Annotated in this window: 59 protein-coding genes (1 of these 59 running past the window's edge); 21 read left to right on the plus strand and 38 right to left on the minus strand. The window is 44.2% G+C overall.

Annotated elements, in window-relative coordinates; genetic code table 11:
- Nucleotides 1-527: 527 nt before the first annotated feature.
- Nucleotides 528-1,757 (plus strand): phosphatase PAP2 family protein, encoded by a 1,230-nt coding sequence (locus DBZ36_RS00005; protein WP_120352870.1) that lies wholly within the window; start codon nt 528-530, stop codon nt 1,755-1,757.
- A gap of 9 nt (nt 1,758-1,766) precedes the next feature.
- Complete coding sequence (locus DBZ36_RS00010; RefSeq protein ID WP_407641472.1) at nt 1,767-2,297, plus strand: gamma carbonic anhydrase family protein; 531 nt, start codon at nt 1,767-1,769, stop codon at nt 2,295-2,297.
- Nucleotides 2,298-2,371: 74 nt separating this feature from the next.
- Here the strand turns inward: DBZ36_RS00010 and DBZ36_RS00015 are convergent, their stop codons facing one another.
- The gene (locus DBZ36_RS00015) at nt 2,372-2,689 is read right to left on the minus strand and encodes a DUF190 domain-containing protein (RefSeq protein ID WP_120352872.1); all 318 of its coding nucleotides are present in this window, start codon (nt 2,687-2,689) and stop codon (nt 2,372-2,374) included.
- Nucleotides 2,690-2,949: 260 nt separating this feature from the next.
- A complete protein-coding gene (locus tag DBZ36_RS00020; RefSeq protein WP_120352873.1) occupies nt 2,950-3,207 on the minus strand; it encodes a hypothetical protein in 258 nt (85 codons plus the stop codon).
- Between the two features lie 140 nt (nt 3,208-3,347).
- On the opposite strand from DBZ36_RS00020, the gene DBZ36_RS00025 reads away from it, so the two are divergent.
- Both DBZ36_RS00025 and DBZ36_RS00030 read left to right on the plus strand, forming a co-directional pair.
- Entirely contained in the window at nt 3,348-4,316 is a 969-nt protein-coding gene (locus DBZ36_RS00025) for a sensor domain-containing diguanylate cyclase (RefSeq protein ID WP_120352874.1), read from the plus strand.
- 56 nt (nt 4,317-4,372) lie between these two features.
- Nucleotides 4,373-4,837: a GNAT family N-acetyltransferase gene (locus tag DBZ36_RS00030; protein ID WP_233558059.1), complete on the plus strand. Its 465-nt coding sequence runs from the start codon at nt 4,373-4,375 to the stop codon at nt 4,835-4,837.
- Between the two features lie 8 nt (nt 4,838-4,845).
- Here DBZ36_RS00030 and aroE read toward each other — a convergent pair whose 3' ends face one another.
- The 7 genes from aroE to znuC all read right to left on the minus strand — a co-directional run bounded on the left by aroE (nt 4,846) and on the right by znuC (nt 9,965).
- Nucleotides 4,846-5,673 carry a shikimate dehydrogenase gene (gene aroE / locus DBZ36_RS00035; RefSeq protein ID WP_120352875.1) on the minus strand — a complete coding sequence of 276 codons (828 nt, stop codon included), beginning with the start codon at nt 5,671-5,673 and terminating at the stop codon, nt 4,846-4,848.
- A gap of 106 nt (nt 5,674-5,779) precedes the next feature.
- Nucleotides 5,780-6,157, minus strand: a complete 378-nt coding sequence (gene maoP, locus DBZ36_RS00040) for a DUF413 domain-containing protein (protein ID WP_120352876.1) — start codon at nt 6,155-6,157, stop codon at nt 5,780-5,782.
- A gap of 153 nt (nt 6,158-6,310) precedes the next feature.
- On the minus strand, nt 6,311-7,231 hold the full coding sequence (gene hemF / locus DBZ36_RS00045; RefSeq protein WP_120352877.1) for an oxygen-dependent coproporphyrinogen oxidase: 921 nt from the start codon (nt 7,229-7,231) through the stop codon (nt 6,311-6,313).
- 9 nt (nt 7,232-7,240) lie between these two features.
- Nucleotides 7,241-7,798 carry an L-threonylcarbamoyladenylate synthase gene (locus DBZ36_RS00050; RefSeq protein WP_120352878.1) on the minus strand — a complete coding sequence of 186 codons (558 nt, stop codon included), beginning with the start codon at nt 7,796-7,798 and terminating at the stop codon, nt 7,241-7,243.
- Nucleotides 7,798-8,307 carry a 5-(carboxyamino)imidazole ribonucleotide mutase gene (gene purE, locus DBZ36_RS00055; RefSeq protein ID WP_120352879.1) on the minus strand — a complete coding sequence of 170 codons (510 nt, stop codon included), beginning with the start codon at nt 8,305-8,307 and terminating at the stop codon, nt 7,798-7,800. The genes DBZ36_RS00050 and purE overlap by 1 nt, the downstream gene beginning before the upstream one ends.
- Nucleotides 8,308-8,397: 90 nt before the next feature.
- Nucleotides 8,398-9,192, minus strand: coding sequence for a zinc ABC transporter permease subunit ZnuB (znuB, locus tag DBZ36_RS00060; RefSeq protein ID WP_120352880.1), 795 nt, complete (start codon nt 9,190-9,192; stop codon nt 8,398-8,400).
- Nucleotides 9,189-9,965: a zinc ABC transporter ATP-binding protein ZnuC gene (znuC, locus tag DBZ36_RS00065; RefSeq protein WP_120352881.1), complete on the minus strand. Its 777-nt coding sequence runs from the start codon at nt 9,963-9,965 to the stop codon at nt 9,189-9,191. Before znuC ends, znuB begins: the two co-directional genes overlap by 4 nt.
- A gap of 83 nt (nt 9,966-10,048) precedes the next feature.
- Here znuC and DBZ36_RS00070 point away from each other — a divergent pair, with 83 nt between their 5' ends.
- Complete coding sequence (locus tag DBZ36_RS00070; RefSeq protein ID WP_120352882.1) at nt 10,049-10,954, plus strand: zinc ABC transporter substrate-binding protein; 906 nt, start codon at nt 10,049-10,051, stop codon at nt 10,952-10,954.
- Nucleotide 10,955: 1 nt separating this feature from the next.
- Here the strand turns inward: DBZ36_RS00070 and hemN are convergent, their stop codons facing one another.
- The 4 genes from hemN to DBZ36_RS00090 form a co-directional block, all read right to left on the minus strand.
- Nucleotides 10,956-12,344: an oxygen-independent coproporphyrinogen III oxidase gene (gene hemN, locus DBZ36_RS00075; protein WP_120352883.1), complete on the minus strand. Its 1,389-nt coding sequence runs from the start codon at nt 12,342-12,344 to the stop codon at nt 10,956-10,958.
- A gap of 10 nt (nt 12,345-12,354) precedes the next feature.
- Nucleotides 12,355-12,810 carry a DUF2489 domain-containing protein gene (locus DBZ36_RS00080; RefSeq protein WP_233558068.1) on the minus strand — a complete coding sequence of 152 codons (456 nt, stop codon included), beginning with the start codon at nt 12,808-12,810 and terminating at the stop codon, nt 12,355-12,357.
- Between the two features lie 12 nt (nt 12,811-12,822).
- Nucleotides 12,823-13,356: a Der GTPase-activating protein YihI gene (yihI, locus tag DBZ36_RS00085; protein WP_120352885.1), complete on the minus strand. Its 534-nt coding sequence runs from the start codon at nt 13,354-13,356 to the stop codon at nt 12,823-12,825.
- Between the two features lie 225 nt (nt 13,357-13,581).
- Nucleotides 13,582-14,193: a c-type cytochrome gene (locus tag DBZ36_RS00090; protein WP_120352886.1), complete on the minus strand. Its 612-nt coding sequence runs from the start codon at nt 14,191-14,193 to the stop codon at nt 13,582-13,584.
- A gap of 160 nt (nt 14,194-14,353) precedes the next feature.
- Here DBZ36_RS00090 and yihA point away from each other — a divergent pair, with 160 nt between their 5' ends.
- Nucleotides 14,354-14,992, plus strand: a complete 639-nt coding sequence (gene yihA / locus DBZ36_RS00095) for a ribosome biogenesis GTP-binding protein YihA/YsxC (protein WP_120352887.1) — start codon at nt 14,354-14,356, stop codon at nt 14,990-14,992.
- A gap of 481 nt (nt 14,993-15,473) precedes the next feature.
- Nucleotides 15,474-15,863, plus strand: coding sequence for a PilZ domain-containing protein (locus DBZ36_RS00100; protein WP_120352888.1), 390 nt, complete (start codon nt 15,474-15,476; stop codon nt 15,861-15,863).
- Here the strand turns inward: DBZ36_RS00100 and polA are convergent.
- From polA to recQ, 4 genes are all read right to left on the minus strand, one after another.
- Nucleotides 15,860-18,625, minus strand: a complete 2,766-nt coding sequence (polA, locus tag DBZ36_RS00105; protein ID WP_120353106.1) for a DNA polymerase I — start codon at nt 18,623-18,625, stop codon at nt 15,860-15,862. The genes DBZ36_RS00100 and polA overlap by 4 nt on opposite strands.
- 550 nt (nt 18,626-19,175) lie before the next feature.
- A complete protein-coding gene (locus DBZ36_RS00110; RefSeq protein ID WP_158588995.1) occupies nt 19,176-19,463 on the minus strand; it encodes a DUF3630 family protein in 288 nt (95 codons plus the stop codon).
- Nucleotides 19,460-20,854, minus strand: a complete 1,395-nt coding sequence (locus tag DBZ36_RS00115; protein ID WP_233558060.1) for a protein adenylyltransferase SelO — start codon at nt 20,852-20,854, stop codon at nt 19,460-19,462. The genes DBZ36_RS00110 and DBZ36_RS00115 overlap by 4 nt, the downstream gene beginning before the upstream one ends.
- 25 nt (nt 20,855-20,879) lie before the next feature.
- Nucleotides 20,880-22,679: a DNA helicase RecQ gene (gene recQ, locus DBZ36_RS00120; RefSeq protein WP_120352891.1), complete on the minus strand. Its 1,800-nt coding sequence runs from the start codon at nt 22,677-22,679 to the stop codon at nt 20,880-20,882.
- A 139-nt stretch (nt 22,680-22,818) separates the two neighbouring features.
- Between recQ and DBZ36_RS00125 the strand changes: the two genes are divergently transcribed.
- Both DBZ36_RS00125 and rarD read left to right on the plus strand, forming a co-directional pair.
- A complete protein-coding gene (locus DBZ36_RS00125) occupies nt 22,819-23,301 on the plus strand; it encodes a thioesterase family protein (protein WP_120352892.1) in 483 nt (160 codons plus the stop codon).
- Nucleotides 23,302-23,370: 69 nt separating this feature from the next.
- Entirely contained in the window at nt 23,371-24,279 is a 909-nt protein-coding gene (gene rarD / locus DBZ36_RS00130) for an EamA family transporter RarD (protein ID WP_120352893.1), read from the plus strand.
- 11 nt (nt 24,280-24,290) lie between these two features.
- Here the strand turns inward: rarD and uvrD are convergent, their stop codons facing one another.
- Both uvrD and DBZ36_RS00140 read right to left on the minus strand, forming a co-directional pair.
- Complete coding sequence (uvrD, locus tag DBZ36_RS00135) at nt 24,291-26,465, minus strand: DNA helicase II (RefSeq protein ID WP_120352894.1); 2,175 nt, start codon at nt 26,463-26,465, stop codon at nt 24,291-24,293.
- A gap of 68 nt (nt 26,466-26,533) precedes the next feature.
- On the minus strand, nt 26,534-27,484 hold the full coding sequence (locus DBZ36_RS00140) for a helix-turn-helix domain-containing protein (RefSeq protein WP_120352895.1): 951 nt from the start codon (nt 27,482-27,484) through the stop codon (nt 26,534-26,536).
- A gap of 115 nt (nt 27,485-27,599) precedes the next feature.
- On the opposite strand from DBZ36_RS00140, the gene DBZ36_RS00145 reads away from it, so the two are divergent.
- A complete protein-coding gene (locus DBZ36_RS00145) occupies nt 27,600-28,370 on the plus strand; it encodes a hypothetical protein (protein ID WP_120352896.1) in 771 nt (256 codons plus the stop codon).
- 40 nt (nt 28,371-28,410) lie between these two features.
- Here DBZ36_RS00145 and DBZ36_RS00150 read toward each other — a convergent pair whose 3' ends face one another.
- The 6 genes from DBZ36_RS00150 to lptM form a co-directional block, all read right to left on the minus strand.
- A complete protein-coding gene (locus DBZ36_RS00150; protein ID WP_120352897.1) occupies nt 28,411-29,109 on the minus strand; it encodes an HAD-IA family hydrolase in 699 nt (232 codons plus the stop codon).
- Between the two features lie 5 nt (nt 29,110-29,114).
- Nucleotides 29,115-30,005 (minus strand): tyrosine recombinase XerC, encoded by an 891-nt coding sequence (gene xerC, locus DBZ36_RS00155; protein WP_120352898.1) that lies wholly within the window; start codon nt 30,003-30,005, stop codon nt 29,115-29,117.
- On the minus strand, nt 29,989-30,711 hold the full coding sequence (locus tag DBZ36_RS00160) for a DUF484 family protein (protein ID WP_120352899.1): 723 nt from the start codon (nt 30,709-30,711) through the stop codon (nt 29,989-29,991). The genes xerC and DBZ36_RS00160 overlap by 17 nt, the downstream gene beginning before the upstream one ends.
- Nucleotides 30,708-31,538 carry a diaminopimelate epimerase gene (gene dapF / locus DBZ36_RS00165; RefSeq protein WP_120352900.1) on the minus strand — a complete coding sequence of 277 codons (831 nt, stop codon included), beginning with the start codon at nt 31,536-31,538 and terminating at the stop codon, nt 30,708-30,710. The genes DBZ36_RS00160 and dapF overlap by 4 nt, the downstream gene beginning before the upstream one ends.
- A 69-nt stretch (nt 31,539-31,607) precedes the next feature.
- Nucleotides 31,608-32,858 carry a diaminopimelate decarboxylase gene (gene lysA, locus DBZ36_RS00170; protein ID WP_120352901.1) on the minus strand — a complete coding sequence of 417 codons (1,251 nt, stop codon included), beginning with the start codon at nt 32,856-32,858 and terminating at the stop codon, nt 31,608-31,610.
- Nucleotides 32,859-32,922: 64 nt separating this feature from the next.
- Nucleotides 32,923-33,033, minus strand: a complete 111-nt coding sequence (gene lptM / locus DBZ36_RS20795; protein WP_120352902.1) for an LPS translocon maturation chaperone LptM — start codon at nt 33,031-33,033, stop codon at nt 32,923-32,925.
- A 122-nt stretch (nt 33,034-33,155) separates the two neighbouring features.
- Between lptM and cyaY the strand changes: the two genes are divergently transcribed.
- The gene (cyaY, locus tag DBZ36_RS00180; RefSeq protein ID WP_120352903.1) at nt 33,156-33,482 is read left to right on the plus strand and encodes an iron donor protein CyaY; all 327 of its coding nucleotides are present in this window, start codon (nt 33,156-33,158) and stop codon (nt 33,480-33,482) included.
- Between the two features lie 8 nt (nt 33,483-33,490).
- Here cyaY and gppA read toward each other — a convergent pair whose 3' ends face one another.
- Together gppA and rhlB are read right to left on the minus strand one after the other, a co-directional pair.
- On the minus strand, nt 33,491-34,975 hold the full coding sequence (gppA, locus tag DBZ36_RS00185) for a guanosine-5'-triphosphate,3'-diphosphate diphosphatase (RefSeq protein WP_120352904.1): 1,485 nt from the start codon (nt 34,973-34,975) through the stop codon (nt 33,491-33,493).
- Nucleotides 34,976-34,992: 17 nt separating this feature from the next.
- On the minus strand, nt 34,993-36,276 hold the full coding sequence (gene rhlB / locus DBZ36_RS00190; protein WP_120352905.1) for an ATP-dependent RNA helicase RhlB: 1,284 nt from the start codon (nt 36,274-36,276) through the stop codon (nt 34,993-34,995).
- Between the two features lie 106 nt (nt 36,277-36,382).
- Between rhlB and trxA the strand changes: the two genes are divergently transcribed.
- The 5 genes from trxA to fre all read left to right on the plus strand — a co-directional run bounded on the left by trxA (nt 36,383) and on the right by fre (nt 41,376).
- Complete coding sequence (gene trxA, locus DBZ36_RS00195; RefSeq protein ID WP_120352906.1) at nt 36,383-36,712, plus strand: thioredoxin TrxA; 330 nt, start codon at nt 36,383-36,385, stop codon at nt 36,710-36,712.
- A gap of 183 nt (nt 36,713-36,895) precedes the next feature.
- Nucleotides 36,896-38,161, plus strand: coding sequence for a transcription termination factor Rho (gene rho / locus DBZ36_RS00200; RefSeq protein ID WP_120352907.1), 1,266 nt, complete (start codon nt 36,896-36,898; stop codon nt 38,159-38,161).
- Between the two features lie 30 nt (nt 38,162-38,191).
- The gene (locus DBZ36_RS00205; protein WP_147394973.1) at nt 38,192-39,109 is read left to right on the plus strand and encodes a hypothetical protein; all 918 of its coding nucleotides are present in this window, start codon (nt 38,192-38,194) and stop codon (nt 39,107-39,109) included.
- 45 nt (nt 39,110-39,154) lie between these two features.
- Entirely contained in the window at nt 39,155-40,624 is a 1,470-nt protein-coding gene (gene ubiD / locus DBZ36_RS00210; RefSeq protein ID WP_120352909.1) for a 4-hydroxy-3-polyprenylbenzoate decarboxylase, read from the plus strand.
- Between the two features lie 56 nt (nt 40,625-40,680).
- A complete protein-coding gene (gene fre, locus DBZ36_RS00215) occupies nt 40,681-41,376 on the plus strand; it encodes an NAD(P)H-flavin reductase (protein ID WP_120352910.1) in 696 nt (231 codons plus the stop codon).
- A 61-nt stretch (nt 41,377-41,437) separates the two neighbouring features.
- Here the strand turns inward: fre and DBZ36_RS00220 are convergent, their stop codons facing one another.
- Genes DBZ36_RS00220 through hemC form a run of 4 tightly spaced genes read right to left on the minus strand, consistent with a single transcriptional unit; the run spans nt 41,438 to nt 45,542 of the window.
- Nucleotides 41,438-42,616 (minus strand): heme biosynthesis HemY N-terminal domain-containing protein, encoded by a 1,179-nt coding sequence (locus DBZ36_RS00220; RefSeq protein WP_120352911.1) that lies wholly within the window; start codon nt 42,614-42,616, stop codon nt 41,438-41,440.
- A gap of 3 nt (nt 42,617-42,619) precedes the next feature.
- Nucleotides 42,620-43,846 carry a uroporphyrinogen-III C-methyltransferase gene (locus tag DBZ36_RS00225; RefSeq protein ID WP_158588996.1) on the minus strand — a complete coding sequence of 409 codons (1,227 nt, stop codon included), beginning with the start codon at nt 43,844-43,846 and terminating at the stop codon, nt 42,620-42,622.
- Complete coding sequence (locus tag DBZ36_RS00230) at nt 43,836-44,609, minus strand: uroporphyrinogen-III synthase (protein ID WP_120352913.1); 774 nt, start codon at nt 44,607-44,609, stop codon at nt 43,836-43,838. The genes DBZ36_RS00225 and DBZ36_RS00230 overlap by 11 nt, the downstream gene beginning before the upstream one ends.
- Nucleotides 44,610-44,615: 6 nt before the next feature.
- Nucleotides 44,616-45,542, minus strand: coding sequence for a hydroxymethylbilane synthase (hemC, locus tag DBZ36_RS00235; protein ID WP_120352914.1), 927 nt, complete (start codon nt 45,540-45,542; stop codon nt 44,616-44,618).
- A 262-nt stretch (nt 45,543-45,804) separates the two neighbouring features.
- Here hemC and DBZ36_RS00240 point away from each other — a divergent pair, with 262 nt between their 5' ends.
- The gene (locus tag DBZ36_RS00240; RefSeq protein ID WP_120352915.1) at nt 45,805-48,285 is read left to right on the plus strand and encodes a class I adenylate cyclase; all 2,481 of its coding nucleotides are present in this window, start codon (nt 45,805-45,807) and stop codon (nt 48,283-48,285) included.
- A 15-nt stretch (nt 48,286-48,300) separates the two neighbouring features.
- On the opposite strand, the gene trmH is transcribed toward DBZ36_RS00240, so the two are convergent.
- The 4 genes from trmH to gmk all read right to left on the minus strand — a co-directional run bounded on the left by trmH (nt 48,301) and on the right by gmk (nt 52,493).
- The gene (gene trmH / locus DBZ36_RS00245) at nt 48,301-49,005 is read right to left on the minus strand and encodes a tRNA (guanosine(18)-2'-O)-methyltransferase TrmH (protein WP_120352916.1); all 705 of its coding nucleotides are present in this window, start codon (nt 49,003-49,005) and stop codon (nt 48,301-48,303) included.
- A gap of 28 nt (nt 49,006-49,033) precedes the next feature.
- The gene (gene spoT, locus DBZ36_RS00250; protein WP_120352917.1) at nt 49,034-51,145 is read right to left on the minus strand and encodes a bifunctional GTP diphosphokinase/guanosine-3',5'-bis pyrophosphate 3'-pyrophosphohydrolase; all 2,112 of its coding nucleotides are present in this window, start codon (nt 51,143-51,145) and stop codon (nt 49,034-49,036) included.
- Between the two features lie 258 nt (nt 51,146-51,403).
- Nucleotides 51,404-51,679 (minus strand): DNA-directed RNA polymerase subunit omega, encoded by a 276-nt coding sequence (gene rpoZ / locus DBZ36_RS00255; protein WP_120352918.1) that lies wholly within the window; start codon nt 51,677-51,679, stop codon nt 51,404-51,406.
- A gap of 187 nt (nt 51,680-51,866) precedes the next feature.
- A complete protein-coding gene (gmk, locus tag DBZ36_RS00260; RefSeq protein WP_120352919.1) occupies nt 51,867-52,493 on the minus strand; it encodes a guanylate kinase in 627 nt (208 codons plus the stop codon).
- 153 nt (nt 52,494-52,646) lie between these two features.
- Between gmk and ppk2 the strand changes: the two genes are divergently transcribed.
- Entirely contained in the window at nt 52,647-53,423 is a 777-nt protein-coding gene (gene ppk2 / locus DBZ36_RS00265) for a polyphosphate kinase 2 (protein ID WP_120352920.1), read from the plus strand.
- A gap of 9 nt (nt 53,424-53,432) precedes the next feature.
- Here ppk2 and mobA read toward each other — a convergent pair whose 3' ends face one another.
- Nucleotides 53,433-54,026: a molybdenum cofactor guanylyltransferase MobA gene (mobA, locus tag DBZ36_RS00270; RefSeq protein WP_120352921.1), complete on the minus strand. Its 594-nt coding sequence runs from the start codon at nt 54,024-54,026 to the stop codon at nt 53,433-53,435.
- A gap of 147 nt (nt 54,027-54,173) precedes the next feature.
- Between mobA and DBZ36_RS00275 the strand changes: the two genes are divergently transcribed.
- Nucleotides 54,174-54,425: a CG2 omega domain protein gene (locus DBZ36_RS00275; protein WP_120352922.1), complete on the plus strand. Its 252-nt coding sequence runs from the start codon at nt 54,174-54,176 to the stop codon at nt 54,423-54,425.
- A 48-nt stretch (nt 54,426-54,473) separates the two neighbouring features.
- Here DBZ36_RS00275 and DBZ36_RS00280 read toward each other — a convergent pair whose 3' ends face one another.
- Nucleotides 54,474-55,931 (minus strand): SLC13 family permease, encoded by a 1,458-nt coding sequence (locus DBZ36_RS00280; RefSeq protein WP_120352923.1) that lies wholly within the window; start codon nt 55,929-55,931, stop codon nt 54,474-54,476.
- 207 nt (nt 55,932-56,138) lie between these two features.
- Between DBZ36_RS00280 and DBZ36_RS00285 the strand changes: the two genes are divergently transcribed.
- A complete protein-coding gene (locus DBZ36_RS00285; RefSeq protein WP_120352924.1) occupies nt 56,139-56,735 on the plus strand; it encodes a LysE family translocator in 597 nt (198 codons plus the stop codon).
- A gap of 8 nt (nt 56,736-56,743) precedes the next feature.
- On the plus strand, nt 56,744-57,553 hold the full coding sequence (locus DBZ36_RS00290; protein WP_120352925.1) for an AraC family transcriptional regulator: 810 nt from the start codon (nt 56,744-56,746) through the stop codon (nt 57,551-57,553).
- A 24-nt stretch (nt 57,554-57,577) separates the two neighbouring features.
- On the opposite strand, the gene DBZ36_RS00295 is transcribed toward DBZ36_RS00290, so the two are convergent.
- Nucleotides 57,578-57,671: the end of a DUF1415 domain-containing protein gene (locus DBZ36_RS00295; RefSeq protein ID WP_233558061.1), read on the minus strand. The gene runs 476 nt beyond the window's last position; 94 of the gene's 570 nt are visible here — the last part of the coding sequence; its start codon lies beyond the right edge, outside the window; its stop codon occupies nt 57,578-57,580.

Consider the following 57,671-nt stretch of genomic DNA (forward strand, 5'->3'; position numbering starts at 1 on the left):
TACTGAATTAACATATTTTTGACTCTATTGCTAAAGTCGCTGTATGGAACTCTTAAATAATGACAAGCAAAGTTTTTTTGCGTCATCAATCTTCGAGTGCCCACACAGATTGCATGATTAAATTGTTAAAGAACGTTTTACTTCCGGTCACACCAGAAGGCTTCTCGTCGAAGCGGATGCGTATAATACGCTTCCATGTTTTGATGTCAACCGCTAATTTCAAGAAATTTGCGATTTTCATCCCGGTGGTTTGAAGCGAGCTTCTTATACCGTCCTGAGCCGTTGAAGCCTTGGGGGCTGCGCCGTTTCAGTGGGGTGCATTATAGGGATCACGCTTTTGAGCGCAAGTGTTTTTCATTCAAAACATTCAAATTATTGCTTAAGTGAACATTGTTTGAACAAAAGTTATAGAATACACCCCGTAATGGGACTTTTAGTTTGGTTTTTTTGCACATTCGATTACCCTAATAGCTACGCTTAGAGAATCAAGCACTACATTGTAAAGCCACTATTCAAAGGACTTGAGCATGGCGACTTCGAAACTACTCATAAAAACAACCTTATCTAGCATGCTGTTAGTTGCGACTCAAGCAAATGCGGACTTCAGCCATCAACACGCTGGCGACTATACCCAAGTCTTGCTTCCTTTAACTGGACTCGGTGTTAGTTTAGCCAAAGGGGATACAGAAGGTACCTGGCAACTAACGCGTTCTTTCGTAACCTCAACTGTTATTAGCCAGAGCATCAAGTATGTTGCAGCAAAGCAGCGACCTAACTTCGCAGCTCGAACGTCGTTTCCTTCAGGTCACACCACAGCCGCTTTTAGTGGTGCATCGTTTCTACATACCCGCTATGGCAGTACTTGGGGTGTTCCAGCGTACGCTGTTGCAGCCTATACAGGCTGGTCGCGTGTATATTCCGATAAACACTATTGGGATGATGTCATCGGTGGTGCAAGTATCGCGGTGCTCACAAACCTATTCTTTGTGAACCCAATTGCTGAGGATATAACCGTATCGCCAATGATAAACGGCGACTCAAAAGGACTTAAATTTAGTTTTAGTAACCGTTTCTTTGAAGGCGGTAGCCGTGCCAAAGCACCTGATACCCGATTTAACCCCAAGTTTAAGTTCGATTTCTATATGGGGCCAAGCCAATTAAAGTCCAGTGATAGTATCAGTTACGATAACCATGACCATTTGGAAGTCGATGACAGGATCACAACCGCTGCAGTACGCTGGACCTATGCATTAGATTCTCGAAATGACTTTAGCTTTTTTACACAACCTTTTGAAATCCGAAGTCAAGGCAAAGCAGCCAGTGGCCAGGAACAATACGCGCAGTATCAAGTTTGGGATAACATTCTAAATTGGAGCTACGACTTGGCACCTAATAATGCTTGGATAGCTCGCGCAGGCGCTGGCTTAATGTTGCAATATGCTAAAACAGCGATCTCGGACGCAGCACATTTCGAGAACTTCAATACTGTTGGCGAAGAATGGCTTTTCTATCCAATGCTTAACGCTAATATAGGCTATCAGTTCGATCCTAAGTGGGCTGCAGTATTAGCTGCTGAGTATGGAAATAATGGTGACGGAAATGTTATTAGTGCTAATGCTACCGTCAACTACCTCTTCAACAAACGCTGGGATGCTGCACTAGGCTATAGCTATTATCAACGCGACCAAGATAACGTTAAAACATTGCGGCGCATTGAGTTTGACTCAATTTTTCTACGTGTAGGATACAAATTTTAGGGGTCAATTGTGATTAAGAAGTTTAAAGGACAAAGCCCAAGTTTGGCAAACCGAGTATTTGTCGAAGAATCGAGTGTGCTCTACGGTGAAATCAGCCTTGCTGATGATGTCAGCATTTGGCCCTTAGTCGCTGCGCGTGGCGATGTAAACGAAATTAGGATTGGTGCAAGAACCAACGTACAAGATGGAAGCGTGTTACATGTTACCCGCAAAACAGACGATAAACCTGACGGTCATCCGCTCGTTATTGGAGAAGATGTCACTGTTGGGCATAAGTGCATGCTACATGGTTGTACTATAGGCAATCGAGTTTTAGTCGGAATGGGAGCAATCGTTCTCGATGGCGCTGTTGTAGAAGACGACGTAATTATTGGTGCAGGCTCCTTAATAGCCCCAGGTAAAACCCTAGCTTCTGGATATCTGTATGTTGGCTCCCCAGCAAAGCAGGCTCGCGCTTTGACATCAAGTGAGAAGTCATTTCTAGTTGAGTCGGCCCAGAACTATGTACGCTTGAAAGATGTGTACTTAGCTGAGGGTTAAACTTACAGCTCAAATCTCGTAACTCTCCAATGCATCAGTTACGGATGCATTGGTGTTTTTACAGGAATGCTTAGTTACGCTGTTAGTGTCATGCCAAACTCTACCGGTGTTTTAACGTAAGCCACATTTAGATTGCTTTGCTTAATCGCATCCATCAATTGGCTTATCCCTTCAGGATGACTTGCCAGCATGACTTTAACTGGTTGGTCACTAAGATCTATAAAATGGGCACTATGCAGCTTGTGGTCATGGCCAAAGCCCTCGCTCATCGTACTCATGGTCGCCCCTTCAAGTCCAAGCTCAAGTGCTTTTTGTATCAGCCACTCACCAATAGGCTTTCCTTGGTGTTTTCTATTTTGTTCAGTAAAAAACGTTACATAAAATCCTTGCATTAGTGCACTCCCATTTAGTCTAAATCGTTTCTAATGATAGTTTCCAATGTCGACTGGTGCGCTCTTAAATCACAGTCAACACTAGCTAGTCCAGCAATGTCCTAATTTGATGATCGGCCATTGACCGCGATCGACAAGATACTTCGACGCTATACTCGAGCCATCGGGCGGTATCAATGTTAGCTACAAACCATATAAAGCCGGGTAAGACCTTAAGGTTTGACCCTTTTAAACCACGTAAGATGACAACACTTAAAAACTCAGCAATAAATTACCGACTGTGACGCTAGTTCTTCTTCTATATCTAATTGTTCAATGAAATCCTCAATATCAAAATGCAGTTCTATGGCTATGTCTGGGGCTTGACGCTTGTTAATGCTTTGACCATAGAGTTCGCTCATCGAGGCCATCGAGATATAAAATTGTCGGTCCTGACCAGAGAATTGAGCCCCTAGCACAAAGAATTGAAAATCTTTGTCCCAATTTCCCCTATCATTAATAATCAATTGTTGATTCATCAATATTCCTAAAATCTACAAATTCGTGGTTTAATGGAAGCATTACCTATTGAGCAAGCTCACAATTAATTCGTACTATCTCTTTGATATTTACCAATTATGCTCGAAGATGGTAAGCGTGCAATAGCAAGGAAACTAACATGCTGCTAGCCCCAATACCTGACAATGAAGCGGAACGCCTTACGACTCTGCGAAATTTGAATACCTTAGATACTGAGGCAGAAGAGCGTTTCGACAGAATTACTCGTTTAGCTAAACGCTTATTCGATGTGCCAATTTGCTTAGTCAGCTTAGTCGACGAAAACCGTCAGTGGTTTAAATCGTGTTTTGGCTTGAGCGCTACCGAGACTGCACGTGATATTTCATTTTGTGGCCACGCTATTTTGCAAGATGACATATTCGTCATTGAAGATACCCTTGAAGATAAACGGTTTGTTGACAACCCCTTGGTAACTGAAGCTCCATTTATACGTTTTTACGCCGGTTTCCCACTAAAACTGGGAGATAATGTACGTATCGGAACACTTTGCATTATTTCAGATAAACCTCGCGTTTTTGGTAAAGACGACCGAATCGCCCTTGAAGATCTTGGTCAAATGGTTATATCTGAGTTCTCGTCGCTGCAACAAAACACTATTGATGCTCTTACCGGCATCTCCAATCGGCGCGGTTTCGATGTTTTGGCTAAAAAGAGTATTGCCCATTGGGATCGAAGCAACACCCGTTCGGCATTAGTATTCTTTGACTTAGACTTCTTTAAGCAGATAAACGACCAATACGGACATGATGAAGGCGATCAGGCATTGAGTGTATTTGCCAAATTGCTAACCTTATCTTTTCGAGAGTCAGATGTTATCGCTCGTTTTGCTGGCGATGAGTTCGTGGTACTGGTTTCATGTGTCGAGGAAAATAGCGTGACCTCAGCAGTGTTGCGCTTTGATAGCCAATTGCAAGAACACAACAATACCAGTAATAAACCTTTTAAGCTTTCATATAGCTTTGGAGTCAGCACTCGCGAGGCGAAATCCGAAACAACAATTAAAGACATGTTGATTCAGGCTGACCAAGCTATGTTCAAAGTTAAGGCTTTGCATCATCAACAACAATAGTCTGCGTATTAAACAACTAGTACTGAACATCGACTTGCTTAACCTGGAGTTTAAGATTGACCATCATAGTTAACCCAAACGAAAAAAATTGGCAGCTATTTAAATTTGAAGAGCTCAACACAACTCAGCTTTATCAAATTTTGGCTCTTCGCGCCGAGATTTTTGTGGTTGAACAGGATTGCCCCTATCAAGATTGCGACAATAAAGATCAACAAGCAATGCACTTATGCTTATTCGAGAAGACACGTCTACTTGCCTACGCTCGATTATTTGCCCCTGACGGACCTAACCAGCCTGCTCATATAGGGCGCGTTGTTGTCGCTTACCAAGAACGATCAAGTAAACTCGGCATTGCTTTGATGCACCAAGCAGTGAATGAGGTTGAACGCTTGTGGCATAAACCTTCAATCCACATCTCGGCACAATTTCATCTGCAACCATTTTATACCAAGTTTGGATTCAAAAGCGTCGGCGAAAGCTATCTTGAAGACGATATCCCACATATTCAAATGCAACGCTAAGGTTTTCGTTAGTTGCTCATATTGCGGCGTAATTCCCGATAAACAGAACGAGTACCGGGACGAATTCCGCGCCAAATGCTAAAACTTTCAGCGGCTTGATTCACCAGCATACCCAAGCCATCAACAAGTTTTGCAGCGCCATGGCTTTGAGCCCAGCGATTAAAACCCGTAAGTTCTGCGCTATAACTCATATCATAGCTAACGGTTGTGCTACCAAAAATCGCTGCTGGGATTTGCGGTAATTCTCCGTGCAAGCCTGCAGATGTGGAGTTAATCACAAGATCGAAGCTTTGTGACAGCTCATCCAAAGGGGTAAAACTGAGCTCACAATCACCTTTAAATTCGCTAAAGAGCTGTGCTAAGTGCTCGGCTTTATCGACACTTCGGTTAGCAATCAGCAAGGATTTCGGTTGAGCTTGCAATAGCGATTGCAGAACACCTCGTGCTGCGCCACCAGCACCAAGTAACAAAATACGCTGGTCTCTTAGTTCAACATGCTGGTCTTTCAAATCTTGTAGCAAGCCAGCGCCATCTGTAGTATCGCCAAAAACTAGGCCATCATCAGTAAAATTGAGGGTATTCACCGCACCGGCTAATTTTGCTCGTTTAGATAGTCCCGTTGCAAAGGCAAAAGCATCCTCTTTGAAGGGGGCAGTAATATTGAAGCCTTTATAACCCTCGCCTCTTAATCTGGAAACGAGATCGTCAAACTCACCCGGCTCTCCAAGTTTAGCGTCATAGACCATGTCTTGCTGAGTTTGCCGGGCAAACAAGGTGTGGATAAATGGGGATTTTGATTGAGCGATCGGATTACCGATGACAGCGTAGCGGTCCATAAAATCTCAGAATTGAAAGCGATGAACAACTGTACCGTATTTTGGATTGAGGATGCCAGTAAACCGCATCCTTTTAGTCGATATTCAGTGTCGCGTGATCGAAAGACTAATCATCGTCATCGTTAACAGTTTCGCTTTCGTCGATATCGTCAAGCTCATCACTCGTAACAGCGCTAGTACTCGCCTTTTTGGCCGGATTACTAACTAAGCCATGAAAACTTTTCCGTCCGGTAAGCTTTTTGTATTTAGCCCATACCTTTTCTTCAGCATTGCTTGCTTCAGATAAGCCTCTAAAACAAGCAACAAATGACGCTTCAGCCTCGTTGCTAGGTTCGCGCTCCCCCATATCTAGGGCTTTGAAAGCATGACCGCTGCGTTCGAGTAACTCGGCTTCCTTTATTGTAAAAGCACCACTGCGCGAGAATCCTCGCTTAAATTTTTTGTCATCATAGAAACGTCGATTGCTCTCAAATGCTTGGCTCATCAACCCTCTCCTAATTAAAAACTTAGAATTTAAAAACCGTTAAAGCGTTTTTAATCCATATTTTTTTTCGGTGCAAGAGTTGTTTGATGACATTTGTGAGTCAGATAGCAATTCCAAATTTCTATCTGCTTTAGAAGCAATGAAAAGACTACTTTATAGCCATTCCCGAGGCTTAAGAAAATGCAGATAGAGTTGTTCTTCTCGACTACCTATTTCCGGCTTCCAGTTATAACGCCACTTAACTAAAGGAGGGAGTGACATCAGGATTGACTCGGTTCGTCCACCTGACTGCAATCCAAACAAAGTTCCGCGATCATGAACCAAATTAAATTCAACATAGCGACCACGTCGGTACAATTGAAAGTCTCGCTCATGTTCGGAAAATGTCATGTCTTTGCGTTTTTCGACGATAGGTAAGTAGGCCGCTAAAAACCCTTGTCCTACAGCTTTAGTAAACTCAAAACAGGTTTCAAATTCCCAATGATTTAAATCATCAAAAAATAATCCACCGACACCGCGAGTTTCGTCTCTATGCTTCAAATAGAAGTATTCATCACACCATTTCTTATAACGCGGATAAACTTCATCTCCAAATGGTGCGCAAATATCTAAAGCTTGCTGATGCCAAGACTCGCAATCATCTTCAAATGGGTAATACGGCGTTAGATCAAATCCACCACCAAACCACCATATTGGATCTTCGCCTTCTTTTTCAGCGATAAAGAAACGAACGTTGGCATGACTGGTTGGTATAAATGGGTTATGGGGATGAATCACTAAAGACACCCCCATCGCTTCAAAACTACGCCCGGCTAATTCAGGGCGTTGCGCCGTTGCCGAGGCGGGCATTTTTGAGCCATGGACATGGGAAAAGTTTACCCCAGCTTGTTCAAATACGCGGCCATTCTCAAGAACACGCGTGCGACCAAACCCACTAAGTTTATCGCTAGGCTCTCGTTGCCAATCATCATGCATAAAAGTAGCACCAGCATCGCTGTGCTCAAGACGACTGCAGATTTGGTCTTGCAGTTGTAAAAGCGCTCGTTTGACCGCCTCTTTGTCCAAATTGTCCATGCCTAATCCTTAGCTGCGTATGATGTCAGAACTCAAAAGGTCAATGATCTGACTGGCTTGTTTGGATTGTCCCAAAGATCCTTCAAGTATGTAATCTATACCAGGCAGAGAATTGAGTTCAGTCATTTCAGTAATCGAGGGCTCACCAGCCAAATTAGCTGAAGTCGATACGATACAGTGCGAAAACTGCTGGCAAAGCTCAAGCACTAAAGGGTGCTGAGTAATACGGATTGCGACGCTATCAAAGTGACCTCGAACACGTTCACTAACACTTGCTTTTGCTGGAACGAGCCAAGTCGTAGGGCGTTGTGTCGGGCTTTGTAACTGTAATAGCTGCTGCTTAGAGCAGCGCTGCCAATCACAATAGTCGTCAAAATGCTCTATTTGAGAGCCGATCAAGATTAAGCCTTTCTTTGCAGGCCTAGACTTAATACTTAGAATTTTATCAATGGCGGGCAAACTACGGGGATCACAACCGAGGCCATAAACAGCCTCCGTTGGATAAGCGAGAACACCTTCGGCGCGCAAACATGCAAGAGCGCCGGGAATTGAACCGCTATTCGTCATTACAGTGTTTTAAGTTTTACCTGCAATGCAGCATCTTTGGCTTCTACCGCTAGAGCTGATTTAGCGCGTTCTTCTTTTACAGCAAGAGCTAAGGCATCATCTGCAACGGCTAGCATTTGCGCCGCAAGATAACCCGCATTTTTTGCACCAGCACTACCGATTGCTACCGCTGCTACAGGTACGCCACCAGGCATCATGACTGTAGATAGCAATGCATCGTTACCACGCAATGGTCCATTATCAATTGGAACACCAATCACTGGACGCGTAGTTATACCCGCAACCGCGCCGGCAAGGTGAGCGGCTAGACCAGCGGCACAGATAAAGACTTTACAACCACGTTGCTCCGCGTCTTTCACATACGCGTGAGTCGCCGCTGGTGTGCGGTGGGCAGAGGTCACCTTAACTTCATGCTCAATTGAAAATGTCTTTAGTACATCTAAAGTTGCCATCATCACTGGAAGATCCGAATCAGATCCCATTAAAACTGCTACAAAAGGCTTAGCCATCGGTGTTCCTTGTTTTATTGTCACAAAAGAAGCGGCCTATTATATCGACAACTTTTCAGCTGTAAATACGGCTCGAATCAAAATCTCAGATTATGTCCGTTTGGACACCGGTAGTACTTGAACAAATACAAATTGCAGAGCCGCCATAACCACTACTGAAGGCCCTGCTGGCGTGTCTTTAAACCATGATAAGCTTAAACCCAAGCATACTGCGCTGGCACCAAATAAAATCGCTAAACCGGCCATTTGCTCTGGCGAACGACTAAATTTACGCGCACTCGCAGCAGGGATTAATAACAAAGAAGAGATTATCAAAGCCCCTACAAATTTCATGGCAACACCGATAACTAAAGCGAGTAGCAACAATATTATAGCCCGCATTAAAGCAACATTTACCCCTTCCACAGCTGCGATTTCTTCATTGACGGTAGCAGAGAGTAAATCGCGCCATTTCCATACTAAAATGGCGATAACCACTGCGCCTCCACCCCAAATCCAAATCAGGTCGGTGATGCCGACGGCAAGCAAATCCCCAAACAAATAGGCCATAAGATCAACACGGACATTATCCATCAATGCCACAGCGACTAGTCCTAGCGATAAAGCCGAGTGTGCTAAGATCCCAAGTAAGGTATCGCTAGCTAGGTGTTTTTGTTTTTGTAGGCTCACTAGGACCAAGGCTAAAATTGCACCGGACATTACAACCGCGGCGGTTAAATTTATTTGTAACCATAGACCAATCGCGAGACCCAATAATGACGAGTGCGCCAGAGTATCGCCAAAATATGCGAGCTTTCTCCATACAACAAACGAGCCTAAAGGTCCGGCCAGAATCGCGATACCAAGACCAGCCAACAAGGCGTGAACTAAAAATCCATCTATCATGAGTGTTCCGTATTGTCTTCTTCAGTAACGACTTGATGTTGGTTTAGGTGCTCGTGATCGTGGTCATCGCAATGATGATGGTGAGTATAAACGGCGAGCTGCTGTTGTTCTTCACCGGCAAATAGTTTGGCAAACTCTGGATGTTGAGCAACACTTTCCGGTTGCCCTTCACAGCAAATATGGTGGTTTAGGCATATAACATGATCGGTTGAAGCCATAACCAAATGTAAGTCATGAGAGACCATAAACACGGCAGCATTCAAGCTTTGAGCAATTTGGGTGATTAATTGGTAAAGCTCAATCTGGCCATTAATATCAACCCCTTGTACAGGCTCATCCAAAACTAATAGTTGCGGGCGAGCCAAAATAGCACGCGCCAACAGAACCCGCTGCATTTCACCACCAGAGAGCTTTGACACTTGGCGAGTCATTAAGCTTTCAATGCCCAAAAGCTCAATTGCTTGCGGTAGATCTTGTTGGCTACCATGACGTGAGAGCTTTAAAAAACCTTTAACCGTTAGTGGCAGTGATTCGTCAACGTTAACTTTTTGAGGTACGTATCCAATGCGTAGCTTAGCTCGACGCTCAATTTCACCGCTATCAGCTTTAGTTAGTCCTAATATCACTTTAATCAGCGTACTTTTACCTGATCCATTAGGGCCAATAAGCGTTGTGATCTGCCCTGGAAATAATGACAAGTTGATTCGGTCTAAGACTCTGCGCTCATCGAAGCTCAAACAAACGTTTTGCAGGGTCAATAATGATACGGACAAGCATATCTCTCTTTGTTGTGTGCCAATTTTTGCGGGAACTAATGATACACTAGCGGCCAAATTTACTAAACAGATCGCAAATAATGAACTTCAGACTTGCAATGCTCGCCGCTCTCAGTTTTCTGATTTCAAGCCACAGCGTTGCCGACCAGCAAGAGCCTAAGGTAATTAGCTCGATTAAACCACTAGCGCTACTAGTCACAAGCTTGACCCAAGGCGAAATTAAAGGCGAGTACTTAATCGATCCGTCCTTATCACCGCACGATTACGCGTTGCGTCCATCAGATGTGCGGGCATTGCGTCAAAGCGATCTTGTTATTTGGGTCTCAGATTCCTTAGAACCATTTCTAGAAGCGCCTTTAACCCAAAACAAATCCAACAATTTGCCGCTACTCTCATTGCCAAATATGCCAGTCATTGAACATGGCCACGATGACCATGAATCAGAGAACGATAGTCATGAAGGTCATAGCCATGATATTGACCCTCATATTTGGCTAGGATATAACCAAATTCAAATTGCTGCGTTAGCTATTACCGAGGAATTGATACGGTTACAACCAGAGCTTGAATCACATCGAAGAGAGCAACTCTTAACATTCCTGACTCGTTTAGAACAACAACATAAAGAACTATCAGACCAGCTAGCGCCGATCCAGAATGTTGGCTTCTTTGTATTTCATGACGGCTATAGTTATTTTGAGCAAAGTTTTGGTCTTAAACGACTCGGTGAGTTCACCATTAATCCACAACAGCAAGCTGGGGCTAAAACGATTCAAAGTATTCGTCAATCGCTTGCCAATGGTGAAACAGACTGCATTTTTGCTGAACCACAATTCGAGGGAGCTATGTTGCAGCGCTTAGCGCAAGACACGCAGGTTACGATTGGTATTCTTGACCCATTGGGCATTGATACAATTAACAATGCCGATGGCTACTTCATGCTTATTGATGAAATGGCAAAATCGTTTACGAGCTGCCTAAAGTAGCTTAAATAACTCGTGAGAATTGCTGACGACGTGCTTGATCGCGAAAATAGCGGTCAAAGCACATGCAAATATTACGAATAAGCAGTCGACCTTTGGCTGTGACTTGGATTTGTTCAGCGTGCAACTCTACCAATTGGTCATCTATAAAGGTTTGTAGTAAAACTAAATCCTCGGCGAAGTAGCTCTTAAAGTCCAAGTCAAAAAGCTGTTCAATCGAAGTCATATCTAAACTGAAGTTACAAATTAAAGTCTTAATCACTTCGCGACGAATCAAATCGTCTTGGTTTAGGCCAATTCCTTTCCACAGGGCACTGCCGCTATCATCAATAGCTTGGTAGTAGGTTTTGAGATCTTTTTGGTTTTGAGAGTAGCTATCTCCAATCATTGATATTGACGAGACACCTAAACCAAGTAAATCAGCCTCTCCCTGTGTGGTATAACCTTGAAAATTTCGATGCAGTTCGCCATTACGTTGAGCTTTTGCTAATTCGTCATCTGGTTTTGCGAAATGGTCCATACCGATAAACTGATAGCCATGCTCGACTAAAAACTCAATGCTATCTTTCAAAATCTGTAAGCGTTGATCTGGGCTCGGCATTTGGCTTTCGTCTATCTTGCGCTGTGCAGCAAAACGACTCGGTAAATGCGCATAATTAAACACCGACAAACGATCAGGGTCTAGGTCGAGCACACGTACCAAAGTTTTGTTAAAACTCGCTGGCGTTTGATGAGGTAAGCCATAAATCAAATCAATATTAATAGACTTAAACCCACTTTCGCGTGCCTTTTCAATGAGTGCAAAAATGGTGGCTTCGTCTTGTTCGCGATTTACCGCCTGTTGTACTTGCTTGTCAAAATCTTGAACACCGAGGCTAAGCCGATTAAAGCCAAGTTCACTGAGTAATCCTATCGTTTCGATTTCAATCTCGCGCGGATCAACCTCAATACTAATTTCAGATGACTGCGCAAAGTTAAAATTGTCATGTAGCATTGCGTTTAAACGTTTGAGCTGCACCGGCGTTAAATAGGTAGGTGTGCCACCGCCCCAATGCATCTGACTAACCGAGCGATTGGCAAATTTCGCAGACACCGCTAAAATTTCTCGCTCCAAAAAGTCCAAATAGTCATCAGCTTTGTGTTGATGTCTAGTGATGACCTTGTTGCACCCGCAGTAGTAGCAAAGCTTGTGACAAAAAGGGATGTGCACATACAGAGATAAAGGTCGATCAGGGTAACTCTCTACCGCCTGAGTAAAGTCTTGCTGACTATAGTCGGGCTTAAATTCCAATGCCGTGGGGTAACTGGTATAACGCGGCCCAGAATAATTGTACTTTTCAATTAGTTCCTGGTCCCAAGACACGGGAGTAAAGTGATTCAAATCGTTGGACATATTATCTCTTTTACTTGACGATATATTGCGATAGTTCGAGCTCTTTCAAAGAATTTGCTTCAAGCAGTACTGATTCCTGATACTGTTCTTCAGCTTCTAAACGCTGTTTGTCTTCTTCAAAACGCTGATTGGCTTTTAACTGTTTGCGTTGTTCAAGTCGCGCCAAATCACCGACAATCTCATACAGTGCATAAGTTGAAGGGAAATGTGATGACCACAACAATGGCTTAGATGACTGAAGGGCGTTAAGCAAATGGTATTGCCGTATCACGCCTTCACTAATTTCGCAGCGGCCCTCTAACATGGCCAAAGCAATATACTGAATATCCGCTACAATTTTGTTGTTGCGCTTAGTAACTGCGGCCTTTATCACATTTTGCTGAATTTTAAGCTGCGCAAGTAAACGCCCTGCGTAAACCGCTAAGCCTATAACAACGATTAATCCTAAACCGCCCAATACGAGCATCAGTGACACGAGTTAGTCCTTATATTGATCGAGACTACCGCTATTAAGTGAACTCCATAGACGGTCTTCATCATTACGAGCTTCCGGCTCATCGTCGGTTTCAATTAAGCCAAGCTGCTCCATCAATTGTTGATGACGAGCAAGTTGCTTATCAAGCCATTGCTGATCAACGTCATTTAACTCTTGGCCAGCATCACTTTCGTCAAGCAAGTTGGCTAAACGCGTATTGTTTTCCAACAACTCTAGTTCTTGCTCTGGACTTAATACTTTTGCTTTTGGTTTCGGTTTTTTAGGCGGCGCTACTGCAGCCTTTTGACTGTTAGGTGTTACCAAAGCAATTGGTTTTTTACTTCCAATACGTTTATCTACTACTACATTACTTTGTTGCTGTTGTTGACTCGTTTGGGCTTCTTGCTGACGATTCCCACTTGGCTTTCCTTTACCAATGCTCGCCTTTTGCACCGCAACTTTACGTTTGCTTTTAAAATCCGCTTCCTTACGTGCAGCTAAACTGCCTCCCGAACGAGATTTTTTTGATCGGCTCATTTCATTTACCTACCGTTATTGGTTAATACAGCTTCAACAGATAAAGCTTAGTTGAAAGCTTTGCACCGAGGAGCATTACGTCTGCATTTGGGTATAAAAAGCTTAACTTTCACCTTTTAACACCAAACAAAGACCTTGTTCTTGGCAATGGCCCAGAACAAAAAAGGAGCGAAGTATACACTTTGCCCCTTAGGTAAACACAGTTTTAAATTTCGGAACTACAACTTAATGTAATCCACCTAAATACTGTGATAACAATTCAATGTCATCGTCACTAAGTTTAGCCGCGACATTGCGCATCATTCCGTTTAAATCATTATTACGCTCACCACTTCGGAATAGTTCAAGCTGAGATTTAATATACGGTGCATATTGACTCGAAATTTTTGGAAAATTAGCCAAACTTTGACCATTTCCGCGAGGACCATGGCATGCGGTACAGGCTGCTATCCCACGCTCTAAATCACCGCCCATATATAAGCTTTGACCTGCGTCGACAAACTCAGGGGCAGTTGTGTTAGGTGACATCGTTTTACTGGCAAAATAAGCTGACAAATCGCTGATGTCTTCATCGCTTAAACCAATAGCCATACCACCCATGACCGCGTTAGCACGACCAGTACCACCCGTCATCGCAGCCTTAAATTCATGCAGCTGTTTTTCTAAGTAGCTGGCATGTTGGCCATCAATTTTGGGATAACCTAGTGCTTCGCCATTTTCATTATGACAAGTAACACAGGTTGCCGACTTCGCTTCGCCTTGAGCGATATCTCCTTGTGCCTGCGCTAAACTAGTTAGTCCCAAACACATCCAAATGACAAACGTAATTTTTTTCATAATAGTCCGTTTATTAGTATTCTTTGACTCTTCCAAACCACATACGGCGCTGACATGGTACAATCACGCGTTGCGACGTTACCAATCCCAGTAACTGCGTTATTTTACACGAATTTATCAAAAACGTAATCGCTTATCCCCAAGGGAGCTAACAAAGTTTATGCCTCGTTTTAACTTTCAGAACACACATTTTGTCACAAGTGCCCCTAACTTGGACGCCATGCCAGAGGATAGCGGTATTGAAATCGCCTTCGCAGGGCGCTCCAACGCCGGAAAATCTAGTGCTTTAAACACCTTAACGCGGCAAAAAAGCTTGGCTCGAACCAGTAAAACACCGGGTCGAACTCAGCTAATCAACGTTTTTGAAGTTGAGGACGGCTATCGACTTATCGATTTGCCGGGTTACGGGTTTGCTAAAGTGCCTGAAGAAGTAAAAAAACAATGGCAAAAATCGCTGTCACATTATCTGCAGAACCGCGAAAGCCTTCGTGGCATCGTAATTTTGATGGATATACGCCACCCGTTGCGAGATCTAGATCTTGGCCTAATTCAATGGGCAGTGGACAGCGATATTGCAGTATTAGCACTACTCACAAAAGCCGACAAACTTAAGCAAGGCCCGCGCAAGTCCACATTGCTTAAGTGTCGTGAAGAGCTGCTAAGCATGGGTGGCAACATCCAGGTTGAGACCTTTTCTTCTTTAAAACGTAGTGGATTGGATGTCGTACAAAGTGTTCTCGGAGGATGGTTCGAAGATCATCAAGAGCCTGAAAGCGATACAGAAAGCCAAGTTGACTAAAAAACCTTGCTCGGTAGGCAGTTATCGAGCATTGCTACAAATCTCATCATGCCTATGTAAACAAAATGTAACAAAATTACGGAATATAATGAGACGGTGCTAATTTAGTGAAATGAACGTTTTGTTGTGAAGAACATCACAATTATTGTTGTAAGTCTGAATTTTAGGCAAAAAAAACGCCCCGTCATATTCTGACGAGGCGGCTATATAAGCCTTTTCACTACGTGAAATAAAAGGTTTGAAAGATAGAACATCTTACCTCTGTACCCTACATCAAAAATTATACGATCCAGTTCACATAAACTCAAGCTTTTTCGTAAGTTAATTTCAACAATATGTTTTTTTGACAAAATTTTGCTTACTAAACCGTTCAGAAAACGATAAGAACTAGCCCAACAACCGCAAATCAGTCACTTGCGATACATCTGTGGTATCTTTATGTAACAAAAAGCGTATTTGAAAAACAAAATGGAAGTGTATTATGGGCTTAACACCAAAACCTAGCTCTGAGTTACGACGCGCAAAACGCTTTGATTGTGACCAAGAACTTAACCTTCGCCACCAGGGCGGTGAAAGTACCGCAATAATGCGAAATATTTCTCAATTTGGATGCTTACTTGAGGTGAGCTCAAAAGTTGTAGAAACTTTCAAACCCCAGATCTTACAACAAGACCCCAATAATAAATTGGAAGTAGGGATTGATTTCTCGGATAACGAAGGAGCCCACGTTAGGACTCCAGCTCGTATCGTTTATTATCGACGGGTTGCACAGAATGCATTTTATCTAGGTTGCGAATTAAACCCTAAAACTCCTAAGCAACACTTAGCAATATGCGCACAGCTTGATTCTATTACAGGCAGCGCCCTTTAATGTGCTTCATCCCAGTTCATGCCTTGCCCTACTTCTGCAATCATAGGGATATCAATTTGGACTGCTGACTCCATTAATTGCTTAAGTTTAGGAGCAATGTCGTCAACTAATTCAGTTTTGATTTCAAAAACCAATTCATCGTGAACTTGCATCAGCATTCGAACATCATCGTTATTTCGCTCCAGCAACCACGCGTCAACAGCCAGCATCGCAAGCTTGATAATATCTGCAGCACTTCCCTGCATCGGCGCGTTTACCGCTGCACGTTCAGCACCTTTGCGGCGCATGGCATTGCGTGCATTTATTTCAGGTAAATGGAGCCTGCGTCCGAAGATGGTTTCGACGTAGCCTTTATCCTTGGCGTTTTCTCGAGTTTTATCCATGTATTCAAGTACGCCGGGATAACGTTCGAAGTATTTATCCATATAGGTCTGAGCTTGAGCACGGCCAATCGATAATTGTTTAGACAAACCAAAAGCACTCATACCGTAGATCAATCCAAAGTTAATTGCTTTTGCACTGCGACGTTGATCAACGCTCACCTGTTCAAGTTCCACACCAAAAACTTCAGCAGCAGTCGCTTTGTGAATATCCTCACCAGCTGCAAAGGCTTTAATTAGGCCAGCATCTGCGGATAAGTGCGCCATAATTCGAAGTTCAATTTGAGAGTAATCGATCGCAACCATTGTGTAGCCAGGTGCAGGAATAAATGCTTGCCGCACTCGGCGCCCTTCTTCATGTCGAATAGGGATGTTTTGCAAATTAGGATCGGTTGATGACAATCGACCGGTAGCAGCCACCGCTTGATGATAAGACGTATGTACTCGCCCAGTATGGCTATCCACCATCAAAGGCAATTTATCGGTGTAGGTTGACTTGAGTTTACTTAGACTTCGGTGTTCTAAAATTAGTTTCGGCAAGGGATAGTCGAGCGCAAGCTCTTGCAACACATCTTCGGCAGTAGAAGGCGCGCCTTTAGGCGTCTTTTTGACCACTGGTAATTGCATTTCTTCAAACAAGATCTGTTGCAGCTGCTTGGGCGAACTTAGATTGAATTCTTTTCCAGCGGCTTCATGCGCTTGAGTTTTGAGGCTCTCAATTCGCTCTGCCAATTGTTGGCTATGTTGACGCATTTTGTCGGCGTCTATACAAACCCCATTTCTTTCAAGACGAGACAGAACGCTCGCTAATGGCAACTCAATATCATTAAACAATTTAACCAAACTTGGATGCTGTTCTAATTGCGACCAGATTTCTTGGTGCAAGCGTAGCGTAATATCGGCATCTTCTGCAGCATAGGGCCCTGCTTGCTCAAGCTCAATTTGATTAAAGGTAAGTTGTTTAGCACCTTTACCCGCAATGTCCTCAAAATGAATGGTTTTGTGTTGTAAAAACTTAAGCGCCAATGAGTCCATGTCGTGGCGTGTGCCAGTACTGTTGAGAATGTAACTTTCAAGCATTGTGTCAAAGGCAATACCCTTTAGTTCAATACCATGACGGGCTAATACCGACATATCATATTTTAGATTTTGGCCCACCTTAGCGATATTCTCATCTTCCAAAATCACTTTGAACTTTTCTAATACGTACTGAGCTGGCAATTGCTGCGGGGCACCAACATAATCGTGAGCGATAGGAATATAAGCCGCTTCACCTGCTTCTACCGCCACCGATAGCCCAACCAAATCAGCCTGCATATAATCCAAGGACGTTGTTTCGGTGTCCACTGCGATTAATGGTGCCGATTGTAGCTTTTTAAGCCATAGATCCAAGTCGGCTTCAGTTAATACGGTTGTGTAATTGGTTGGTATACTTGGTGTTGTAATCTCAGCTTTAGCTTCACCAGCTTGCGCAGCATCGGGTGCACTTAGTGCTCCGCCGCCATCAAGAACTTCGGCAAGCCAACGCTTGAACTCCATCTCCCCGTATAGCTGAATAAGCGCATCTCGATCGATGTCGGCAAGTTGCATCTGTTCAGATTTAAGATCAAACTCTACATCGGTTTTAATGGTTGCCAATAGATAAGACAAGCGCGCTTCTTCGCCATGCTCACGCAGTTTTTTAGGCATCGTTTTTGAGCCTCTAAAACTTAAGGTTGCGCTGAAGTCGGGATCTGCCAGTATTTTTTCCACACCACCAATCCCTTGCAGTAAGGCTAGTGCAGTTTTCTCTCCAACACCCGGCAATCCAGGAATGTTATCAACTTTGTCGCCCATTAAAGCCAAGTAGTCGATTATCAATTCAGGTGGCACACCAAATTTTTCTTCCACGCCTTTCGGGTCTAAAAATGTATCCGTCATGGTATTAATCAAACTGACGTGTTCGTTCACCAACTGCGCCATGTCTTTATCACCAGTTGAGATTATCACCGACTCTTTACGCTCACTAGCTTCGCGAGCCATAGTGCCGATAACATCGTCGGCTTCCACACCTTCGATAGCAATCATTGGGATACCCAATGCTTTGATAATCGCATGTAAAGGCTCTATCTGAGATCTTAAGTCGTCAGGCATCGAAGGTCGATTAGCTTTGTATTCTGGATAAATATCATCTCGAAAGGTTTTGCCTTTGGCGTCAAATACAACAACCATACGCTTCGGGCTATATTGACGAATGAGGCTTCTGAGCATGTTCACTACGCCATAGACCGCTCCTGTAGCTTCACCTTTCGAGTTAGTGAGATGAGGAGGAGAATAAAAAGCTCGATATAAGTAGGACGAACCATCCACGAGGATGAGCGGGCTTTCACTTGAGTTGGGCATGCGCGAGAATCCGGAAAAAAAACCAGCGCTCATCATGCCATATTCAGTAATGATCCCAAACGTGAAATACATCGAAATCCCTCAATACACTGTAAATAAAGGGATCCTATGCATCATTATGCTTAGAAAGTAGCTGTGGATAAGTCTGTGCATAGCGCACACAGAATTCTTCCGGAATCAAAGACCCCAGAAGACAACGTACTTTTAAGTAATGCAAAATCAGTAGCTTAAGAGTAAAGCTAATAACTTTTTCAGGGAGTCGTATGTGCTAGGGGAATGTGGAAATCATACAGAACATGTAGTTTACATGTTAATTTCGCGTTGCGCCTTTCCTTGTCGCAGTTAACTCTTCTCGCCAACAATGATCACTCTGTGATCGTTGTTAAACATCTAAGCCACAAATACATCTTGCTAGAATTTTAAACAGATAAGGGTCAAAAATTCGTCACGCCATTCGACTTAGTCGGGCATTTTTCAGCCAGCAGGTAATATAGAGAACTATCGCTTACTAAAACTTCGTTTAGATCACATTTCAACCACAACACAGAAATTAGTTCACGTTCGGTTGCTCGTATTTGTTTAACACTAGCTTACAAATGGATTCAAACTCCTGCTTACCATCGGCTTCAAACCAGCACATTTGACTAAGTCCGTCAAAATGCAAACAGCCTTCAAACTCATCCATTCGGAATCGAATCCGGAGCCAGTCAGCGCCAACGATTTGCTCACAAATTTCTGCTGACATTGCTAATAGGTGCTCGCTGCCAACTTCCATGAAATTGTCTTCGTTACAGTTTAGTTCGATCACCAAACTTGATGGAAAGCGTTGCGTTTTCAAGAGCTGCACGAAACTTGTATATTTGCAGCCCAATCCGGTGCTGCTTTATCCAAATGCAGAAACTCTGGGTTTTGTAGGTAAGGTGTTTCCAACGCCGTATGCAGTGTGATCAATGCTTCGTAATCACCTTGCTGAGCAGCTTCAATACATGATTGCGCCAAGTGATTACGTAACACATAGCAGGGGTTGTTATCACAAATCTGAGCGACTCGTTGCACTTCAGTTAAGGCACTGCTTGAGATTCTAGCAAGATATTTGTGCATCCATACGGGCCCAAAACTGGAACTTGCTTGGTCTAAGTTCTGTAGACTACGCAGCGATTGATGATAATCGAGTTTTTTCTCTTGAAGGATGTCTAACAACTCTCGAATTAGTATTTCATCTGACTCGTTAAACTCATCGAGTCCCAAGCGCAGGGCCATTAAGTGCTGAAGGCTATGATTGATTTGAGCTTGGTATACTTGCCAACACAGCTGCTGTTCCTCTGGGCTCACAAAAGCTGAGAGTGCTTGCCCTAGTCGTTGTAAATTCCACAAACCAACGGCCGGTTGCTGGTCAAAGGCATAGCGCCCATAGCTATCAGAATGATTGCAGATATGGGTGGGATCGTAAGATTCTAGAAAGCCGAAGGGGCCATAGTCAATGGTAAGACCTAGGATCGACATGTTGTCACTATTCATCACCCCATGACAAAACCCGCTTGCTTGCCAATGAGCAATCATCACCGCTGTTAAGCGGCTAATCTCTTGCAACATGGCAGCCACCGGATTAGGGCTATCAAGCAACTGAGGAAAATAATGCCTCAGACTAAAATCAATTAAACGTTTTAAGCTTTCATGATGCTGCTGGTGATACAAGTATTCAAAGTGTCCAAAGCGTAAAAAGCTTGGAGCCAAACGCAATACCATCGCCTCAAACTCAAGTTGCTCTCGTACTACCTTGCCAGAACCAGTGACCAACCCCAATGCCCTAGTGGTGGGTATACCTTGCGCAGCTAAGGCTTCGCTGGCTAAAAACTCTCGAATACTTGAGCGAAGAACCGCCTTACCGTCACCTTGGCGCGAGAAAGGCGTTAAGCCACTGCCTTTGAGCTGCAGCTCCCATGCTTGCCCGCTCTCATTAAGATATTCACCTAATAACAGCGCTCTACCATCACCAAGCTGCGGTGTATAGCCACCAAACTGGTGTCCCGAGTAAACAGTAGATACCGGGTCCATACCTACCGCTATACTATGCCCGCTAAGCCAAGATAATCCCATTTGAGGGTTGTTGAAGTCTAATAGTTGGGCAGCTTTCTGACTGCCAATGATCCACTGCGGGTCTTGCATTGGTGTTGACAGTTGAGAAAAACAAATCTCAGGCATTTGCTGCGCTAAACGATTGATAAACAATATAGCCTCCTTGCTAACTGGGTTTCTAGTAGCTTTCGCCTTCGAGTTGATAGCTTTCTATTGCATCTAAAAAGCGTCGCCCATAACGCTCCAACTTTTTGATACCTACGCCACTAACCGACATCAGCTCAGAAGAGGTACTTGGTAGAATCTGACACATTTCGATGAGTGACGCATCATTGAAGACTACGAATGGAGGCACGTCTTCTTGGTCAGAAATATCCTTACGTAGTTTACGCAGGTGAGCAAACAAAAGTTTATCGTAAACTGCCCGGCTCGACTTCTTGGCACTTTGTTTGGCGGATTCAATACGCGGTTGTGCGAGTTGTAGCGTTTGCTCTGCACGCAGTATTGGGCGCGCCTCTTGGGTGAGCTCTAAGACAGACCCACGTAGAATATTTTGTAGCAAATAGCCTTGATGTACCAACTGGCGCAAGACACTAACCCAATGTTCATGGCTTTGGTCTTTACCTAAACCATGTACTGACAGCTTGTCATGACCTTGTTCTAATATCCGTTGATTCATACTGCCGCGTAGCACGTCGACCACATATCCAATACCAAAGCGTTGTCCTAGACGATAAACAGCAGATAAGGCTTTTTGAGCGTCCTCTAGACCATCATATTGCTTCGGAGGATCCAAACAAATATCGCAATTACCGCAAGCCTGAGCCAAGTATTCCCCAAAATAATTTAGCAACACTTGACGACGACAAGTCAGTGCTTCAGCAAACGCGTTCATGGCATTGAACTTATGGCTCTCAACGCGGCGTTGCTGCTCTTGCGGTATCTCGTCGATAATACGTCGCAGCCAAGCAGCGTCCGCTGGGTCATAAAGCATAACCGCTTCGACATCGCTTCCGTCACGACCGGCACGGCCGGTTTCTTGATAATAACCTTCGATATTTCTAGGAATGTTTTGATGATAAACGTAGCGCACATTGGGTTTATCAATGCCCATTCCAAAAGCAACCGTAGCCACAACCACTTCAAGTTCATCACGTTGAAAACGATCCTGAACCTGTCTACGAGTCGCTAAATCTAAGCCGGCATGGTATGCCGCCGCCCGGATCCCCTCAGCGCTTAGCTTGGTGGCAATTTCTTCAACTTTTTTGCGGCTGCCACAATAAATAATCCCACTTTCATCACGATGGCTGGCAACATAATCGCGCAGTTGCTGCCAGGCACGATACTTCTCAACCAGACGATAGCGAATATTAGGTCGATCAAAGCTAGCTAAATGTATATAAGGGCTTACTAGGCTAAGTCGCTGCTGAATATCATCGCGAGTTGCATGGTCAGCGGTGGCTGTAAGTGCAACAATAGGTACATGTGAGAATCGTTGCTTTAACACACCAAGGTTGCTGTATTCCGGCCTAAAGTCATGCCCCCACTGCGAAATACAATGGGCTTCGTCAATCGCAATTAGAGAAATATGCAACTCAAGCAAACGCCGCTGGAAGTCAGGATTTAACGCGCGTTCAGGTGACACATACAATAATTTGAGCTCACCTTGGTGTAACTGCCGATAGATTTTTCGGCTTTCGTCGCCATCTAGGCTTGAATTGATATACGCCGCTTCGACACCATTACGAACCAAACTGTCGACCTGATCCTTCATCAGCGATATCAAAGGGGAAATCACAATCGTCAACCCAGGGAAGACTAAAGCGGGCACCTGAAAACAAAGCGACTTCCCCCCACCAGTGGGCATAATCACCAAGCAATCTTGGCCTTGCAGGATTTTTTCTATGACAGTGTCTTGCCCAGGACGAAATTCGGTGTAGCCAAATACATCTTCGAGCACTTTAAGTGCGCGGTTCATTGCTTATACATACTCCAGTTAAGGAGCGCTATTGTAGCGGATTTAGAACTAAGGTCTATTGGCAATCGACTTGTTATTTTTCAAACACGCGTTTAACATTGGGCCTACAATTTGTTTACACTCCATTTAAAGGCGTACTGTGACTGAACTATCGGACCAACATCAAAAGAGATCAGATAAATGGCGCGATGCTGTAGCTCAAACATTCATCCATAACATGCCTTTCAATCAGTTGCTCGGTCTAGAACTGGTGCACTACGATGCTCAGCGTGTTGAGATTAAACTGCCAATGCAAAAGAAACTACTCGGTAATCCTATCCAATCCATCCTGCATGGCGGAGTCACCGCTAGTATTCTAGATGTGGCTGGTGGAATGATTGTTGCTGCATGCGCAATTGAGAAAAATGTTGAACTATCCCGCGAAGAATTAAGCAAGCGGCTGGCAAATATGGGAACCATTGATCTGCGGATTGATTATTTACGCCCTGGCTTTGGTGAGTGTTTTTATGCCACAGCGGAAGTCATTCGTACTGGCAACAAAGTTGCTGTTGCGCGCATGGAGCTACACAATCAAGACAATGTTCACATAGCATTCGGTACTGGTACTTATCTGGTCGGCTAAGAAAAGAAAATAGGACAGCGCGAGCTGTTCATTCTACAATGCGCCTCTTGACCCGCAATTGGCGTTCCCATGTACTCAGATACAACCAAGAAAGGCGTACTTTTCGCACTTGGTGCATATACCTTTTGGGGCATAGCTCCAATTTATTTTAAAGCCATTTCAGCCGTCCCTCCGGGTGAAATTTTAGCTCACCGTGTGATTTGGTCATGCTTATTTATTGCGGTTCTACTCTTTAGTACTAAAGCTTGGTCCCAAGTTCGTCATATTATTAAGCAGCCTTCTAAGCTTAAAGTTTTAGTCGTCACCTCGGTACTTATCGCCATTAATTGGTTGGTTTTTATTTGGGCGGTTAACAATTCCCGTATGCTTGATGCAAGCCTTGGCTACTTTATAAACCCACTGATCAATATAGTTCTCGCCATGCTCTTTTTAGGCGAGCGCTTTAGGCCCTTGCAATGGCTGGCGGTTGCACTGGCCGTCGTTGGAGTATTATTTCAGTTGATACAGTTTGGTGCAGTACCCTGGATTGCATTAGTGTTAGCGGTAAGCTTTAGTATTTACGGACTACTGCGTAAACAATTGCATTTATCGGCGCTGCCAGGATTGTTTATTGAGACGATCTTGCTGCTGCCGATAGCCCTAATTTACTTGTTCGCCTTCAGCAATAGTGAAAGTCTGCAAGTAAGTGGCAACGACTGGAGCTTGAGTGTGCTGTTAGTGTCGGCAGGCTTTGTAACAACCGTGCCATTGTTGTTTTTTGCAGGTGCAGCAACTCGCTTGCGTTTGTCCACCCTTGGATTCTTTCAATACATTGGGCCATCACTAATGTTTATTCTTGCAGTGACCGTTTACGGCGAAGCATTCTCTCAAGAGAAGATGGGAACTTTCGCCTGTATCTGGTTGGCCTTAGCGATCTTTAGTTTTGATGCTTATCGCTTTCAAAAGAAGAGCCGACAGTCTATAGCTGCCGAGGCTTAAATCGCACTAGCCTATGCACTTTCTAGCCGTGCATAGGCAGTCACTAACCATTTACTGCCAGCTTCTTCAAACTGCACTTGCACTCGGCTTTGTTGACCACTACCTTCATAATTTAATACGACGCCAAAGCCAAACTTAGGGTGTTGTACCCGCTGTCCTAATGCAAAGCCAGTATCTCCAAACGCTTGCGACTCACGAATACTTGAAAAACGGCTATCACTGGTCAGCGGTTGCGAAACACTTGTGGTTAAGCGGATCTCTTCGAGGCATTCGCTAGGTAGCTCGCGAATAAAGCGTGAACGGGAGTGGAATACTTCCTTGCCGTACAGACGGCGGCTTTCCGCATGGCAGATATATAGCTTTTGCATTGCGCGAGTCATGCCAACATAACAAAGACGGCGCTCTTCTTCCAAGCGCCCACTTTCTTCAGACGATTGCTGACTAGGAAACATGCCTTCTTCAACCCCAACCATAAACACTACCGGAAACTCTAGCCCTTTAGCGCTGTGTAATGTCATCAACTGAACCGCCGATTCATCAGCCTCAGCTTGATTATCACCAGCCTCAAGTGCAGCGTGAGATAGGAATGCGATCAGTGGGGTCATACCTTCAGTTTCTTCAGGTGCAATAAATTGCTGAGCTGCAGTAACCAATTCTTCTAAATTTTCTACTCGCGCTTGTCCCTTTTCACCTTTTTCGGCTTGAAACATGGCTAGCAAACCACTACCTTTTATCACATGGTCGCATTGTTCATGTAAGTCATAGTGCTGTGTTTGTTCTGCCAATTGAGCAATTAAATCTCTAAATCGAGCCACTGCGCCGGCAGCCCGAGCATTCAGCAATCCAAGTTCCGCAGCCTTAATACCTGCTTGCCACATACTGATTTGTTGCTCTCGGGCAACTTGGCGCATAATGTCTATGGTACGTTGACCAATGCCACGGGTCGGTGTATTAACCACCCGCTCAAAACTTGCATCGTCGCTTGAGTTACTGATCAAACGCATATATGACAGCGCATGTTTGATTTCAAGGCGTTCGAAAAAGCGTTGTCCACCATAGATTTTGTAGGCTACGCGCTCTTGCATTAGCGCTTCTTCGAGCACTCGAGATTGGGCATTATTGCGGTATAAAATCGCACAGTCACTTAAGCTAAGCCCCTGTTCCACCGCTTGTTGAACCCGCGCAACCACAAAACGAGCTTCATCAACATCGTTAAAAGCGGCATAAACAGAAATCGCTTCGCCATCCTTGTCATCAGTCCACAAACTTTTACCCAAGCGCCCTTGGTTATGTTCAATCAGGTGATTGGAAGCTTTCAGGATATTTGCACTGCTACGATAGTTTTGCTCAAGACGAATGGTGACTACATCATCCGCGTTCGAGCCAAAATCTTGGATATTCTCTATTTTAGCGCCACGCCAGCCATAGATGGATTGGTCATCATCACCCACGATCATCATATGGTTGCTTGGACATTGCAACAAGCGCAACCAGGCATACTGAATGGTGTTGGTATCTTGAAACTCATCAACCAGAATATAGCGAAAACGCTGTTGATAATGCGCCAGTAAGGCTGGATTAAATTTCCAAAGCTCATAAGCACGAAGTAGCAACTCGGCAAAATCAACTAAACCGGCGCGATCACAACTTTCTTGATAAGCACGATAAACTTCAATATGTTTTTGCTCATTGGGGTTGTCACTAACACCAATATCGCCGGGACGCTGTCCTTCATCTTTACGGGCATTGATATACCACTGGAATTGCTTCGCCGGCCATTGTTTTTCATCAATGTTCATCGCTCGTAAAATGCGACGAATGAGACGGTATTGATCTTCCGAGTCTAAGATTTGGAAATCATCGGGCAGTTTTGCGTCGCGAGCATGGGCTCGAAGCAGGCGATGTGCAAGACTATGGAAGGTGCCTAGCCACATACCAAAGGTACGGCCTTCGCTAAGTTGCTCGACACGAGAGCGCATTTCTGCCGCAGCTTTGTTGGTAAAGGTAACCGCTAAAATGGAAGCTGGTGAGTAGCCCTCGACTTGGGTTAACCAAGCAATGCGGTGCACCAAAACACGCGTTTTACCACTACCCGCACCAGCGAGTACCAACATATTTTGGGATGGCGCTGCCACAGCTTCGCGCTGTTTATCGTTTAAGCCATCAATCAGATGAGAAATATCCATGCACACACTTCACTAAAATAAACTACTGGATATTATAACAGTAATTTATTGCAGATTGCTTGAATTGATTATTCTGCTGATTGATTACGCAACATATTTATCACCGTTGGAGAGCTAAGTAAGGTATTGCGCTCAAACTCAATAAGTAGATAGCTATAGCGTTTTCCTTGAAAGCGGAATCCCTCGCCTTCATTGCTGCATATAGGCCCATAACGAATAACCGTATATGGCAGTAGATTCATCCAAATCGAAGATATATCCCGGTAAACCCTGAGGCTTATTCGTTCAACCAAAGGATGTTGGACTAGATAGTTTATCGGCAAACACAGCATCTGTTCTAGAGTGTCGGTTCGGCCCGAATAAATACTAATAATATAGCAAACCGAAGCTTGATCTGTTTGAACTAGTAAGTCGTCATCTATCTGATTTTCTTCTAATTCTCCTTCACAAATCTTCGAATACACATTTAGCGGCAGGGTTACAAACAAACAATGACAGGCTAGCAAACCGTGATAGGCAAAGTAGTAGGCCTGACTTGACGCATGCGCCTGTAACGCTAGTAATTTTCCACTCTGCCAGCTTGATAATCCGTGGGACACGTTTTCTATGTAAGCTTGAACTAGATAAACACTTTCACGTGCAAAATCACTATTTTTTTCAAAACGATCTAATTTTTCTATACGTTTAGGTAAATAGGGGTGAGAGCCTATAAAGTGCTTAATTTTTACTTTTTCATGTAACTTTTTATCGAGCCACCTGCTGCTGGGTAGATTGCGTAATTGTAAGCCGGCATCACCTAGAATCTGGTGCGGCTGGTCTCCAAAGTAGTAAATAATTGAATTCAATCGATTCAAACTAGGTTCAACTTTTCCTAGTTCCCAGCGACTAATCGTTAGTGCGTCAATATCACTTAACTCATCGGAATAATCAGCCAAGGCGTATGCGAGTTGTTCTTGTGTCAGCCCATGTTCGAGCCTGTTATTTCGAATATAGCTTTTAAGGTCTATCGGCTTTGTCATACCTTTTTGTCTCCAACTAGGCATCTGCTTTCAAAAAATAACTCGAGCATGACCTACATATCGTCGTTCTGGATAATTATATTACTGCCAATCTCTATAGTTTTCAGGAAATAAAATGTTCAAAACACCTAAACACCTACTTTTACCGGCCGTACTCACTATGTTCTTGTCGGCCTGTTCCAGTACTCCAGAAGCCGAAGTTGATCCAAATCAGGGCGCTAAACTAGGTGCTCTAGGGGGAGGAGCCATTGGCTTAGTGTTGGGAGCAGTTACTGGAGACGCAAATCTTGCGATGAAAGGCGCTATGGTAGGAGCGACAACCGGCGCCGCGGCAGGAGCGATGTCAGACTTAGAAAACGCTCACGAGAATAAACGCACCGACATCACTGCAGGCGCTATTGCGCAACCCAATACTATTGTGATCAATGGTCATGAGCAGCTAGTACCCGTGCAAGCACTCAATAGTATTAAGGGTGAATGGAACCTAAGTGTATGGGCACTTGATGACCAAGGAAATTCCCAGCAAGGCGACGCAACCGCTCTAGTGACCGAAGTGCTTAGCGGTCAATTTGATTTAGGGATTGCAAACGTCAGTCAAGACCTCAAAGATTTTGATACAAACGCAAAAGCAACGATAGTTCAAACTAACCTGGGCGAGCAACAACTTAAGATCTCTTCAAACGGCAGCGAATTTGAATCGATATATGCTGGAGAGTTTCAGCCTCAAATGAATCGCGTCAATTACCATCCCTTGAACAGTAAACAGACCAAATTAGCTCGGATAGAAATGCGAGTAATCAGCCCAGACATGTGGATCATCGAAGCTTTTCAGATGAGCGATGAAGGGGAAAAACTAAACCAGCGTTATCGATTTACCCGAAGCTAATCGAGTTGCAGCACAGCTAGCGTCGACAACGGCGCTAGCCTTAAAGCAGTTTAGATAAATCCAAAATACTATGAATATGTAAATGGGGTAAACAGCGAATTTTCTGCCTACGGTCCCCATTATCCAGCCAGATGGCTTGATAACCCGCGTTTATAGCGCCTAATACGTCATAATAGGGGTGATCGCCAATATGAGTAATATCTTGAGCGCTAAGCCCTAATGCTTGAGAAGCTATTTCAAAGGGCTGAGATTGTGGCTTAGCCGCGATACCGGAGCCGGCTTGAATCACTGTTTCGAAAAAACCATCTAAACCTGCAATTTTACAATCAATATTACCGTTAGTTATTGCAATCAATCGGTACTTTTTTTGAAGGTGTTCAAGTAGCTCGAGAACTTCATCCGCAATACTCACTTGGCTTCGCTGCACAATAAAACCATCAAGCAAATGCTCTACGTAAGCTTTAGCATTGACTACCCCATGTTGGTTTAAGCCTTTGAGCAGCCATTGTCGTCTAAGCTCGGTCACATCTTGGCGTAAATGCGGTTGTTCCAATAAGGTTTGTCTGCGTAAACCAGCCCAATCACTATTCCCCCAATGTGCAACTTCGCGACATTGGTTTTTAAGCTCACCCATTAACCAGCTTTGCGCATTTCTAATCACATCACCATTGCTATACAAGGTATCGTCTAAATCAAAACTAAGGGCGCTTGTGGTTTTCCACGGTCGATAACAAATCATGGTGATTACTTCTTTTTGGCTCGAGGATGGGCTGCGTCATAGCTTGCAGCAAGATGTTGGAAGTCCAAGTGGGTATAAACCTGAGTAGTCGATAAATTTTCATGTCCAAGAAGTTCTTGAACAGCGCGTAGATCACCACTTCCTTCTAGCATGTGCGTGGCAAAACTATGGCGTAACTTATGCGGATGTAACTGACTACTTAGCTGATGCTTTTGCCCCCACAATTTTAAGCGTTGCTGGATAGAACGGTGACTTATTCGTAGCTGGCGCATGCTCACAAACAAGGCCGGTTCATCTTCATCCATGACTAACAGCCGGCGCTGAACTAACCAAGCTTCTATTGCAGTTTTGGCCTTATGACCAAAGGGTACGATACGCTGTTTACTGCCTTTACCGGTCACCAATATTTGTAGCTGCTCAAAGTCCAAATCGCTTACATTTAGACTCGCCAGTTCCGCTAATCGCATACCACTGGCATAAAATAGCTCCACCATGGCCGCGTCGCGATAGTCTAGAAAGGCTTCATTGGGGTTATCGAGTAGTTGCGCAACACTATCCACATCGAGATTCTTGGGTAGTGGTTTATCGAGTTTCGGCGCCTGAACCTGCATACATGGGTTAATTTCAACCTGTTTGATACGTAGTAGATAGTCATAAAAACTGCGTAGCGCTGATAGCTTATTAGAAATACTTCGCGCTTTTAGACCGCGACGCTTTAGGCTCATTAAATAACTTTCGATATCACTTGCGCTAAGCTCAGACCAGCTAGAGCGCTGTAATTGACTGAAAAACTGCTGCTGTTGGGCTAAAGACAAGCCATAGGTTTTAAGCGTCGCTGGACTCGCGCGACGCTGGGATTCTAAATACGATAAGAATGAATCAACGCAGCTTTGCACGTTTGCTTTGCTCTTGGGGAACCAGCAATTTAGGTAATAAACTGGCTAATACTTCGCACAGCTGGGTTAATAATAAGCTATCCATACCAGCTACATAGTGGTCGGTGTCGCGGCTACGAGCTACAAAAAAACCAAACTGCGCATTAGCTCCAAGTGGCATGATAGCAACAGAGCCTTCACCGTAGCTTTCGCTAAAGAGCTCGTTTTGCTCACCCTGGCTCAAGCGACCAAAGTAATGGGGTGCTTCGCCGAGTCGAGTTAACCGAATTCGCTTGATCAAATCGCTGCTCAAACAATGAACAGCGTTTGCGTCTAATTCTTGAAAACTATCGCAATTAAGTACCAAACCCACATCATCAACCCCTAAGTCTTCAATTAGTGATTGACGTAGTTGATGCTGAAGCTCAGCAAAGGAATCGCACTCGAGTAAGCGAGGTAGGGTTGCAACATAGACTTGGTAAATACGTTCATTATGACTAGCGACTGCCATCAACTCACTAATTTCCTGCTCTAGCGCTTGAATTTTATCGCGTTGACGATGTTGTTGTAGTTCAACTAGCGATACCACGCCTTTATGTGCTTGACTGACTTTGAGGGTATCCAACAATTGCGGATTGCGTTCAAAAAAGTCGCGATTCTCTTGAAGATACTCAACAATTAGGCTTTCGTTAGCCCGCAGTGCTTGATTTAAATCAGGTTCATTCATAATTGTAATTGTCCATCGAACACGTGTTCAGCAGGGCCAGTCATTTTGACGCTTTTGCCTTCTCCTGCCCACTGTATTTTTAGTTTCCCACCGGGTAATTGTACTTCGACACGCTCGGACAACTTACCTTGCTGACGTCCAACGGCTACTGCAGCGCAAGCACCTGTGCCGCAAGCCAAGGTTTCTCCAACGCCGCGTTCAAAAACACGCAGTTTAATCGTATTGGCGTCTATAATTTGCATAAAACCAATATTCGCTCGTTTTGGGAAACGTTCATGCCGCTCAAGCGCTGGGCCAATTTTTTCTATGTCGATGTTATCGATATCTTCCACTTCTAGCACACAATGGGGATTCCCCATAGAGACCGCTCCAACCAGAAAGGTTTGATCTTGGCTACGCAATAAATAGGTTTTCTCGGCCTTTTGCGCCCGCATCGGAATGTTAGCGGGTACAAAATCGGGGACACCCATGTTCACGGTCACATGACCATCGTGTTCTAAATGCAATATTATTTTGCCGGATTTGGTACTAACAGCGATGCGTTTACGATTAGTTAAACCCTTAAGGGTTACAAAGCGAGCAAAACAACGCGCACCATTGCCACATTGCTCGACTTCCCCACCATCAGCATTAAAAATACGATAGTGGAAATCGAGATCAGGGTCGTAAGGCGGCTCCACGACTAGCATTTGATCGAAACCTATGCCGAAATTTCGATCAGCTAAGCGCTTAATCAGATCTGGACTGAAGAATGCATTTTGGGTGACATTGTCGACAACCATAAAGTCATTACCCAAACCATGCATTTTCGAAAAATTAAGTAACATGTATGTTCCTAAACGCAGCACCTAATAGTGCTGCGGTACCGCATCAATACAGTGAGTATAGCGAGTGTTCTACTCCGGTAACAGCGATTCACCAGCGAATAGTTGCGCAACCTGCTCACGCTCTCGAACTAAGTGGGCCTGAACGCCATCAACCATAACCTCTGCGGCTCTGCAGCGCGTATTATAATTTGAGCTCATGGTAAAACCGTAAGCGCCAGAACTACGCACGGCTATATAATCGCCAGCCTCAATCGCAAGCTCTCTATCTTTGCCTAAGAAGTCACCCGTTTCACATACTGGCCCAACAATATCGTAGTTGGCTAAAGCGACTTGAGGCTTTTCAATCACCGGGATGATCCGTTGCCACGCACTATACAAAGCAGGGCGGATGAGGTCGTTCATTGCTGCATCCACAATCGCGAAGTTCTTAGTCTCAGTTTCTTTAATAAACTCCACTTTAGACACCAAAATGCCTGCATTGGCCATGATTGCGCGACCCGGTTCAAACAACAATGTTAAATCGCGGTTACCTAGTCGTTCGACAATAGCATTTGCATAGGCATCAGGTAGAGGCGGAGTTTCATCATCATAATTAACACCTAAGCCGCCACCGACGTCCAAATGATGAATCACAATTCCTTGCTCGGCCAAGTTGTCGATTAAGGCCAATAACTTATCTATCGCTTCAACAAACGGCGATATTTCGGTTAACTGCGAACCAATGTGACAATCGACACCCACGATGTTTAGATTTGGCAGTTTCGATGCATATTGATAAGCATCACTCGCTTTTTCAATTGGAATACCGAATTTGTTCTCTTTTAATCCGGTTGAGATGTAAGGATGAGTTCCAGCATCAATATCGGGGTTAATGCGAAGTGAAATAGGTGCAATTTTCTTAAGCCGAGTTGCAACCGCCGAGATACGCTCAAGTTCTGGTTGCGACTCAACGTTAAAGCAATAGATTTCAGCGTTCAAGGCTTGTTCGATCTCTAGTTCGGTCTTAGCGACACCAGAGAAAACTACTTTTTTAGGGTCACCACCGGCAGCAATAACCCGCGCTAATTCGCCACCAGAGACGATGTCAAAACCAGAACCTAGACGAGCCATAATATTTAAGACCGCTAGATTTGAGTTTGCTTTTACCGCATAACAGACCAAGTGTTTTCGATCTTTAGCTGCGTTGTGGAATGCATTCCAATGACGTTCAATGGTCGCCCTTGAATAGACGAATAATGGCGTACCATAGCGCTCGACAAGATCGGAAATAGCAACCTGCTCGGCCGACAACTGATGGTTCTGATAACTAAAAAAATCCATTGATAAGTCCTTTCATGGAATAAAACTAAACAACTTTATGATTACGATGATTTCAACTACAAAATTATTCTGAGCTCTGCTCTTGCTTAGGAGGATGCACTAAAGGCCCAGTTTGCCCACAGCCAGAAAGCAATAACACTCCCGATAAACCGATGATCGCGATGAAAACTCTCATTGGAATTCAATCTCTCTATAATTAAGTACGATGTAAAGGTGCAAACTTAATAGCTTGCGAGCCGCGACTAGGTATAATCTCGGTAAAGAAGCACAAAAGCAATAGTCCACAGGAATAGTGAAATGAATGAATTGCAATATCACCAAATTATCGAAGACTCGTTCAACTTTATCGACCAATGCATCGATGTGCAAGAAGCCGATATCGACAGCGAACTGCACTCTGGAGTGCTTAATTTAGAATTTGAGAATCGCACCCAAATGGTGATCAATAAGCAAGAGCCTTTGCTGCAACTTTGGTTAGCGACAAAATTTGGCGGATTCCATTTTGAACGCCATGATGACAAATGGATATGTAACCGTAGTGGGAACGAGTTCTGGAGTTTTTTAGCTGAATCAATTGAAAAACAAAGCGGTGTGGTTTTGAATCTAGATGGCCACCCTTTATAAGTCCGGTTCTACTTAAGCGATAGCGGGTAGCCCGCAAGCTGTTGGGTTTGCGCTTCAAGATGTAACTCTGCGGCGCGTAGTGGATGATCGCGTTGCCACTGTTCTGGAAACGACAATAGCCAAGCTTGTTTTGGCTGTTGTTGGAAATCAAATTCCGGCACCGAACCTTCAACCCGACGCATACATATGATTATCGCAAGCCGTAAGATTCTCGAAATAACAATCGTCTCATCACTATGAATCGCATTTTGCTGCTCTAAACCACTATTTTCCCAAGGGCCACGTTGATTTAATAGCAACCCTGACAGTAAATGCTGTTGAGCGCGAGTGAAACCAGGTAGATCTGCATGGTCAATAATATAGGCGGCGTGTCTCGGCGCATGCTTAAAGGCTATGCTTAAGCCGACTTCATGCAGCATTGCTGCGCAGTGCAACATACTATAGCCAACTTTAGATAAAGGTTGTTGAAGCTGCAACGCTAACGACAAAGCACAATCTTTTACGCGATTAGCTTGCAATGGATCCATTGAATGACGATGGATAATACTGTCTATAGTCCGTTGTCGAACGGTTGAAAACTCGCGCTGGGAAAGCATGCTATAAACAAGACCTTCTCGCAAAGCTCCGCCAGCAACAGTCATATCCACAACTGAAAGCTGTTCAAAAATAGCCGTGAGAATTGCAACTCCGCCCGCAAACACTGGCTTTCTATCTGCCGCCAATCCCTTTAACTCAAGATTAGCGAGTGAACCAGCTTCTATCATTTGAGCACTAACACTATTCAATTTGGCCAGGGTAATGCGTTCGTCTAAACCTTGCTCAGTAAACAATTCAACTAAGGCTTGTATGGTTCCAGATGCACCAACGCAGCTATTCCAACCTAAGCGGCGATAATCACTTAAAACTGGGTTGATGACCTTACAAGCAGCTTCTTTTGCCGCTTCAAAGTTAGATGAACTAAGTTCGCCGTCGGGAAAATAGCGTTTCATCCAAGTCACGCATCCCATGTCCAAACTGTTCAGCAAATAGGCTTCATTGTCTTCGCCAACGATCAGCTCGGTACTTGCTCCCCCAATATCGATAACCAAACGCTTACCATTACCACTGCTAGTTTGAGCGACACCGCGGTAAATAAGCTTGGCTTCTTCGTCACCACTAATGATTCGAATTTTGTTATTGAGGATTTCTTCGGCTTTGTCTAAAAATTCTTGTGCATTGCTAGCACAGCGAAGCGTTGCCGTGGCTACAATGCGGACTTGTTCAATAGGGATGTCGCGTAATTGCTCAGAGAAAAGACTTAAACATTGCCAGCCGCGTATCATCGACTCTTTGTCGAGGCGCATGTCGGCATCTAAGCCAGAAGCGAGGCGAACCTTACGCTTAATCTTTGACAGGGTTTGCACCCCGCCGCCGATTTCGCGTACAACTAACATGTGGAAACTATTCGAACCTAAGTCAATTGCGGCGTACAAAGGGCAAGTAGAACTAGGCACGAACGATCTCCATCGCTTTAGCGTCGTGTATTTGGACGACGGCGTTGACCGCCACCGCGTTGGTCACGACCACCACGACTATTACTAGCTGATTTTGCACGCGGGTAGTGTTTAGCTCGCGGCAAATCTGAAAGCAAGCTATCAGAGTTGTATTGACTCACCGGAATTGCATGACTGACGTACTCTTCAATCGCAGGTAAGTTAAACGCATACTCTTCACAAGCTAAACTAATTGCGTGTCCTTCTTCACCAGCACGACCGGTTCGACCGATACGGTGAACATAATCTTCGGCTTCATCGGGCAAGTCGTAGTTAAATACATGTGTCACCAACGGAATATGTAAGCCGCGGGCTGCAACATCAGTTGCGACAAGAATATCTACTTCACCTTGAGTAAACTGCTCAAGAATACGAACTCGCTTACGTTGCGGTACATCACCGGTTAACAAACCAACACGATGACCATCAGCAATTAAATGACCCCAAAGGTCTTCACAACGGTGTTTAGTGTTGGCAAAAATGATAGCGCGATCTGGCCAATCTTCTTCGATTAGGCTTTGCAGCAACACCATTTTTTCGTCGTTAGATGGATAAAATAATTCTTCGACAATTTTTGCCGCAGTCATTTGCTCTGGCGCGACAATAATATGCTCTGGCTCTTCCATGTGTTCAAAGGCAAGTTCTTTAACTTTGAACGAAAGTGTCGCAGAAAACAGCATGTTCAATCGCTGCTTAGGCTCTGGCATGCGACGCATTAGATATCGAATATCTTTAATAAATCCTAAGTCGAACATACGGTCGGCTTCGTCAAGAATCATTACTTGAACTGCGCCAACGTCGATAACACCTTGTTTTACAAAGTCTATCATTCGGCCTGTAGTACCGATAAGCAGATCTACACCTTTCTGAAGTGCAGGGAGTTGCTTTTCGTAGGGTTCGCCACCATATACTAAACCAAGGGCTAGTCCGGTGTGTTTCGCTAAAAAGCGTGCATCGTTGTGAATTTGAATCGCTAACTCTCGCGTCGGAGCCAAAATAACGGCTCTTGGCTGATTAGTTTTGCGTTCAGCATCGGATGGGTTGTTCAACAGATAATGAAAACATGCGAGTAAAAAACTCAATGTTTTTCCTGTCCCCGTTTGCGCTTGACCTGCGATATCTTTGCCTTGCAGCAAGATAGGTAGGCTTTGCTCTTGAATAGGGGTACAGAATTGATAATCCTGCTGGTTCAGGGCTTGGAGTATTTGCTCATGCAAGCCTAGCTCAGAAAATTTGAGCTCTGTTAAGTGTGTTTTACTCATCGGCGTAGCATATCAGGTTGGGCTTGCAATAATAAGCGCAATCTATTCAAATAAACTAAATTTTGGTGAGGCCTTTCTCGAAACCAATATAAACATGGAGTATACAATGAGTGACAAGATTGTTCATTTAAGTGACGACAGCTTTGAAGCTGACGTATTGAGTTCTTCAACCCCAGTACTTGTAGACTTTTGGGCTGAATGGTGTGGGCCTTGCAAAATGATTGCGCCGATTCTTGAAGAAGTTGCCAACGAGTACGATGGCAAAGTTGTTGTTAGTAAACTAAACATCGACCAAAATGCAGATACACCGCCTAAGTTCGGTATTCGTGGCATCCCAACCTTGCTACTTTTCAAAGATGGCAAAGTTGCAGCAACCAAAGTTGGTGCGCTATCAAAAGCACAACTAACGCAATTTTTAGATGAAAATATAGCCTAAATTTCAAAGCCGGTTGACAAACCGGCTTTTTTATTGCTAGATCTATATCCGTTCGGCAACGGAATTCAGTTCGAACTTCATGTCATTGCGCTGTTAGTGTCTTTGTCCCAGCAGCACCATACGAAATATCATCAAACTACGCAGACTTTCGATCTGCCATAGTTATAAAAACTATTCGCCACTATGAATCTATTTGAATTAAAAAATACCCCTGTCTCTGAGTTAATCGCCTTAGGCGAGTCAATGGGGCTGGAAAATTTAGCTCGCTTACGTAAGCAAGATATCATCTTCTCGATCCTTAAAGCTCACGCTAAAAGCGGGGAAGCCATATTTGGACAAGGTGTTCTCGAGATTCTGCAAGATGGTTTCGGCTTTCTACGTAGTTCAGACAGCTCGTATCTAGCTGGACCTGATGATATTTACGTATCACCAAGCCAGATCCGACGCTTTAACTTGCGTACAGGTGATACTGTCGCCGGTAAAATTAGACCACCAAAAGAAGGTGAACGTTATTTTGCCTTGCTAAAAATCGGTGAAGTAAACTACGACAAGCCTGAAAACTCTCGCAATAAAATCTTATTTGAAAACCTAACCCCGTTACATGCAACCAAGCGCATGTACATGGAACGTGGTAATGGTTCGACCGAAGATATCACAGCTCGAGTACTCGATTTAGCATCACCAATTGGTCGCGGACAACGTGGTCTGATTGTAGCTCCGCCAAAAGCGGGTAAGACAATGTTGCTGCAGAATATTGCGCAAAACATTGCCTTTAATTATCCGGAATGTGAACTCATTGTATTGTTGATCGATGAGCGACCTGAAGAAGTAACCGAAATGCAACGCTTAGTGCGTGGTGAAGTTATCGCTTCAACTTTCGATGAGCCTGCTAGCCGTCACGTACAAGTAGCTGAAATGGTTATCGAAAAGGCCAAACGATTAGTTGAACATAAGAAAGATGTGGTTATCTTACTTGACTCAATTACCCGTTTAGCTCGAGCCTACAACACCGTTATTCCATCATCAGGAAAAGTGCTTACTGGTGGTGTTGACGCAAACGCATTACATCGTCCTAAGCGTTTCTTCGGTGCCGCGCGTAACGTTGAAGAAGGTGGCAGCTTAACCATTATTGCAACTGCGCTTGTCGATACTGGCTCTAAAATGGATGAAGTTATCTATGAAGAGTTTAAAGGTACCGGCAACATGGAGTTGCATCTAAGCCGTAAAATATCTGAAAAACGCGTCTACCCTGCGATTGACATCAATCGAAGTGGTACCCGTCGTGAGGAACTACTTACGAAACCAGATGAACTACAAAAAATGTGGATTTTACGCAAGATTGTCCATCCGATGGATGAAACCGGTGCAATGGAATTCCTTATCGACAAATTGGCGATGACGAAAACCAATGATGAATTCTTTGATGCTATGAAAGCACAAAAGAAGTAGCTTCATCCAGGCTCGTTGAGCTAAATAGCGATGAAATCAAAATTGTTTGTCCTCACCCGGATATTGAACAACAAGGCTTGTCTTAAGGCCTTGTTTTCAGTTGTTTGGCTGCCAGCTTTATTGTCAGCCAATGCCGGGGAATCAGCTATTAGTCCTCAACTAACCCAATATCTGAGTGAACAGATCGAGACCGAGCAATTTGCCAGCGTCGAAGACTTTCTCTCACAACACTCCCCCGAACTTCAAGAACAACTCGTATACAGCAGTTTAGCCTTGCTCAATGAGCAACAACATGTGCCCAGCAGAAAAAGCAAAGACTGGCTCATGGGCTTAGCCGCTCAGCAACCCAAAGTGCGCTCAGTAAATGTGATGGATGGCTTCGAAGTTGTAAAGCCAAAATTTGATTATCCCGCTCAAGCCCGAAAGCTTCTCTATAATCGCCGTTCAGCACAACGCGCGCAGGACTATCAACACCGCTTGTTGGAAGGAAACTTCAATTGGGGTTCAGTGTTTAATCCCAATAATCCTGAGCTTTTCGCCCAGCAAAGTGACTTAATCTTGGCACTTCGGGAACTACCAGCACAGCAACTAGTGACCACTTGGTATGGGCTCGACGACAACCTCTATTTCCCCGACAATCAAGTCGCAACGGCGTTTGCGAAACAGATCAATAGCCCAAGTTTGCACGTGCAAATTCTGGCCTTACCCATTGATCAAAACAGTATCGATTTACTCGAATGGCTGCGAACCACCCAAGAACCTGACTCAGCTCTAAGCATTCTTGAAAGTGGTCTAAAGAATCGAGAATTACGTTACTACACTTACTGGCATATTGGCGCTCTGGGTGCCTCTTATCCGCCAGCAGCTAAATTTTTATTAGATAAATACCGCAATAGCAGTGATAGCGAATTGGTTGGTATTGTGATGCAAGAGTTACAAAGCTTGTAACACCGATTATAAATTCAATAACGCTCATCATTGATGGACTACGAAATGAAATACAAAGATTTACGCGACTTTTTGGCCTTGCTTGAGCAACGTGGTCAGCTAAAACGAATTAGCCAAGCCATCTCTAGCGAACTTGAAATCACTGAAATTAGCGACCGAACCCTTAAAGCAGGCGGACCGGCATTACTTTTTGAAAATGTAATTGGCTACGATGTCCCTGTATTAGCGAACTTATTTGGCACTCCCGAACGTGTCGCCCTAGGCATGGGTCAAGAATCCGTCTCAGCATTACGCGAAGTGGGTACATGGCTTTCGTATTTAAAAGAGCCTGAACCACCAAAAGGTCTTAAAGACCTGTGGGAAAAGCTGCCAATTTTTAAACAAGTGCTTAATATGCCGACTAAAACGGTAAACAAAGCGCCTTGCCAAGAAGTCGTCTTAAGTGGCGAGCAGGTCGATTTAGATTTACTGCCGATTCAAACCTGCTGGCCTGGCGACGTAGCTCCTTTAGTCACTTGGGGCCTCACGATTACCCGCGGCCCGTACAAAAAACGACAAAATCTAGGTATATACCGCCAACAAAAATTGGGTAAAAATAAGCTAATAATGCGTTGGTTGTCACATCGCGGTGGCGCTTTGGACTATCGTGATTGGCAAGAAGCCAATCCAGGTAAACCTTACCCTGTTGCGGTAGCGCTTGGTGCTGATCCTGCAACTATACTTGGGGCTGTTACTCCCGTACCCGATACCTTATCTGAATATGCCTTTGCTGGCTTACTTAGAGGTGGCCGTACCGAAACCGTTAAATGCATTAGCAATGATTTGGAAGTTCCAGCTAGCGCCGAATACGTCTTGGAAGGATATTTAACCCCAGGAGAAGTTGCGGCCGAAGGACCCTATGGCGATCATACCGGCTACTACAATGAGGTTGATGACTTTCCGGTGTTTACAATCACCCATATCACCCATCGCAAAGACCCCATTTACCACAGCACTTACACCGGCCGCCCACCTGACGAGCCAGCAGTACTAGGAGTGGCGCTGAATGAAGTTTTTGTACCCATTTTGCGAAAGCAGTTTCCGGAAATTGTCGATTTTTATCTTCCCCCGGAAGGCTGTTCATATCGCCTTGCCGTCGTCACCATCAAAAAGCAATATCCTGGGCATGCGAAGCGGGTAATGCTCGGTGTTTGGTCATATTTACGCCAGTTTATGTATACCAAGTTTGTTATCGTATGCGACGACGATATCGATGCTCGCAACTGGCAGGATGTTATCTGGGCAATGACAACCCGGATGGATCCATCTCGCGATACAACATTAATCGAAAACACCCCAATCGATTACTTAGATTTTGCCTCCCCAATCTCTGGTCTTGGCAGTAAAATGGGGATGGATGCAACCAACAAATGGCCTGGCGAAACCAATCGAGAATGGGGCGAAGTCATTGAAATGTCGAGCGATGTCAAAGATCGCATTGATGGCATTTGGGACCAATTGGGCATAGACTCATAACGACTATTAAAACAGCAATATAAGCTGCTATTAACTAATGGAAACGGACAAACAGCATGAAGCGAACCACTTGTAAGATAAAATCGGTCTCACCAATATTGGACGATATTTTTAATGTTGAGTTAGAACCAGCCGAGGCACAAGACTTTGAAGCTGGCCAATATTTACAAATCGTGATGGCCGAAGACGACAAACGTCCATTCTCAATTGCTAGCTCTCCAAAAAATCCTAATTTGTTAGAACTACATATTGGAGCACCACAAAACAATAGCTATGCGCTACAAGTGATTGAAAGGCTGCAATCGAGCCATGAAATCGACATCGAGATGCCATTTGGCAAAGCCTCTTTTAATGAACAAAGTAACCGCGACGTGTTGATTATGGTTGGCGGCACAGGCTTTTCTTATGCTAAATCGATTGTAGAACACATCATCGATAATGAGCAGGACCGAAAAGTCTACCTGTATTGGGGCGGACGAAATCTTGGTGGACTATATTTGCACGAACTTGCTTATCAATGGGAAGAGCTTGATCGTGTCGTATTTGTTCCAGTTTTGGAAAACGCAGTACCACAGTGGACCGGCAAACTAGGCCTTGTTCATTTAGCTGTGCTGGAAGACTTTAGTGACATGAGTCAACTCGATGTTTACGTTGCAGGCCGCTTTGAAATGGCCGGTGTGGCTCGTGAGGCTTTCGTTAAAGCTGGGCTCAATACTGAACACCTCTATGGTGATGCCTACGAATTCATCTAGACTTTCAGACCGTATAAAAAAACCGGCAGCTGCCGGTTTTTTGTTTTAAGTTAGCATCAGCTTAGAAACTAAAGTTTAACGCTCGACGGTAGTAGTCAAGAGCAAGCTCTGGTTGTTCTTGTTTATCACTGATTAAAGCTAGCATGCTTAAACGTTGTGACGTTTCTTCAAGCTCGTTGGCACTTTGTAACAAAGTACTCGCTTCGTCCCAGCGTTCTTCTCGTACTAAAAACCGTGCTTGTAGCTCTTTGAGCATCGGATTTTGGGCGTGCTTTTGCGCTAACTTTTGTAATTGAAGAAGCAAATGATGATTATCACTTAGCTTAAGTTCTGCGCAAGCTTCAAGAAGTTCAGGGTCTTGATTTTTTGACAACAAATCACCCAAAATTTGATAAGCGGCACGGCTATCATCAGCTTCAATTAAAGCTAAACAGCAGGCTTTAACAATTTGTGGAGCTTTCTTGAGTTTACGCGGTAAGCGATTCCAACTTGCAGCAACAGCATCGGAACCTTCAGTTGTCGCCATGTGGCTAAATAATTGCTGGTAGGCATTACTTAGTTGAGCCAGATATTCCGTTTCACCAATTAGATGCGCTTTATGCATTTCAGGAAGTAAATCGACAAGTTTTTGCCAATGCCCTAATTGCTGATAAAGCTGAGCGCGCATTTGTTTAACTTGAGGTTGTTTTAGCTCGGCATCAGTTAAGGTTTCTAAATCTTTCAATGCTTGTTCTTGATTACCTTGACGCAATGCAAGGCGGGCTCGAGTGATAACTACAGCCACTTTATCATCTTTGGCGACTTTACTTGCTTGATCCAAATAGGCATCGCGCTTTTTATCATTGCCAAGTTCTTGCGCCGCTTCTGCAGCTGCCAAATAGTTTAAAGCCGGGCGTTCGCTGTGTACGGCAGCTTTACTGACTAGTTTTTCAGCATGTTGATAGTCGCCGCGCATCATTGCCATCATCCCACTTTGGGTGTTGTTATGCGCCAGTTTACGTTGGCGAGATCCCCACCAGCCGCTACTTTGTACCAAAGCACGCCATAACCAACGTATAATCCAAATGATTAAGAACAGAGCGCACAAGGCCAAAAACCCCAAAAATATAGCACTAGTCACCGACATCTCGACCGTATATTGATCGAAGGCAATAAGAACGTAGCCCTTATTGCCTGCTAGTTGGGGACCCAATGCCATACCTAAGCCGATAACAATGAGCAACACAATTAGTTTTAACATGTATTACTCCTCGCTTAAGCTAATTAAACGCAATTTACGCTCACGGATCTGCTTTTGCACAATGTCTAGACTGGCAAAGCTATCGGGTACTACTGCTGTTACATCCTGAGTACTTAGTTCATTAAGTTTTTGAACTAAAGCTTTGGCATGCGCATTTTGCTGATAATACTGTTCAACCCAGGTAGCAGCTCTTACCAAGTTCGTTTGGAATAGTTCTGCTTCATCACGGTATAGAGCAAGTTGCGCTTGTTGAAGTTGCATGCGTAGGTTTTCTCTTAGATACCAAGCATGCTGCGGAGAAACGAGGGCTTCTACCTCTCCATCACGTCTGCGAACCGTGACGAAATTCTCCGTGAAGCTACGCCAACTTTTACTTAAATTGCTTTGCCAATCATCTGCAGAGGCACTAACGTTTAAGTCCTGTTGTGCTTCAATTTCTGGTAAATCAATTTGCGATAGTTGAAGGGCTTCAATACCATCCATTAAACTGTCTATTTCTAGAACCACACCTAACGAATCAACAAAGGGCAGTGCCGCGATGGCCTGTAGATCCTTTGCAATTGCTCTACGCAATGGCAGTAGTTGCGGGTCATTTACAGCTGCAACGCTACTGTCAGCTTGTTTAAGTAAGGTTGAAGCACTTGCTGCATCTTGCTCTAAAATTAGTTTTTTACTTGCTAATTGAATCAAATACTCAGCTTCATTTAAACGCCAATGATTAATATCTTGGATATTTAATTGCGCCAATTTTTGCTCAACATCTAATCGTTGCTGTGCACTTTGCTCTTGCGAAAGGCTTAGTGTTTGAATTTTTTCTTCTGCAAGCGCTTGTTGATTACTCTGCTCTCCGAGCAAGGCTCTCAATTGGGTAATTTCAGCCTGCTGCTTAGCAGCATCCTCTGCCAATCCTTGTCGAAGATCCAAATTCAGCGACTGCGCGTTAATTTCCGATTGTTGCAATTGCCAATACAATACCGATGGTAGGAGGATCGCAATAATCAGGGCGATAACGGCGACTATCAATGTTGTTTTATTTTTTGAATTCGATTCTTCTGAAGCGTCTTTACTTACAGCTTCAGCCTTGTCGTTTTTAGGCGGCGTTGGTTTATTGTTGGCGCTGGTCTTGTTGGTTCGAGCTGCTCGAGGTTTACGACTGGTTTTAGTCACGTTAGACGTACCATCCGATTCGGGCTTCTCAGCAAGCGTTTCAGTTTTATTGTTATCGCTCATCTTGTTTCCTTGAGAGTAGGGGCAAAGATTGTAAAGCCTGAAGCATCGCCTCATCCGATGCGCCATCGCTTACAACTACCCGATAATAACCTAAAGTTTGAGCAAGTTCAGCTACTCGTAGACTCGGGACAACAATCGGACAGTGTTGCCGCCAATTCTGATACGAAACATTACTCGATAATTGACATAATTGTTTAGTGATTTGACCACTCGTAGCTAAAACAGCGTTAATCTGCCTCGGCCATATTTCTATCGTTTGCGGCTCTATCTCACAGCTAACTCTGAGATAACAGCACAGATAGCGTACCGCTGTGTGTCGCGCCCTTAGCCACTCACCTAGGTTTTCTCGTCCGTCCTGCGCTCTCAAAATGAGCACAGACTCTAAATCCACGCCGGTGTCTTCTAACAGAGCAAACAGACCTTCACTATCTTGCGTTGGTGCAATATCACTCTCGATGCCACAGCGCCTAAAGGCTTCATGAGTTGCACGACCAACAGCAAAATAATTAGCGGCCAGAGGCCAAGATTTATGGTTTAGCTCGAGGTGGGTATTCGCATACTCGACCGCGCGTGGGCTCAGAGCAATAATGGCTTGATTTATGTTTTGGTAGCTTGGCAACAATGTCGGTAAAAGCTTTAGTTCATGACCCGCTTCAAAGCTAATCAAAGGTTGACCAATGGGTTGATAACCAGCTTCGAGCAAGACCTTCCGGCATTGCTTGTTTTGAGGTTCTGGACGTAGGACTAAAACATTCGGTTTCATTGAGCGTTAGGCTTTATCTAAGTCTGCCAACAATGGGCCAGCACCTTTATCTAATAAATCCAGAGCAACTTGTTCGCCAATCGTTTGGGCATCTTGTTGGTTCCCTCGTAGCTCGGCTGCTAAACATTGGCTACCATCAACTGCACCTACCATGCCTCGTAACCATAATTTCCCGTCCTCGAGCTCTGCATAGCATGCGATAGGAACTTGGCACCCACCTTGGAGTTTGGCATTCATTGCGCGTTCAGCAACCACACGTAGTGCTGTGTCACTGTGATTTAGCGGCTCCAGTAAACGAGCTAGCTCGGGGTCATTACTTCGGGCTTCAATGCCAACCGCACCTTGGCCCCCTGCGGGTAACATCAATCCAGGCTCTAGAAAGCTAGCAATTCGCTCGTGAAGTTTAAGACGAAGAAGTCCTGCGGCGGCTAATATAATAGCGTCATACTCGCCAGCATCCAATTTCGATAATCGCGTTTGTACATTTCCACGAAGATCTTTGATAACTAAGTCAGGTCTGCGACGTTTAAGCTGAAATTGTCGGCGTAGACTAGAGGTACCAACGACGGCGCCTTGCGGCAACTCCTCAATGTTTGCAAAGTTTGAACTAACAAAAGCATCGCGCGGGTCTTCTCGCTCGCATATACACAACAAATCTAATCCTTCGGGAAATTCCATCGGTACATCTTTCATTGAATGCACAGCAATATCGGCTTCATTGGCTAGAATCGCATGTTCAAGTTCTTTGAGAAATAGACCTTTACCACCAATTTTCGCCAGTGGGGTATCCAAAATGATGTCACCACGGGTCGACATCGGTAATAACTCTACTTCGAGCGCCGAATGATGGCGCTCTAACTCAGCTTTGACGAATTCGGCCTGCCATAAAGCTAGTGGGCTTTTCCGAGTTGCTATTCTAATTTTTTTCAACAACTTAACTCCTTTTGAAACTCAAACCAGTGGCGATGACTAGCTGTGTTGGTACCTTAATATGCATAGTGTAGCACTTGCGCAAGCACAAGTTTTGCACGCCTTGAACATTCGATTTTTGTTGACGTAGTCGATACTAAAAATCATGCATCCCTTTATTGGCGAATTACTACAAAACCGTTACAATGATCACAATAAAAACTTGTTCCTTACCCAAAATTGTTAGCAACTTCAAATTATAGCTAGCAGCTACCTGAGAGAGTGTGTGCAAAACCAAATCGATAGCTTGCGTGCTCTAGCGCGTGAATCAACGACACATCGAAAGCAACTTGCGCTGCAAATCATGCCGGCGCCGGCACAGCGTGTCTTTGAGCTATTGCCCTTACTTTTGCATTACCACCACCCCTCGTTACCTGGCTTTTTTGCTGCGGCGGTTCCCTCAGGCATCCATTGTTTTGAAACTAGTGCCCGACACTATATCTATTTAAGCCAACATTTCACCTGCAACCCAGAACCATCAGTTAAGAGTGAGATTCTAGGCCTCTATTCTATGGGCTCGACAGCGTCTTTAGGCCAAAGCGTTGATAGTGATTTAGATATGTGGGTATGTCACGCTGATGATTTACCAGCTCACCGTGTCGAATTACTCGCATCAAAGTGCGATTTAATTAGTGAGTGGGCGCAACACCAAGGTGTTGAGCTAAGCTTCTTTATGGTCTCAGAGCAACAGTTCAAATCGGGAGCAATTAGCCAATTGTCCAAAGATAACTGTGGTAGCGCTCAACATCTACTGTTGCTTGACGAGTTCTATCGCACCGCTTTACCCCTAGCAGGCAAACAATTGGTTTGGCATTGTGTACCTGCAGAGGCTCAAGGCAATTACGATGCGTTTGTTGAACAACAGTTCGCCACCGGTATTTTTAATGATAAAGAGTGGCTCGATCTTGGCGGGCTCGATCAGATCCCAGCTGAAGAATACTTTGGTTCGGCCTTGTGGCAACTTTATAAAGGTATTGATTCGCCTTATAAAGCAGTGCTAAAAACCTTATTGATGGAAGCCTACTCTGCCGACTATCCCAATACCAAAATTCTAGCGGTACAACAAAAAGAGTTGGCTCAAAACGGTTCGGTTGGTGACCTCAATCACGATCCTTACTACTTAATGCTTGAAACAGTTACCTCTTACTTAACCCGCATTGGCGACCAAGCTCGTCTTGACTTAGTCCGTCGCTGTTTCTTCTTGAAAAACAAAGAGATTATGGTTTTGCCCCAACGCGGGCAACGTAAATGGCAACAACAGTTTATTTACCAACTCATCGAAAGTTGGGAATGGGATCAAGATAAAATTAAGCATCTTTCTCGGCGCTCACATTGGAAAGCGACCGATGTCAAAAAGGCCCATGCTGAATTAATCGACGCCCTAATGTTAAGTTATCGAAATCTGATCCGCTTTGCCCGTCAAAACAACATTAGTGAGTCGATTAACCCCGAAGATATAGGCATTTTATCGCGAAAATTGTATGCCGCTTTTGAAAGTCTTCCTGGGAAAGTCACTCTGATCAATCCACAGATTTCGCCTAATCTGAACGAAAGCGATTTAAGCTATATTCACGTCCCCGATAACCATAGTTGTCGTGCTGGCTGGTATTTATATAAGCAGTCCATGGGCAGTACACAAATGATAGGCGAGAAAGCGCTGGAGCATAGTCCTTACCTAAGCAAGCTTGTCGCTTGGAGTTATTTCAATGAGCTATATAGTCCTGTAAGCAGGTTACACATGCACGCCCCTACTCGTGCTATAAGTCCCCAAACATTGGAACGTTTTTGCAATGATTTAAAACAAGCCTTCCCTGTGAATTACCCGAGTGCCAGTAACATTGCATTGACTCGTCCCTGCGAAATTCGTCATTTAGGTATTTTCATTAATTTTGAAAAGGATCCTACCGCCTCTTGGGCAGGCAAGGTCATTGAGTTTGACGCTCATACTACTGACGTTTTAGCCTTTGGTCGTCAGCAAGATTGTTTAATCGAATCTATTGATTTGGTGTATCGCAATTCTTGGAATGAAATACGCACGCTAAACTTTGACGGACCCAGCTGCGTAGTTGATGCCTTAACCACAGTGATGGGTAAAATGCATCGCGATGCGAATGCCCCAGATCATATCGACGTCTTTTGTTATAGCCAGTATTTCGATGACTTGATTGAAAAACGCTTTCGCCAGTTGTTAGTCGAATGCATTGAGCATCGCCTACACCTGCAGAATCAGAAAGTCGTTAAGACCCTGGTACTAGGCAAAGACAAGTATGGTATTTTCTTCGAAAATCGTGGGGTTACGGTTAAGAAACTCGAAAATGCCATTGAGTTCTACTCGCAGATCTCAAACAATAAGTTACAGCGCTTACCTCTACAACTAAATGCCGGTGACCGTAAAAATATTCCTGCAATCGTTGATGCACAAGCTAGTGAAGGCTTAGTCCAATACTTCTTCGAAAATCACGATACTGGTTTTAATATCTATATTGTAGACGAGCAAAACAGAGTTGAGGTATACCAAGACTTTGACGGCAGTAAAGAAGAATTAGTGCAGGGTATTAATCGCTTTTATACGTCGTCGCGCGAGCAATATGGGCAAAAAGAATCAGCGATCAATTTCAATTTGCCCCAATTCTACGACATCGTTATGTTAAATCATCGTGAAGCCGTAGAACCCTATCGTAGTGAAAGCAACCAACGCGCGAGTTAGTCACGCAAGTTCAGTCTATTTTTCGGGCCAAGCACTTGGCTCATGTTTAACTTTAAACCACCACTGTTCATCAGCAACAATTTGGCCTTCGTCATTAATTTGAGGATATGCCAGACCTTTACGCCGACATGCCTTAGTATAAATAGGATGTCCGCCCTCAAACAAAATTCTATTTTGTTCCTCGACACTTAAACGACAAGGCCCTTGGTACATGCCTGCGATTTCGCGCTGACGCTGTGCTTCGTACATGATCAATGCCGAGGCAACTGAAACATTTAGCGACTGCACCATTCCAACCATCGGTACAATAATGTCTTGGTCAGCTAGAGCTAATGCTTCTTGGCTGATGCCGTCCTTTTCTTGGCCCATGAGTACAGCGGTAGGTTTCGTATAATCAATACTTCTAAAATCAACCGCAGTTTCAGACAAATTGGTTGCTAAAACCTGCATACCTTGTGACTTGAGAGTCGCCACTGCGTCAGCGATGTTGGCATGAGGTTTGACTTGAACCCAGTTTTGGCTACCCATTGCAGTGCCACCAGAAAGCTTAGACTGGGCATCAGCCCAAACCACATGTGCTTCACTGACTCCAACCGCATCGCAAGTACGAATAATAGCCGAGAGATTATGCGGTTTATGCACACCCTCCATACATACGGTTAAATCGGGCTGACGCTGACTTAGCATCAATTGGATTCGCTCGAAGCGTTCTGGACTCATAGTATTCTCAATATTGAACGATATGTTACTAATTACGTTGTCTAAATACTCGCAGCACATCTGGCATCACTCGGATTTTCTTCATGATTAACGCTAAATGCACACGACTATGTGTCGTAATTTGTAAATCTACGGTGTATACGCGACCTTCTTTCTCTTCAGTCACGATATTAGAAATGTTGGCGCCAGTACTGGCCACCACGTTGGTTAGATTAGCTAAGATCCCTTGGTGATTTACGAGGTCTACACTAATTTCTGTTTTGTATTCGGCTTCAGCATCGGCATCTTGAGACCAATTAACACCGATATAACGGTCAGGTTCTTTTTGATAACCATAAATATTTTTACAGCTCTCAATATGCACCACCAAACCTTTACCGGGGCTAATATGTGCCACAACAGGATCGCCAGGGATAGGACGACAACAGTTCGCATAGGTTAACAACATGTCCTCAGCTCCCTGAATCGCGATACTTCGGTTTCCGTTGTCATTGGTCAATTGATCTGAATTTCCTAGCAAGCGCCGCGCAATAACGATGCTCATTGCGTTGCCCAAGCCAATTTCAGCTAAAACATCATCGATAGTAGTGGCTTTTAAGTCTTCAACAACTTGCGCAACGTTGTCGGGTTCTAGTTCATCAATTGATACATCACCTAAAGCGTGATTTAAAAGACGTCGTCCAAGCGAAATAGACTCTTCACGACGTAAGTTCTTAAGAATTTGACGAATTTTCCCGCGTGCTTTCCCCGTCACCACAAAGTTTAACCAGGCAGCATTAGGCCGTGCACCCGGGGCAGTAATAATCTCAACCGTTTTACCGTTGCTCAAGGCTTTGCTTAATGGGTAAGGCTGACGATTAACGCGCGCACCGACGCAGGCATTTCCGACATCGGTGTGCACCGCATATGCAAAATCAACCGCGGTGGCACCGACTGGCAACTCAATGATGCGCCCCCGAGGGCTAAAGACATAGATTTCGTCTGGGAATAGGTCGGTTTTTACGTTCTCAATAAACTCAAATGAACTACCAGCACTTTGCTGCAACTCAAGCAGGCTTTGCATCCAACGTTGAGCTCGAATTTGGGCAGTGGTGCCTGGAGTTTCATCAGCTTTTTTATAAGTCCAGTGGGCTGCCACACCTTTATCAGCCATTTGATCCATATGTTCGGTACGTATTTGTACTTCAACAGGAACCCCATGTGGACCAACCAAGGAGGTATGCAGGCTTTGATAACCATTGGCTTTAGGAATAGCGACATAGTCTTTAAAGCGGCCCGGACGGGGCTTATATAAGCTATGAACCTGGCCAAGTACGCGGTAACACGTATCTAAATCTTCAACTTTGACCCGAAATGCATAGATATCCATGACCTCATGGAATTGCAGTTCTTTGTTGACCATTTTTTTGTAAATACTATAAAGGTGTTTCTCACGACCACTCACAACACCTTTTATATTTGCATCACTAAGACGGCCTTCGATTTCATCTTCAATGCTTAAAATAAGCTCTTTACGATTGCCGCGAGCATTTTTTACCGACTCTCGTAGAACTCGATGACGCATAGGATATAAGGCTTCAAAACCGAGCTCTTCTAGCTCATTCTTTATATTGTGAATACCTAGTCGATTTGCGATGGGAGCGTATATATCGAGTGTTTCTTTAGCGATACGACGCTTTTTATCGGGTCTTAGTGCGCCAAGAGTACGCATATTATGGGTACGGTCGGCAAGTTTTATCAAGATCACGCGGATGTCTTGCACCATCGCCATGATCATTTTCCGAAAGTTTTCGGCCTGAGCTTCTTTTTTATCGCGAAACTTAATTTTATCAAGCTTACTCACACCTTCAACTAAGTGAGCAATTTCATCTCCAAATTGCTCACTTAGTTGTTCATAGGTTACCGGAGTATCTTCGATGGTATCGTGCAGAACGGCGGCGGCAAGCGTCTGATGGTCTAGGTTTAGTTCAGCGAGAATTCGTGCTACTGCTAGTGGATGGGTGATATAAGGCTCACCGCTGCTTCTAAATTGTCCTTCGTGTGCTTCTTTACCAACAATATAGGCCTGACGAAGTATCTCTACCTGAGATTCGTCTAAATAGGTGCTGGCAATTTCTCGCAAACTTTCAAACAAATACAATGCTGCTTTCTCCTTAAAAGACCCAAATTCGAACTAAAATATAACTAAGCCGTCATTTTATACCAATTACTAAAATTAGATGTCGATATTTTTGACTTAAATGACATGCACTTAGTGGCGATGAGCCGAGTTATAGTTTTGATTCTGATTGGTACCACTATGTCGCGACTAGCTGACAAAGGCAATAAAGAAAGGAACTTACTAAAATTGCTCGCACTGATGACCAGTGCGAGTAACGCTATAAATCAACGATTAGATTTATAGTCGGCGATCAGCTATTGCTGCAACAGCTGCAAACTCGGCTGCATCACGCTCTTGACGTTCAACTTTATCCTGAGCGTCCATTTCTTCTGTGGTGATCAAACCTTGCTCAATTTCGCGTAAAGCGATAACTGTTGGTTTGTCATTGTCCTCGTCTACTAGAGGCTCTTTACCTTCGACCGCGATTTGACGAGCGCGACGCGACGCGATTAACACTAAGTCAAAGCGATTGCCTACCTGCTCGACTGCATCTTCTACTGTTACACGTGCCATGCACTACTCCGTTGAATCAAAATGACGCAAGATCCTACTTGATCTGTGGTCAATATACTAGCAAAAATATATCTTATCACCAATGCTAAATACTAGCGCTGACTTTAAGTCCTAAACCCTTCTTTGTAAGAATCATTGATGTCCTAACAAAGTCTTGAAACTAAAAGCATTAGTTAACACTGACTTACTATTGGTCACCTAACAAGTCAGTAATTGTTTTCGCTTGCGCTAGTCGTTGGTGCGTGTAACGAAGACGCTGAGCAATAACGATTGCTTGTAATTGATTAACTGCCTCGTCGAATACTTTATTGACGATGACGTAATCAAACTCATCAAAATGAGACATCTCACTATGCGCTTCTTGCATGCGTTTAGCGATAACATCTGCACTATCTTGTCCTCGCATATGCAAGCGTTGTTCAAGCTCATGTCGACTTGGCGGTAAAATAAAGACTGATACGGCTTCAGGCATAAGCGCTTTAACTTGGCGAGCGCCTTGCCAATCAATATCCAAAAAGACATCAATACCTTGGCTTAAGCAGCTTTCAATAGTGGCTCGAGAAGTACCGTAGTAGTTGCCAAACACTTGGGCGTATTCAAAAAAATCGTTCTGGGCAATCTTGGCTTCAAAACTCGCGTGGTCAACAAAATGGTAATGAATACCATCTTCTTCTCCAGGACGAGGCTCACGAGTGGTATGCGAAACCGAAACCTGAGCAGGATACTTACGGTTACGATTGAGATACGCGCCAATCATACTGGATTTGCCAGCGCCACTTGGGGCGGCAACGATATACAGAGTGCCAATAGCCATTTAATGTTTAGTGTTTGAACAAATAAGGCGGCATAGACTAGCATTTTTTTAATTAAAGTGCAGTTACAAACACAGATCTCAAATCAAGCGATTGAATTAATTGCCTGTATATACCAAGCTGTTTTTTAAAGGCATAGATTTAGAGGTTCAAGGATGAAGAAACTCGACAAAGATAGCTATGAAAAAGAACTGGAGCGTTTACAAACCGAATTGGTAAAACTGCAGCAATGGGTAGTCACTCATAAGTTGAAAGTAATGGTTGTTTTTGAAGGTCGTGATGCCGCAGGTAAAGGTGGCGTCATTAAGCGAATCACTGAAAAACTAAATCCTCGAGTTTGCCGGATTGCAGCACTGCCGGCCCCCAACGAGCGCGAACGCAGCCAGTGGTATTTCCAACGCTATACGGCTCATTTTCCTGCCGCAGGCGAAATCGTTTTATTTGACCGCTCTTGGTATAACCGAGCAGGGGTCGAAAAGGTAATGGGCTTTTGTAGCGAAGAGGAATACCAAGATTTTCTACATGCCTGCCCGGTTTTTGAAACCCTGCTCATTCGCTCCGGCATCATTTTAGTAAAGTATTGGTTTTCGGTATCCGACGAACAACAAGAAAAGCGCTTTATGGAACGGATTAATAATCCGATTAAACGCTGGAAGTTCAGCCCAATGGATTTGGAGTCCCGCAGCCGTTGGGCTGAATACTCAGAGGCCAAAGATCAGATGTTCCTACATACTGACACCAAAATAAGCCCTTGGTGGGTGGTTAACTCTGATAACAAAAAGCGAGCAAGGCTTAACTGTATTAGTCATCTGCTCACACAAATTGACTACCAAGAGCTCGAACAACCAGAAATTGAGCTGCCAGAGATAAACAAAAAGGGTTACAAACGAGCGCCTATAGAAGAGCAAAGCTTTGTTCCGGAGTTGTTCTAAATCCTAAACTTATAGCAATGACTCAATCGCTTTAAGTTCAGCTAAGGTATTAATATTACTGAACACCGGGGCGGCATCTTTGAAGGGCTGCTCTTTGAACTGGTGTTTTTTTATAAAGTACCCCACTTTACGCTCGCCTTTAGCTAGAAAGCTGCGTAGTTCGTCAACAACGCTGCGATGCATAACATTAAACACCGGCTGCATTCGTCCTTCATATTGCGCCACAACAATTTGTGTTTGGGCATCAAGGCTCGAGCACATTAACTCGACATAATTGTCCGGCAAGCACGGTACATCACAGGCCACAAAACCTAAGTATTGCTGCTCGGGATACGCATCAAAAGCTGCCAACATACCGGATAGCGGCCCCTCATAGTTTTGATTATTATCGCTAAAGCTTGGGGCTAATCGTTGGTACTGCTCCATCTGAGTATTAGCATTAATGACAACATCAACGCCTTGCGCCTGTAACTGATCGATAATATACGTAATCATCGGTCGATGGTTTAGCTCAACTAGGCCCTTTTCTTGACCTAACATCCGCGTTGCTCGGCCACCAGCAAGTACCACCCAAATCATCTTTTCTTGCTTATTCGCCAACATTAAATACGACCTGTTGTTTTAGAAGAACCACCAATAAATATCAAATTGGCATCAAATGGTAAGTTTTTATAACTGTCTAAACTATAATCAATTTAGGAATGCGACTTTCCGTATTGTTTAAAACAAATACTAGCTTGGAGTACACACATGCGTTTACTAATTCTTTTGCCGCTTATATTTAGCAGCCTAAGTTTTGCCGCTGATATTACCATCAAGGGAGATGGGATAGAACTGAGCAAGGATTGCCTTCGTTTAAGTGGTGACAATGTCTCGATTAAGTCCGAGGAATGTAGCGACTCAAAAAACAAAAACAAAGGAAATAACGACAATCGCAGCGTGCATGGAGATGATAACCCAGGCAAGGGTAACAAAGATAAAAACAACAAAAAGAACAAGTAAGCTTATGCAGCTTAAAACGGCAGCATGGCGCTGCCGTTTTAAATTGCGCTAAATCAAAATAGCCGCAACTAACCAATATGAAAGTAGCGTTATCACCACAATTCCCACCAAATTGAGTGCGAAACCAGCTTTGACCATTTGCGAGATATGTAACTGACCCGAGGCAAATACAATACTGTTAGGCGGCGTAGCTACAGGCATCATAAACGCGCAACTGGCAGCAAGTGCGGCGGGCACAACCAATAACAAAGGGCTGTCTCCCATAGACAAAGCGATAGGCCCTAACAAAGGAAGAAAACCGGCAGCCGTAGCAGTATTGCTAGTGACTTCGGTTAAGAAAATAATCGCTGTTGTGACAATCGCTATCACAGCGAGTAACGGTAGATACGCTGTATTGCCTAAACTAGCCCCAATAAAGTCTGCCAATCCAGAGCTCTTAATTTGAGCGGCTAAACTTAAGCCGCCGCCAAACAGCATCAATACTCCCCAAGGCAATTTTTTGGCGGTGTCCCAGTCCATAACCATCACTTGATTACGCCAATCGACAGGAATTAGAAACAGACTAACCGCAGCTAACATGGCTATGCCGGTATCACTAATGGCTAAACCGCTCACAGAGGCAATGAGCGGCCGGAATATCCAGCCTAAAGCGGCACAGACAAACACCACCGCAACTGCTTTTTCGGCAAAGCTCATTTGCCCCAGTCCGCTAAGCTGTTGCTGCAATATATCCTTGGAGTGACCTTGGCTTTGGCTGGGAAGTTTGTAATTAATTTTAGTCAGCCAAACCCAGGTGATGCTAAGCATAATGACCGATAAAGGCAGGCCAACTAACATCCACTGGCCAAACCCCAAGTGAATATCGTAGCTATCGGCCAAATAAGCCGCTAATAAGGCATTAGGTGGAGTTCCAATTAAGGTCGCCAGCCCGCCAATACTGGCTGAATAAGCAATACCCAATAACATCGCAGCCGAGAAGTCCGATTGTTCTTCCCCCTTGGACATCATACCAATAATAGATAAGCCAATCGGAAGCATCATCACCGCGGTTGCGGTATTGCTCATCCACATGCTTAAAAAAGCGGTCACCAACATAAAGCCACCAACTTGTTGCGCTGGTTTGTCACCAACAGCAATCATAGTTGCTAAAGCAATACGTTTATGTAAATTCCAGCGCTCCATAGCTAGGCTTAAAATAAAGCCTCCCATAAATAGGAAAATCAAAGGATGTGCAAAAGATGCTGTAGCACTCTTAATGCTGGCAAGCCCTAATAGAGGCGACAGCACCATCGGTAAAAATGAAGTCACAGGGATGGGCACCGCTTCGGTCACCCACCATATCGCCATCAAGGTTGCTAATCCCATCGTCCGCCACGCCGCTGGCGACAAACCTTCAAATGGTGCTGGAGCGATTAAAGTAAGTAACAAAACCAAAGGACCTAAAACGAGGCCAACGATCTTAGTGGTATGTTGGTTATCATATTTGGGATGAGTAATTTCAGGCATGGGTCAACGCTCCTTGAATCGGGAAACATCTAGTAGGCATATTTAAATTGTGGTTATTTTAGTAGGCCACGAACCTTAAGCCTTTCCTATACGACCAAAGTAGTAGCCAGGAATATCGATTCGCTAGTCCGCAATTTCATTCAATACTTAAAAATCCTTTGACGCTAACCTGCTAATCAATCTTGCCCCTTATCTTAAGGATTTCTTATGGAGCTTCAGCTGCTAGCTATGGTCAGTTTTGCTTTTGTTGGCGCTATATCGCCCGGACCGGTTAACCTGATTGCAAGCCATAGCGCTGCACAATATGGAATAAGGCCAGCATTCCAACATGTTATGGGGGCATCAATTGCCTACGCCTTAGTGGTACTTATTTCAGGTTTATTATTACAGTCGATAGGAAAGCTATTACCTCAGATCGCAATCTACATGCAAATTGGAGCTAGCTTGTTTCTACTGTATTTAGCGTATCAAATCCTGCGTAGCACTCACCGCACACAGTCCAATCAGTTAACCAAAACTCCCAATATGACAAGTGGCGCGGCACTACAATTACTTAATCCCAAAGCGTGGTTAGTTGCTATGTCGGGTGCTAGCTTATTTGTGATAAACGCCGCCCAACCTAGACAAGCCTTGCTTGTATTTAGCCTAGTGTCGCTGGTGATCTGTGTTCTGGGAGTTGGGTCTTGGGCGGGCGCCGGTCATTTAATCGGCAAATACTTGCAAAGCGTGCGTCAACAACTGATATTTAATCTAAGTATGGCTGCATTACTTTGCGCCTCGGTACTCAATATGTGGATAAGCTAGGAAACCAAATGCAACATGACGCTAGTGTCGACTTTAAACAAAGTCTCATTTGTCCTCAAATAGAGCTGCGTAAAGCGTGGGCATCGACGGCCTGCTACCACGCACATTCCCATGACGAGTTTTCGTTTGGCTTAATTGATCAAGGTAGCGCTTGTTACATCAATGGGCAGCGGACTCATCAAATCAAGACCGGCGACTTAGTGACTATAAATCCGAATGACGTGCATAGCTGCAACCCAGAGCAAGGGTTTTGGTCGTATCGAATGTTATTTATTGATACCCAATGGCTTGGTGGCTTACAACAAGAGTTGTTTAACCGCCAAGACCAAGATTATTTTCAGTTTTTAAATGATTTTGAAAGCAGTCGCCGGCTCAACTATTACTTTGATACGCTGGTGAGCAGCATTGAAGAAGACAATAGTGCCTTAGACATAGAAAGCAATCTCTTGTCTTTTTTAGAGCACTGTTTTGCCAGCGAAGTGACGCCGATAGAAACAACAAGCTTACCGGTACTTAGCCGTGTTAGGGACAAGTTACTCGACCAAATAGACTGTAATCAGCAACTGGTAGAGCTGGCACAAGAAGCGGGGTTAAGTCGCTATCAATTAATCCGTAGTTTCAAACAACAATATGGATTAAGTCCGCATGCCTATTTGCTCGATGAACGTATAAAACGCTCAAAGCAGATGTTAAAAAATGGCGACACCATTATCGATATATCAACCCGCTTAGGTTTTGCCGACCAAGCCCACTTTCAACGTCATTTCAAAAGCCGCTTAGCCACAACCCCAAAAGCCTATCAGTCGTATTTTCTTTAAGCAGCAAGGCTTGTTGTACGCACACTAATCAGTGTGACGACTCGTTTCAAAGCAGGCTTGTAACAGCAGCTTAATTTTCTGCGAGCCCATGGCTTGCATCAACTCAATATTGCGCTGT

Origin of the sequence: Alginatibacterium sediminis (genome assembly GCF_003610775.1) — a bacterium.
Lineage (GTDB): Bacteria > Pseudomonadota > Gammaproteobacteria > Enterobacterales > Celerinatantimonadaceae > Alginatibacterium > Alginatibacterium sediminis.

Bases quoted from the DNA above. Each gene is read 5' to 3' on its own strand.
- DBZ36_RS00230 (WP_120352913.1), bottom strand. From the start codon at position 44,609: ATGAAACCGAATGTTTTAGTCCTACGTCCAGAACCTCAAAACAAGCAA.
- polA (WP_120353106.1), bottom strand. From the start codon at position 18,625: ATGCCCAACTCAAGTGAAAGCCCGCTCATCCTCGTGGATGGTTCGTCC.
- lptM (WP_120352902.1), bottom strand. From the start codon at position 33,033: ATGAGAGTTTTCATCGCGATCATCGGTTTATCGGGAGTGTTATTGCTT.
- trmH (WP_120352916.1), bottom strand. From the start codon at position 49,005: ATGAGTCCAGAACGCTTCGAGCGAATCCAATTGATGCTAAGTCAGCGT.
- fre (WP_120352910.1), top strand. From the start codon at position 40,681: ATGAAGCGAACCACTTGTAAGATAAAATCGGTCTCACCAATATTGGAC.
- purE (WP_120352879.1), bottom strand. From the start codon at position 8,307: ATGGCTAAGCCTTTTGTAGCAGTTTTAATGGGATCTGATTCGGATCTT.
- aroE (WP_120352875.1), bottom strand. From the start codon at position 5,673: ATGGACCGCTACGCTGTCATCGGTAATCCGATCGCTCAATCAAAATCC.
- rhlB (WP_120352905.1), bottom strand. From the start codon at position 36,276: ATGAGTAAAACACACTTAACAGAGCTCAAATTTTCTGAGCTAGGCTTG.
- DBZ36_RS00205 (WP_147394973.1), top strand. From the start codon at position 38,192: ATGAAATCAAAATTGTTTGTCCTCACCCGGATATTGAACAACAAGGCT.
- lysA (WP_120352901.1), bottom strand. From the start codon at position 32,858: ATGGATTTTTTTAGTTATCAGAACCATCAGTTGTCGGCCGAGCAGGTT.
- DBZ36_RS00050 (WP_120352878.1), bottom strand. From the start codon at position 7,798: ATGACGAATAGCGGTTCAATTCCCGGCGCTCTTGCATGTTTGCGCGCC.
- dapF (WP_120352900.1), bottom strand. From the start codon at position 31,538: ATGTTACTTAATTTTTCGAAAATGCATGGTTTGGGTAATGACTTTATG.
- DBZ36_RS00160 (WP_120352899.1), bottom strand. From the start codon at position 30,711: ATGAATGAACCTGATTTAAATCAAGCACTGCGGGCTAACGAAAGCCTA.
- DBZ36_RS00025 (WP_120352874.1), top strand. From the start codon at position 3,348: ATGCTGCTAGCCCCAATACCTGACAATGAAGCGGAACGCCTTACGACT.
- yihI (WP_120352885.1), bottom strand. From the start codon at position 13,356: ATGAGCCGATCAAAAAAATCTCGTTCGGGAGGCAGTTTAGCTGCACGT.
- rpoZ (WP_120352918.1), bottom strand. From the start codon at position 51,679: ATGGCACGTGTAACAGTAGAAGATGCAGTCGAGCAGGTAGGCAATCGC.
- DBZ36_RS00220 (WP_120352911.1), bottom strand. From the start codon at position 42,616: ATGTTAAAACTAATTGTGTTGCTCATTGTTATCGGCTTAGGTATGGCA.
- DBZ36_RS00020 (WP_120352873.1), bottom strand. From the start codon at position 3,207: ATGAATCAACAATTGATTATTAATGATAGGGGAAATTGGGACAAAGAT.
- DBZ36_RS00280 (WP_120352923.1), bottom strand. From the start codon at position 55,931: ATGCCTGAAATTACTCATCCCAAATATGATAACCAACATACCACTAAG.
- gmk (WP_120352919.1), bottom strand. From the start codon at position 52,493: ATGGCTATTGGCACTCTGTATATCGTTGCCGCCCCAAGTGGCGCTGGC.
- DBZ36_RS00290 (WP_120352925.1), top strand. From the start codon at position 56,744: ATGCAACATGACGCTAGTGTCGACTTTAAACAAAGTCTCATTTGTCCT.
- DBZ36_RS00150 (WP_120352897.1), bottom strand. From the start codon at position 29,109: ATGATTTGTTATCGACCGTGGAAAACCACAAGCGCCCTTAGTTTTGAT.
- DBZ36_RS00090 (WP_120352886.1), bottom strand. From the start codon at position 14,193: ATGAAAAAAATTACGTTTGTCATTTGGATGTGTTTGGGACTAACTAGT.
- DBZ36_RS00225 (WP_158588996.1), bottom strand. From the start codon at position 43,846: ATGAGCGATAACAATAAAACTGAAACGCTTGCTGAGAAGCCCGAATCG.
- mobA (WP_120352921.1), bottom strand. From the start codon at position 54,026: ATGTTGGCGAATAAGCAAGAAAAGATGATTTGGGTGGTACTTGCTGGT.
- recQ (WP_120352891.1), bottom strand. From the start codon at position 22,679: ATGAACCGCGCACTTAAAGTGCTCGAAGATGTATTTGGCTACACCGAA.
- ubiD (WP_120352909.1), top strand. From the start codon at position 39,155: ATGAAATACAAAGATTTACGCGACTTTTTGGCCTTGCTTGAGCAACGT.
- DBZ36_RS00080 (WP_233558068.1), bottom strand. From the start codon at position 12,810: ATGCTCGTATTGGGCGGTTTAGGATTAATCGTTGTTATAGGCTTAGCG.
- cyaY (WP_120352903.1), top strand. From the start codon at position 33,156: ATGAATGAATTGCAATATCACCAAATTATCGAAGACTCGTTCAACTTT.
- DBZ36_RS00285 (WP_120352924.1), top strand. From the start codon at position 56,139: ATGGAGCTTCAGCTGCTAGCTATGGTCAGTTTTGCTTTTGTTGGCGCT.
- DBZ36_RS00140 (WP_120352895.1), bottom strand. From the start codon at position 27,484: ATGACAAAGCCGATAGACCTTAAAAGCTATATTCGAAATAACAGGCTC.
- DBZ36_RS00015 (WP_120352872.1), bottom strand. From the start codon at position 2,689: ATGCAAGGATTTTATGTAACGTTTTTTACTGAACAAAATAGAAAACAC.
- uvrD (WP_120352894.1), bottom strand. From the start codon at position 26,465: ATGGATATTTCTCATCTGATTGATGGCTTAAACGATAAACAGCGCGAA.
- ppk2 (WP_120352920.1), top strand. From the start codon at position 52,647: ATGAAGAAACTCGACAAAGATAGCTATGAAAAAGAACTGGAGCGTTTA.
- rho (WP_120352907.1), top strand. From the start codon at position 36,896: ATGAATCTATTTGAATTAAAAAATACCCCTGTCTCTGAGTTAATCGCC.
- DBZ36_RS00275 (WP_120352922.1), top strand. From the start codon at position 54,174: ATGCGTTTACTAATTCTTTTGCCGCTTATATTTAGCAGCCTAAGTTTT.
- trxA (WP_120352906.1), top strand. From the start codon at position 36,383: ATGAGTGACAAGATTGTTCATTTAAGTGACGACAGCTTTGAAGCTGAC.
- hemN (WP_120352883.1), bottom strand. From the start codon at position 12,344: ATGTCCAACGATTTGAATCACTTTACTCCCGTGTCTTGGGACCAGGAA.
- DBZ36_RS00100 (WP_120352888.1), top strand. From the start codon at position 15,474: ATGGGCTTAACACCAAAACCTAGCTCTGAGTTACGACGCGCAAAACGC.
- yihA (WP_120352887.1), top strand. From the start codon at position 14,354: ATGCCTCGTTTTAACTTTCAGAACACACATTTTGTCACAAGTGCCCCT.
- DBZ36_RS00005 (WP_120352870.1), top strand. From the start codon at position 528: ATGGCGACTTCGAAACTACTCATAAAAACAACCTTATCTAGCATGCTG.
- DBZ36_RS00145 (WP_120352896.1), top strand. From the start codon at position 27,600: ATGTTCAAAACACCTAAACACCTACTTTTACCGGCCGTACTCACTATG.
- maoP (WP_120352876.1), bottom strand. From the start codon at position 6,157: ATGAGCCAAGCATTTGAGAGCAATCGACGTTTCTATGATGACAAAAAA.
- hemF (WP_120352877.1), bottom strand. From the start codon at position 7,231: ATGGACAATTTGGACAAAGAGGCGGTCAAACGAGCGCTTTTACAACTG.
- rarD (WP_120352893.1), top strand. From the start codon at position 23,371: ATGTACTCAGATACAACCAAGAAAGGCGTACTTTTCGCACTTGGTGCA.
- znuB (WP_120352880.1), bottom strand. From the start codon at position 9,192: ATGATAGATGGATTTTTAGTTCACGCCTTGTTGGCTGGTCTTGGTATC.
- DBZ36_RS00070 (WP_120352882.1), top strand. From the start codon at position 10,049: ATGAACTTCAGACTTGCAATGCTCGCCGCTCTCAGTTTTCTGATTTCA.